The organism is Synechococcus sp. PROS-7-1 (genome assembly GCF_014279795.1).
Taxonomy (GTDB): domain Bacteria; phylum Cyanobacteriota; class Cyanobacteriia; order PCC-6307; family Cyanobiaceae; genus Synechococcus_C.
In genome coordinates this window covers 889,764-944,565 of record NZ_CP047945.1, presented here as the reverse complement: position 1 = coordinate 944,565, position 54,802 = coordinate 889,764, and the positions used below count along the sequence as shown (strand labels likewise).

Sequence of the window (54,802 nt, the reverse complement as noted above, 5' to 3'; positions counted from 1 at the left end):
GCCATTGAATTGATCGGCTCCGCTGTGGACTACAGCCAACAACGCAGCAAGCTGCTCGCCAGCACCGAGCGTCTCTCCGACGCCGAGGCCATCCGCCGAGAATTCGATGAATGGCTTAACCCCACCGGGGATTGCTTGCCTCTAATGCCATGTCCGTTGCCGGAAGCGGGTTGATCACCGCCCATTCATCGCTGTGTATCCGAATGAACGACACGGTGGTTGACGGCTTCGCTATGAAGAGTCTGTAGCAACAGCTACAAGAACACGTTCACCTCACCTCCGGTGAGGCGCAGTTCGACTCAGGCCATGGAACGGGGACCTGAGCTTGCTTCGAGGAACCATCATGACGCTCACCTATCGCGGCCAGAAGTACGTGCCGAATCACACTGCAGCCACCCGGCAGCATCCTGTGGTTCTGAAGTACCGCGGTCTGAAGTTGGCCAAGTGAATTGATGCCGCCTCACGGCGGACCTGCGGCCCTGCTCAGGCAGGGCCTTTTCATTGCTCTTCCCACTGCGCCTGATGACAACAGGCCATGGGCAATGGCATTTTGAAATCATGAAACAGCGCTCCCTGCTGCAGCGGCTCGGCTCCTATCTGATGGGCCTGGTGGATGAGTACTGGACCATGCGCGAACCGCAGAGCTACGGCGAGAAAGCCCCCAGCTGCACAGTGCGCTGCGACGACGAGCACTGCGAGCGTGCGGACTGAACGGAATGTCTCGGTTGTGGTTGATACCAACCATCAACAAATGGATGTCGATCTGCTCATTCAGCGCCCTGAGCCGCTGAGGCGCTGAAGGAACCATTGGTAATTTCCGCCTAAGCCATCCATCAATTGTGAACGCAACGCCTTTGCAATCACTGAGTGCCGTTGAAGCCCCCTGTATCCATGGCGCCTGGCAACTGGATAGCTACCTGGTGGAGGAGAAAATCAGCGGCAACACCTTCAGGCCGATGGGTGACCACCCCACGGGCTACGCGCTGTTCACCCCGGCTGGACGGGTGTCGTTCACGCTCACTGCTGAAGGCCGCAAACCAACAACCGACCGCGAAGGCGATGCGGCTCTGCTGAGCAGCTTGGTGGCCTACTCCGGCACCTACAGGCTGGAGGACGACCGCTGGATCACTGCGGTGGATGTGGCTTGGAAGCCGGAATGGGTCGGCACCGAGCAGATGCGCTTCTTCTCGATTGATGCTGACCAGCTCACGGTGCGAACCCCATGGCGGGTGATGCCCAACTGGCCGAAACAAGGCCCGACCCGCAGCATCGTGATCTTCAAGCGCTGCAGCTGAAGCTGCTCACTGCAGGGGATCGATCAGGCCGTAAAGAAGCGCTGTCACAGCCATCTGGGTGCGATCACGAGCACCGAGCTTGTCCATGGCGTTCCCCACGTGGCTCTTCACCGTTTCCACCGAGAGGCCGAGCAGGGTGGCAATGGCGTTGTTCTTAAGACCGCGCGCCACGCCGGCGGTCACCTCCAGTTCGCGTGGGGTGAGTTCCTCCACCAATGGGGGCAGATCGGGTTGCGGTGTAGAGGCGGCGATGCGGCGGATCTGCTCTGGAAAGTACACACCACCATCAGCGAGGGTGCGCAGGGCATTGATCAGATCGCCGCGGCCGGTGCCCAGGCTGGATTTGAAGATCACGCCATCAGCGAAGGCCTCCATCGCCTCCTGCACCACCGTTTGGGTTTCGCGCACCAGCACGATCATGAGCTGACAGGTGGGCAACTCCGCCTTCACCCGGCGAATCAGGTTGATGCCATAGCCGGATTCGAGATCCGAGCTGCAGATCAGCAGATCCGGCTGGGTGCGCAGCACCAGCTCAAAGCCCTCGTCTTCCGTGGTGGCGGCACCCACCAGGCTCGAGGCAATCGCATCAACCAGCACAAAGGAAACCAGCGCCAGGCGATCGCCAAACACCACAACAATGCGGCGCTCCTTCAACAACGCAGAGGCCTGAGCGATCGCCTCCTGATTGGCACGGGAGTCGAGCCGAAGCTCCATGATCGGCACACGGATACCCGGTTTTAGCGCGGATGGTCCGGACGCACCTGCTGGGGATCACGCCACACAACGCCGCGAATGCAGGATGGATAGCGCGCACGGGCCAGCCGCCAGGCCTCCAGAGCATCGGCCACCTCCACGGTGTGGGTGGTCAACTGACCATCGCGCTCAAGGATGAGGTCGTAAGCGGGGGGCATCGCGCCGGATCGTGCAGCCCCTTCATTGAGGCAGAAAGCGGCGGGTTGCACATCCCTCAACTGAGGGAGAGACCGGCAGCATTCTGCTGCCGGTTCCACTCGCATCAGGCACGCCGTTTTCACTCTCAGCGGTCTGCGGCCGATCGGCAATGCGCGATTTCACTGATTGCACTTGTCGCCTGGAACACCAACACTGTGTGCATCGAGATCGGAGGCACCGATGACGGCCGACACTCCACCCGAGCCGACACACGAAGCTCGCTGACTTTCTGGCCCCTGCTCCAACAGTTTTCACGCATCAGAGAGGGATCGCCCTTCGGCAGGCACTGAGGTTCGCCACGTCGATCGGCACTCCATCTGCACCGTTCCAGGTGCCCCAAGGAGTCAACCACCCTCCCACCTAGGAACCTGGCCCCAGGCGCCACAGCCAGTCGCTTCGACCCTTTTCTTTCAGTCCACTTGCTGGAGGTTGAACAACCGTATGGCAACACTGAAATTCGCAAGGTCGTGATGCACAAACGAGCGCGTTAGGCCGCCTGTCCCGCCGAGGGACGACGGCCTCCACAAATCAGCCCCAGGCTGATTGAAACCCCCGCAGGTCTCCCTTCAACAGAGACCTGCGGGGGTTTTGCCTGTAACGACCTGGCTGATTAATAACGCTCCACCACCCGGGTGGTGCCGTCGTGGGCGATGGCCATCACCACAAAGGAGTCGGGGTCGATCCCCTCCATCTCCATCCCGGGAGAGCCGATCGGCATCCCCGGCACCGCCAGGCCCTCGATATCAGGACGTTCGGCGAGCAGGCGCTGAACCGATGCCGCTGGAACGTGGCCGTCGATCCCGTAGCCCGCAACGCTGGCGGTGTGGCAGAAGGCCTGGGTGGGATCGATGCTGTCGCTGATCTGATCGTTGATGCGAAAGCCCGCTGCTTCGAGGTGCCGTTCCCACTGCCGGCAGCACTCACAACTGGCTGAGCGCACCACCGTGATCACCGGTGCCTCGGCCTCAGCCCACACCGGCAGGGGGGAGGCGAGGATCAACGCCAACAGCAGGGCGAACACAAGCCGCCGATGGCAACGCCACTGCATCTCAAGACTGATGCAGTTGCCGAAGCAGTTGCGCGGCAAGGATGCGAGACAGGCGCCGCTTCACCAGCAGATCGCAGATCCAGTCGAACAGGGGCGGGGCATCGTCCACCGCGGCGAGCCGTTGTTCGAGGTCTTTGAGTTCCTGCTGATCACGGCAGCCACGCAGGGCATTGATCAGGGTTTCTTCTGCTGGCACAGATGCCAAGGGAGTCGCGACCATGCGCGTTGTGATGCACATCGTCTTTACAGCTAAAGCATCGAGAACCCCCCTGTCATCAGGCTTCAGGCCAACGTGTCGAAATGCGCAACCCCGCCTCGGTTGATTGCGGCTGCGGTTGCAAGGCTTCAAGACCGGTGGTGATGGCTGACACCAGCAGCAGAGCGGCAAACCCCTGGCGCAGCCTGCGCTCCGACACGCGGGACACCCAACGCTGGCCGAGGAGGATGCCGATGCCACCACCGAGGAGCAACGGCAGCAACAGGGGCAAACTCGCTGCCGGCCAATGGCCATGACGGACCAGGGCCATCAGGGAACTGGCGGAGATCACCAACAGGCTGGTGCCGGAGGCAAGGGTCATGGGCAGGCGGGCCAGCAGCACCAGGGCGGGAACAATGGCGAAGCCCCCACCCACACCGGCGATTCCCGTGAGCAGGCCCACCCCCAAACCCTGAACCAGCAGCTGAATTCGGCCCTCCCGTTGACGTGCAGGCGCCGATGCCTGTGGCTGGCGCAGCATCAACCAGGCCGCGGCCAGGGCTGCCAAGGCAAACAGCATCAGCTGCATGGAGGGGGCGATCACACCGCTGCGCACCCAGCCCGCACCCAGCCAGCTGCCGGCCAGGGCGGGGATGCCCAGCCACAGGGCCGGCCGCCAGGCCACTCGCCGCTGCTGCAGGGCCGGGATCAGGTTGGCCAGGGCCAGGATCAGCACCACCAGCAGCGACAGCGGAACGGCCTCGCGCAGCGGCAGAGCCAGACCCGTCACTAACAGCGGCAGCAGCAGAATCGAGCCGCCGGCACCGAGCAGGGCCAGCAGAGCGCCGATCAGAACACCGCCGCCGAGAAGCAACAGCACACTCAAAGCCGCACCCGGTTCCAGGGCATCACCGCCAGCAGCCGAGCCATCCCGCAGAAGCCGCTGATGCCGGCGAACACCAACCCCGCGCCCACAAACCAGCTCAATGCGATCCAGGCAGGGGCCAGGACCTGGCTACCGATCAACCCCAACAGCACCAGACTGCCGGCCGCGATCTGCACCTGGCGCATCAGCGGCAGGGGAGCACGGGCCTGACGCTCCACGGGCAAACCTGCCTGCTGCCAAGCCTCCAGGCCACCCTCGAGATCCATCACCGTGCGGCCTGGCCAGCGCCGCTCCACCAGCGTTGCCGCCTGGGCGCTGCGGTTGCCGCTGTGGCACACCAGCACCAGATCACCCTCCGGCAGTTCCGCCCGCTCGATCCGGTCGAGGGGAATGCAACGGCTGCCAGGGATGCGGCCACCGGCCACCTCCATCGGCTGGCGCACATCCACCACCGTCACGGACGCCAGACGGGCGTGGAGAGCAAGGGGAGACAAACGTTCAGACATCACAGAAACAGAGAGAGAAGAGAAGAGAAGAGAAGAAACAGGGAGCTCAGGGGCACGCGAGCGGATAGCCCTCATCCGCCCAGCGATGCAGGCCGCCGTGCAGATTGGCGACGCGGGACCAGCCGTTGCGCTGGAGCTGCTGGGTGGCGAGCGCCGAACGACTGCCGGCGTAACAGACCACCACCAGCGGGCGATCCCGAGGCAACTCCGCCTGGCGCTCACTGAGCTCCGAGAGCGGCAGGTGAATGCTTCCCGGCACCCGGCCGTCAGGGCCCTGCCATTCCTCGAGGGAGCGCACATCGAGCAGGGTGACCTGATCGCGATGGGCACTCACCCAGTCGGGGAGCACTTCATCGAGGCCGGCATAGGTGCGCTGCAGCGGAGCCCAGGGCTCCTGGGGTTCGCTGGTCTGCTGGGGGCGACCACTGCGCAGGTTGCCTGGCACCGCTTCATCAATCCGGTGAGGGTGGGGCAAGCGCAGATGGTCCATGTGCAGCACGAAGTCCTGCTCGCGCGCAGCTCCGCCGAAGCGCGGGTTGAAGCGACGCTCCTCCGCCACGCTGGTGACGGAACGGCCGCTGTAGTCGTGGCCGGGATAGAGCAGGCAGGTGTCCGGCAGGGTGAGGATCTGGCCCTGAATCGATTGCCAGAGCTTGCGGGCACTGCCCTGCTGAAAATCACAGCGGCCGCAGCCGCGGATCAGCAGGGCATCACCGGTGAAGGCCATCGAGGCGTCGTCGAGCACATAGGTGAGGCAGCCATCGGTATGCCCCGGTGTCGCCCGCACCAGCAGCGAACGGGTGCCGAAAGGGATGCGGTCGCCATGGGCGAGCGGCCGGGTGACGAAGTCAGCCCCGGCAATGGCCGACAGGCCGATGGCACAACCGCTGGCGGCATGGAGGCACCAGCTGGCAGTGACGTGATCGGCGTGCACGTGGGTATCGAGGGAGGCCACCAGCTGAAGACCCAGCTCCCGGATCAGGGCCAGATCACGGTGCTGGCGCTCGAACACCGGATCGATCAGCACCGCCTCGGCGGTCGCTGGATCCGCTAGCAGATAGGTGAAGGTGCCGGTGTCGGCATCCTGGAGCTGGCGAAACAACAGGGATCCAACCCCGGCGGCGAGCTTGGCCAAAGACTCAGCCATCAGACCCTCCAACTTCATTTATGACTGTACACGCATAACTGCATAACGCCATAATCAGTGCAGATGCCGCACCGCCATGGCTGAGGCCAAACCAGGAGCTGAGCAACTCGCCGAAATCAGCCGCTTCTTCCGGCTGCTGAGTGAGCCGGCCCGTCTGCAGCTGCTCTGCGAACTGCGCGACTCACCCAGCGACGTGCAGACGCTGATGGAGCGCACGGGCTTTTCCCAGTCGCACCTCAGCCGGCAACTCGGCCAGCTGAGCCAGGCCCGGCTGGTGCGCAGCGAACGCCAGGGCCAACGGCTGATCTTTCACGCCGATGACCCCCTGGTGGATGACCTCTGCGCGCTCGTCAGCCAACGGCTGCGGCAGACCCTGGAAGCCAGGCTGCGCAGCATGGGATGACGGCGATGTCGGTGCATTTAGCAAGCCGAACGGTCAACCCCACCTAGGGTGAAGCGATCCACGCCACCAGGCGGCCACCTCCGTGCCGCCACCTCTGCGACCACCCGGCTTGCGCTTTTGAAGCGCGCAGCAGGCACGGCCTGGCTCCTTTGATTCCTCAACCCGTTCAAGACTCCAATCGGACCCTCGCCACCAGCGAGGCCATTTCAGACAGAACAACACCAGCAGTTGTCTACTGCGAAGGTCACTTCTCCGGACTCGATGGCAAAACGGCCCACGGTCTGGTTCGGTCCTGCGACGGCTACAGCATCCGCGCTGTGATCGACAGCCAATGCGCAGGCCTCGACGCCGGATTCGTGCTCGATGGCATCGCCAACGGCATCCCCATCGTGGCCGACCTGGCAGCGGCCATGGCCTTGCTGGGAGGGTCAAAGGGAACCCTGATCTACGGCATGGCTCCAGCCAGCGGGCTATTCAGCGACGAGGACCGCCACATGCTGCTGACGGCGATGGCCGCCGGGCTCAATCTGGTGAGCGGCATGCGCGAATTCCTCGGTGATGAGGCCGCCTTCCAAGCCGCGGCCCAGCACCATGGCGTGACGATCCGCGACGTGCGTCGTCCTTCAGCCCTCAAGGATCTCAAGCTGTTCAGCGGCAGCATCAGCCGTGTTCGCTGCGCCCGCATCGCCGTGCTCGGCACGGACGGTGCCATCGGCAAGCGCACCACGGCCACACTGCTGGTTCAGGCCCTGCGGGCCCATGGCATCAGGGCTGTGTTGGTGAGCACGGGCCAGACCGGCCTGATCCAGGGGGGCCGATTCGGGGTGCCTCTCGATGCAATCCCCTCCCAGTTCGGCTCCGGAGAGGTGGAAGCCGCAGTGGTCGCGGCCTACGAGGCCGAACGTCCGCAGGTGATCGTGATTGAAGGCCAGGGAGCCCTCAGCCATCCCGCCTACCTCTCCTCGAGTTTCATTCTGCGAGGGAGCCAGCCCCAGGCCGTGATCCTGCAGCATGCGCCGGCACGGCGTTGTCTGAGTGATTTTCCCTTTGCACCGATCCCCACCCCAGCCAGTGAGATTCAGCTGATCGAGTCCTTCGCCCCAACGCGGGTGATTGGACTCACGATCAACCACGAAGGCATGAATGAAGCCCAGCTCACCGCGGCGATCGCCCTCTATGAGGCTGAACTCTCCATCCCGGTGACCGATGCCATCAGCCGGCCCGCGGCGAATCTGGTGGCCATGGTGGTGCGCGCCTTCCCTGAACTCAGTGGCGTGCGGCAGCCGCTGGCCCTTTGAGTGCCCCTCGCCTCGAGATCAACCTGCAAAAACTGCATCACAACGCCCGAACCCTGGTGAAGCGACTGGCCGGCCAGGGCATTGCGGTGACCGGCGTGAGCAAAGCCACGCTCGGAATGGTTGAAATCGTGCACACCTGGCTGGGCGCAGGTGTGGGCTCCATTGGCGAATCGCGCATTGAAGCCATCGAAGCCTTGGTGCGCAGCGGCATCACCGTGCCGCTGCTGTTGGTGCGCTCGCCGATGCTCAGCCAGGTGGATCGGGTGGTGGCCAGTGCCTCGATCAGTTGCAACACAGACCTCGGCGTGCTCAACGCCCTGGCCGCCGCAGCGAAGCAGCAGGGTCGACGCCACGGGGTGCTGCTGATGGTGGAACTCGGCGATCTGCGGGAGGGAATCCTGCCGGCAGACCTGGAATCGGTGGCTCAGCAGATCCTGGCCATGGCCAATCTGCAGCTGATGGGCATCGGCACCAACCTGGGCTGCCAGAACGGCATCGCACCCGATGCGCAGAACATGGGCGATCTCTCCCGGCTCACAACAGCCCTGGAGCAACGCTTCCATCTCACCTTGCCCTGGTGCTCCGGCGGCAATTCCGCCAATCTCCCCTGGCTGGCCGCCGGCGGTGATCCAGCCCGGATCAATCACCTGCGCCTGGGGGAAGCCCTGCTGCTGGGCCGCGAACCCCTCCATCGCACGGCGATCCCTGGCCTGCACACCGATGCCATCAGCCTGGTGGCCGAGGTGATTGAAGCCAAACACAAGCCCAGCCAACCCTGGGGCGAGCGCGGCCGCACCAGCTTCGAGGGATCGCCGAGGGCTCCGCGTCGCGAGGGATCGTCCCAGCATGTTCAGCGGGCCCTGTTGGCATTGGGAGAACAGGATGTGGATCCGGCTGGCCTCATCCCCCCTCGGGGCACGGTGATCCGGGGCGCCTCCAGCGACCACCTGGTGGTGGAAAGCCCTGGGCAGCGTTTGGCTGTGGGTGATGAACAGCGCTACCAGCTCAGCTACAGCGCCCTGCTCCGGGCCATGACCTCTCCCTTCGTGGACCGTTGCTTGGTGGATGGTTCCTGCAGCGCTCCATCCGCCCGTTGCCGATGATGATCGGGATTGCTCCATTGCGGTGCCTTGATGCCCTCGCTTGATTTCGATGGCGACTACGGACGCAGCTATCGCCAGAGCATCCAGAACTCCATTCCCGGCCACGACGTTCTCCACGAGATCGCCGCTGCAGCGGTGCAGAGCATGGCCAGCGATGTCCAGCAGGTGCTGGTGGTGGGCCCCGGCCCAGGCGATGAGCTCCTGCCTCTGCTCAACGCCTGCGCGGATGCTGCGCTCACCGTGCTCGAGCCCAGTGCTCAGATGCTGGAGCAATGCCGCCACACGCTGGCCGATCACCCCGGCAGCGCGCGCTGCCGCCTGTTGCAGCAGAGCCTGAACGAGGCCCTCGAGGGCGAGCTGTCAGGCGCCCGCTTTGATCTGGTGGTGTGCCACAACGTGCTTCATCTCCTGGGCAGCGACGCACAAACCGTGATGCTGCAGCAACTGACGCAATGCACAGCGGATGGCGGCGTTCTGCTGTTGAGCGCCTACAGCGAAGCGGAGGAGCCCGAGAGCCAACGCCTGGTGTTCAACGTGGCGCGTCAACGGCTCCTGGATCGCGGCGTCCCGCCGGACACGGTGGAAGCGATCGTGGAGAGCCGCAACAAGGTGGTGTTCTCAATGGATCCAAGCCAGCTCTCAACGGTGCTGGCGCAAGCCGGCTGGTCTTCTCCGCTGCAGCTGTACCAGGGATTGTTCATCCGCCTCTGGCTGTGCCGGGCGCAGACCTGATTCAGGCCGTTCGATAGGCCTCGATGAAGGCGGTGCGCACCGCCTGCAGCAGGGAGTCTGGAAACGACAATCCGCTGCCGTCCACGTAGCGGGCGATTCCTTCATCGAGCTGATCGTTGAGCGCCAGACACTGGGCCGCCGACAGGGCCAGGGCCTGTTGATACACCTCGGCATCCTTGCGGCCGGCATGGAACAGGCGGCAGCCTTCATCGATCAGGTCTCGGAGCGCAGGATCGCGCAGATCGATCACCTCGCCCCCCTGCAACACGATGCGCCGATCCCGGATCACTTGGCGCACGCGCTGGAAGGAGGCTTTCGCGACGGCGTCTCCAAGCCGATCAGGTGCCTGCCTGCGCTCACGGATCTGAATCAAGGCATTCAGGAGCTCAGCCGCTTTGAACACCGCCAGATCCCTGCGCTGCTGGAGGCTCAGAGCGTTCAGCGCATGCCCATAGGCGGCCACAGCATCGAGAAACGCGGGCGGCTTCTCATCGAACACCGGCAAGGATCGCCAGGGTCTCTCCACCACGTGCGCTTCAGAGCTCCAGAAGGGTTCCCAGCAGATCGGCCGGATGCTCAGAGCCATCCGTGCGCATCAGCTCCAGCTGCAGCAGCATCACAACGTAGGCCGAGAAGCGAGCTGCCGAAACAACGGCCAGGCCAACACAGAGGGGGCAGTGCATCAATCCCATGGATGCAGCTTCGAGCCCTTTTGATGCTGATGAAGGGAACCGTGCCATTTCTTGACCTTGGGCACGCAACATCAGCGTGGACCACCAGCCCTCACTTGCGGGTCACGCAGATGTAGATCGCGTGGATCACTGCCACAGGCCACATGATGGCCATGAATGGCAGCCCCAGCCCTCCGAAGCTGAGCAACCAGAAGAGCAGATTGAGCCAGAACGCACCGGTGAGACCCACCTGGGTGGCCACCGCCAGGGGCGGCAAGAAGAAGGCCAGGATGATGCGAAGGAGGTCGCCGAACGTCATGGGTCTGAAGATGACTCCTTCTTGCTAGCCACGTCCCCCATTCAGGGATACTTCAGCGGCTTTGAACGCAATAGCGCCCTGAGCTGAACCAACCAATCGGACAGCCATTGCCCGTTTTCTCAATCGCCTGGCGTTGGTTGCTGGGGCTGCTCAGGCAGTAGCTACCCGATGCGTAAAACCCGATGGGGCAGCCATTGCCGACTTTTTCAATCGCCCCTCTGACGTTGCCGTTTTTGCTGGGTACGCAGTAACTGCTGGAGGTGTAATACCCAATCGGACAGGAGCCAACCTTGGGCAACGGACGCACCGGTTGCTGGGCCAGGGCGCTTGGGAGCCATGCAGCGGCAAGCCCCAGAGCAACAACGAGCGTGGGTGGATTCCGCATCAACAACCTCATTGGCCAGTGAGCGAGGGTGGCGTGAAGGTATCAGCCACCGCCACGATCCAGCGGGCGGCGGCCGCCGTGACCTGTTCCTTGGTGACGTTGAACGCCAGGTTGTGGCCCTTGGCGAGCAGATCGGGAATGATCGTCTGCCAGGCCATGCCGGCGGCACTGGCATTGAGATCACCGATGAGCACAAAGGCCTTGGCCGCACCGGTCACCGCGTCGGTGTACTCAGGATTGGCCGACACCTGGCTGCGGTACCAGTCGCTCACCTGATCCCGCTGGGCCTTGCTCAGAAACGGCGGCGCCCCCACCAGATAGGCATCGAGCACCAGCATCGGGCTGGGCACGCTCTGACCAGGGTGTTTGAGCGCAAACCAGGCCTGACCGATCGAGGCGGCATCGGGCCAATGGCAAAGGATCGCGGCGTCCTGGCTGTCGAGCGAGCGCTGCGCCGCCAATTCATCGATGCGTTCGAGCAACTCCGGCCCAGTGAGCGGCGGTTCGCTGCGGGAGTGTTCAGCCCGGGCCTCATTGATCGCCTCGGCCACCGCCGCTTCGTTTTCATTGAGCTGCTCGAGGGCCCGCTTGAGGTTGGCGTCGGCATCGGCGGGGCTGGCCAAGGGACATCAAGCGGAGGGCTGGTTCCACGATGTCATTGCCATCAGGGAATCATCAGACTGTGAAAGCCCAAGGCTTGGCTGCGATGCACAGGATCACCCGCCAACTGATGGCCCCGCTGGCGGCGGCCGTTCTGCTCGGCGCCTGCAGTCAGCCCAAGCCAGCATCGAACTTGGACAGCGTGTTCCTGGGGCGCTGGCAAGGCAACAGCACCGCTGGGCGCGCCGTGTTGGATGTGCTCACCGTCGAGCCCAAGCGGGTGCGATGGGGCAATGACCTGAATGGTGTCTGCGACAGCGAGTACAGCGCTGAGACCCTGCCCAATGGGGAGAACGGTCGCTTCCCCGATCAGCTGATTGCGCCCACTGAGCCGACGGAGCTGGCCTATGCCGTCGTCAGGCTCACGCTTCAGCCAGATCCATGCCCAACCGGTGTGGCCGTGATCCAGCTGGCCAAGCCGCTGGATGGGTCAAAGACCCTCAAGGTGGTGACCTACGACGCCCAAGGGGCCGTTCGCGGCAAGTATCCAGACCTCACGGCACTGAGCGAGGAGCAGGCCAGCAAGCCTGAGTGGCCACTGCAATGCACGCTCAACGAGATTGCGTCCACCTGCCGTACAGAGCCTGCCGCGAAGGATGGCTTCACGATTTACTTCTCCCACGCCGAGCAGCCGATCTTCACCTTCACGCCGGTCGGTGCGCCCACGACCGATCGCCGGGAGATGGTCGACAGCTCCGGGCAGCGCTGGGCGATGAGCGGCCATCACTCCTTTGAACTGGAGGAGATCGGCGGGTACGGCAACCGCATCACAGTGAGCAGCCCCTGAGAAGGATCGGTAACCCTGGCGCTTGGTTTTCAGCCTTTGCTTCAAACACTGGTCGAGCGGATTTCACAGAACGTGAGAACCGTTGCATAACAAGTAGGCCTCACCTCTGCCGAGATCCCGTCAATCCGCAGCGATATGGACATTGTGTTGACGCAACGCCTCTTACGTTGAGCCAAATTGTGTTGAATTGACACAATCATTGCGCTCGACAGCTTGTTGAGGCAGATGTTGCTATCAGTTAGGAATCAAAGCGAATTGACAGAAAAGAAATGGCAATATTTTCACCGGCATCTTTTAATTCAATCAGCAAACACAAAGCGGTCAACGGCTTTCTTGAGAGCATTCTCAAGTTCATCTCATTAGCCTCCTGTTGCTTGATCTCGAGCGCAGTCCCAACAGTGGCGCAAACGAGAGTTGCCGAGCCGGTTGATTTTGTAAAAGTCAGAAAAGCAACTGACCTGCAGATGTCGCCGCGGGGAACGTTTGGCGCGTTCGTGTTGAACACCCCCAATCAGGAGAAATCACCGAAGTGGCTCTCCACAAGAACGATCTGGATCAAAGCACTGGATCAAGATCAGAAATGGAACCAGCCATTCACGGATCTTGCCGAATCCTGGTCGCCGGCCTGGTCACCCAATGGACGACGCCTGGCCTTCGTGGCCAGGCGCGCCAGTCAATCGGCAAAACCAGAAGCTGCCGAGAGCGCTCAGATCTTCATTGCCGATGCCGACGGGTCCAACCCCACTCCGCTGACAACATTGCATCATCAAGTCAAGGCGTTTCGCTGGGCACCTGACAGCGAAACCATCGCCTTCATCGCCCAGGCGGAGCAGAAAGAAGGGGCCGAATCGCTGGGCTCAGGGAAGCTCAAATTGTTCAGTGTAAATATTCACAGGAAATTAGCCAGACCAGTGCTCAAAGACGATGAGCACCTCATTGACTTTTCATGGGGGCCCGATTCATCCACACTTGCAGTTCTAAGGAATACGGCAACAGGTTACGAGGGTTGGTTTGCCAAGAAATCACTGTCGCTTGTCGACATCGCATCACAACGCACCATCAAGGATTTCACCCTCGACACGGGCTACTTCACTCTGATTCGATGGTCTCCAGATGGGAACTATGTCTTTTTCCTCGGGCCATCAGCCACAAGGGCTTCTGTTGTTCCCATGCTTCTTAACGTCAAGGCCGGCACGGTGACAGCCCTGCCAATGAGCCAGAGCGGCGACATTCTTGAGGTGGAATGGGCCCCGGATTCAACCTCGCTGAGAACCAAGATTCTGGATAAGAACAATGGGATTATTGCGACGATAGACATCAGAACAGGCGCCACTACCGCACTCGAGAGGGCCTCTGTGGACTGGCTTTCAGAGTCGCCAACATTCACAACATTCAGCTTCAGTGATCAGGGCGACTTTCTCTATCTCAAAGAGTCTGCCACATCTCCAGCAGATGTCTGGCTCAGCCGATCGGGAGAGAGGCGGAAGCTGACAGCTCTCAATCCAGACATACAAAATCTCAGATTGTCACCGATCGAAGAAGTGACATGGCGGAACAAAAATGACAAGGAAGTGATTCATGGAATGCTGATCAAGCCCAACGGGCAGGCTCTCAATACACCCTTACCGCTGATCACTCTGATCCATGGCGGTCCCTATTGGGCTTGGTGGAATGGCTGGCAGGAGGGCTACATCGGCTGGGGACAGTTTCTGGCTTCCCACGGTTACGCGGTCTTTCTCCCAAACCCAAGAGGATCGAGAGGCGGTGGGACCAAATATGCAGACGCAATTGTTGGTGATTTAGGGGGTGTTGACTATGTCGACATCATGAGCGGAGTCGATTCACTGATTTCGTCTGGAATAGCCGATCCCGAGCGCCTTGGCATTGGCGGTTTCAGTTATGGGGGATTCATGACTCCATGGGCCATCACGCAAACGAATCGCTTCAAGGTCGCTGTCGCCGGAGGAGTGATCGCGAACTGGAAAACACTCTGGAACACATCGATAATACCCGGAATGTTTACCACGCTCCTGTTGGGAACCCCCGAGGAGAACCCAGAACTTTATGCCGAGCGATCGCCAGTGAATCATGCCCAGCACGCATCAACGCCAACTCTGATCTACCAAGGCACTGTCGACAAGCGAACGCCAGTCGGGCAGGCCCGGGAGTTGTATGCAGCGCTGAAAAAAAACAAGGTTCCAACCGAACTCATCCTCTTCGAAGGCGAAGGCCACTACTTCAAGGATCGCAATAACACGGTCAAGCTGATGGAGAAAGTTCTCCAGTGGTACAGGAGATACCTTTAAATGAAGTGATAAAACGAGATGAAAACACTGCAGAAACAGTCTTTATAAGTGATCAAAGCGGCGTCTTTTGACTCAGCAAAAGCGTCGGCGCACGCGTGCCTGGCCCTCGAATACAGCTGGGTTTTACGTCGATTCATACTCCACCACAACGAGAGACGAGTCTTCTTCCGGATACAACGGTGCATCCAACTGGTTAAGTATTTCCTTTCTGATTCGAATCGATCAGATCGAAGATAGTCCCGAAAGGATCGGTAACAGAGCAACTTCGGCCACCCCATGTGTGCACAACGATGTCTGTGGTCTTCCCACCGAGGCTGCGAATCCGATTCACCACTTCGTCGAGATCGTCTGTCTCGATAAACAAACCCGAGTGGCCGACTCCGTAGTACTTCTCTTGCCACTCATACACTTTTAACATCATGCCGCCGAGATCGTAGTTCGTGAACCTGTGCGGTTCACCGTCGAACTCCCTCAGCAACCGCAGACCAATCACCCTTTCATAAAATCGTTTGCTGGCGGCATAGTCGGATGCGGGGAATGATGTGAACAATGCTTTCATTCTGTTCTCATGCCTCATTGACTTTTCGCTGGATCCAGCTAACAGCTCGCCCTGGCCTCTCAGTTCCTAGTTCTGCGGCTCTTGCTGAACACCCGGCTGAGGATGAAGCCAGCGATGAGCCAGATCAGCACATCAGTGATGATAAGCAAAGGGAATGGCAATGACTAGCCCTGGTCGCCACTTACAACGCCTTTCGCGATAGACGCCATGAAATCGAACTCATCCAAATCACCAACACCAGCAGTGCCAGCATCGAAGGGCTTTTAAAACAGAGCATCGATACTTTGCTTGAGAAAGGGCCGAGACGAATCCAGCAGGATCCAGATCAACAAGCGACCAGAGGTTCCGATAAGCGTGTGCGGACCCAGCCCAGTTTTCGCTCGATTTCTTGAATCATCAAGCCGGCCAGATCCTTGCCTGTGGCCGTTTCAATGCCCTCCAAGCCAGGACTTGAATTCACCTCCAACAGCAGAGGGCCTCGCTCAGAGCGAATGATGTCAACTCCGGCGACATCCAACCCGAGGGCACGGGTCGCCGAAACAGCCAACTTGCGTTCTTCCGGGCGGATGCGCACGGCCTGGGCCGACCCACCTTGATGAATATTGGAGCGAAAATCTCCGACCGCAGCCGTGCGTTCAATCGCGGAAACAACTTTGCCGCCGATCACGAAACAACGCAGATCTTTTCCACCTGCTTCCTTGATGAATTCCTGCACCAGAAGGTTGGCGTTCAGGCTTTTCATGGCGTTGATCACACTTTCTGCCGCTTTCTGGGTCTCAGCCAACACAACACCACGCCCCTGAGCTCCCTCCAGCAACTTGAGGATCAACGGGGCACCACCCACCATCTTGATCAGGTCTTTGGTGTCGAGAGGTGAGCTGGCAAAGCCGGTGACCGGCATGTTCAGGCCGTGCCGCACAAACAACTGGGACGCCAGAAGCTTGTCGCGAGAGCGCTTGATCGGTTCTGCGGCATTGAGCACGCGGATGCCCATCGCCTCGAACTGTCGTGTGATCGCACAGCCGTAGAAGGTGACACTGGGGCGAATCCGCGGAATCACCGCATCGATGCGCTCCAGCACATTGCCACCCCGGTAATGCATCTCAGGATTCTGTGGATCCAAGCGCATGTAGCACTGCTTGACATTGAGGAACTCCATGCGGTGGCCCCGTTCCTCGCCGGCCTCCAGAAGACGGCGGTTGCTGTAAAGCTCCGGGTCCGAGGCCAGCAGGGCAATACGCAGGCCATTGCGCTCGGTGCGCAGAGGGGCATACATCGCCTCGAGCTCGTCCTGGCGGAGATCGCCGAGTTGATGGCTGCCCTCGGGATCCACCAACACGCGACCCACCATGGCTTCACGGCCGAGCAGCATGCGATAGCCCATCGCATCGCGGTTGGTGAGGGTGAGCTCAATCGGCCAGCTCTCTTCACCGAGCACCAGCTGTTCACGAATCACATAGCGGGTTTCGGTGATGCCGCTGGTGTTGCGCACACCACGCTGTTCCAGCACAGGCGACTCATGGCGAATCACCACGGAACGGTCGTTCTGAAGCGGATGCACTTCAAAACTGATCCACCGGTCTCCATCGCGCTGAAACGGCACGATGTTGAAGGCATGCAAGGAGGACGTTGCTGCGCCGGAGTCAACCCGTGCCTTGATTGCCGGCAGCCCAAGCCCTGGCAGGGAGCACCACTCCTCACTGCCGACAATGATTTTTTTGGTCAAGGCCGCGAACGGTCCTTATCGAAAGACACAGAAATCCTAAGTGGCGTTGAGGCCTTCACTGCAGCTGGTAGACCCTCAATTCAGTGGGTCGATCAGGCCTTCGACTCATGATGCCCAACCGCTCCACCCCAGCTTCGTTTTCATTGAGCTGCTCGGGGGCCCGCTTGAGGTTGGCGCCGGCATCGGCGCGGTGCTGGTCAGGGGCAGAACGAGCGATCAACGTTGAGCCTCTCACCGGCGAGACGGCTTCCACGCTCATCCAACTTTCAGAACCTTCTCCCCCGATTGGGGGAGGTTCCAAAAGGCCTTTCAGCCAAAGCTATGGAGGATTCCACGCATCCACCGATTCCGATGCTTCCTCTCTTCGACCCGCTGCTGATCCTCGACACCTGCGTTGCGGTTCTGATCGTGCTCACCATGCCCGAGTCGGAATCCAAGGCCGAACCATTGCCGTCCTCATGGCCGTCCGATCAGGGGCCCTTTCGACTCAACGATGGCAACACCTATGTGGAACATGCGGGGATGGCGGTGAGAGCCGACCGCTTCCGTGCTTTCAACATCGGCAACTGAAGGAGCATCAGATAATGCCGATCCTTTATCCACCCACAGGCACTTTCCCCTCCGATCCGGGGGCTCTCGAGCGGAGTGCACTGGAAACGCTTTACCTCCACCTGCGCCACAACTACCGGGGCCTGATGGTGAGCCGGGGGCAGTACCGCGGACAGGCCCAGCGCAGCCAAGAAGCCATGCATCAGCTGGAACAGAAGCTGCGTTTGATCGCTGAGCGGGAAGCCTCCGTACGCAAGGAGGCCTACGAGATGCTGGAGATCGTCACCAACGTGGTGGGCGAACTGGAAGACGCCGGCGACGACCTGGTGAATGAATTCGGGCTGTATCAAAAAGGGAAAAGCACGTACCAGGGCGGCCGCTTCATCGGACGGCTGGTGGGTGCTGTGATCCGCTTCATCCGCCGCTGGACCGGGACGAAGCAACAGCTCGCCGCCATCGTGGAGAAGCAGCAAGCCGTGCAACTCAGCCTGGAGGGCACTGATGGGACAGATCGCTGAGGCCCTGCGCGCCAATCTCAGGGCCGTTGTGGCATCGGATGCCCGCAGTCTCAGGGAGTTCGATCAGGAGCTGCGCAATGCCACTGCGCCGGCAACAGTTACTCCCCAACTCACGGGCCATGAACGCATGGCGGCCTTGCTGGGCCAGGGCAGCTTCCAACAGCAAACGGTGGCCACACTCAAACGCTTGTGCAAAGAGCACGGCATCACGGGTTACTCAAAGCTGCGCAAAGCCGAACTGGCCAAGGAGCTGGAACGCCATGGGGTGGTGCCACCACCGAGGCCGCTGGAGAACTTCAAAAAGGCTGAGTTAATCGCGCTGGTGAAGCAACTCCTGGGCGGTGACTGTTGATGACCATCACCCCTCGCTACGGCGAAGCTCTCCAGTGGGCCGACGAACTCCACCGCCAACAGCGACGCAAAGGCAAAGATGTGCCCTACATCTCCCACCTAATCAGCGTCAGCGCCCTGGTTTGGGAAGACGGCGGCAATGAAGACCAGGCGATCGCTGCTCTACTGCACGACGCCATCGAAGACGCCGGCCAGAGCCACGCTTCAATCGCCGAACGTTTCGGTGGTGCGGTTGCCGACATCGTGCGCGACTGCACCGACACCTCTCACGATGCAGCGCCTGGCGTGAAAGAGCCGTGGCTGCTGCGCAAGACGCGCTATCTCGAGTCCCTCGCCGGCAAACCGTTGACATCACTGCTGGTGACCGCCGCCGACAAGGCGCACAACGCTGGCGACATGGTGCTGGATGCCCGGCGCGATCCAGCGATGTGGAGCAAGTTCAGTGCCGGCCTCGATGGCAGTGCCTGGTATCTGCAGCGGATGCATCAGGAGCTGGTGGATCGCCTGCCCGACAGCCGCTCAGTGGAGCGGCTGGGCGAAGCGGTGAACGACATCCTCAGCAGCAACGCCTATCAGCAGCTGATTCCAACGGAATCAACGACCGAAACCTGGATCAACACCTACCCCGAACGTCATGACCGCTGACCTTGTGATCACCACCATTGCCTACGGCAACCAGGCCGTGCCGTTGCAGCAACGACCGCACTGGCGGCCTGTACCCCGTTGCCCTTACCGGCGCCTGAAGGAGTTGACGCCCACCAGTCGCTGGTTCGATCTGCCCGCCGCCAATGCGGAAACGCTTTGGGAAACCCATGTGGCCCAGGAGCTGGGGGCGCCGATTCCACCGGCTGCGCTCGCGGCTCAGGAATGGATCAATGCTGGAGCACGATCGGCCTATGTGGTGGAGGCCTGGGAAGGGCGCCAGGGGGTGATGCGCGCCGATTGGTACGGAGCCGGCAGCGATGAACCGATCCATGGTCTGATAGATCAATTCATGGCCGCAAGCGAAGGCCGGATCGGAGGCTTTCCGGATGTGGTGGCCTTCTGGGACGACGGCAGGATCAGCCTGCAGGAGCTGAAACTGAGCGGGAAAGACGCGCTCAGTGCCAAACAACATCAGGCCGCGGATCGCCTGCGGGGGCTGTTAGGCGCAAGAGCCGAGCTGAGCGTTCTGGAGTGGGGCCAGGGCTAAGCCTCACCCCCCAGGTGCTCAATCCAGCTCGCCGGCTTCAACCCTGCTTCGAATCACATCCAAGAGATTCCACAGCGAAGCCCAATCCGTGGAGTGGCCTCCGCTCCAACGATCACTGCGCACCTGCCAAAACAGCAGACAGCGCAGCTCACTAAGGCTCAGATCAGACCAATCACCAGACAGGCGCTCTAAAGGCTCCTCACCACCCAAGAACGCATAGCCATTGAACGTATGCGCGAAGCAAATCAAGCGATGGCGATTGCCATCAGCAGCAGGAATGCGCTCAGCAATGAGCTCACGGTTCGGAATCTCACGCATGGCCTCAATCGTGATTGGGGAAACAGGAATGAACTCCCCCAGAATTGCCCAATCACACCCAACAAACATCCCTCAGTTGAGGGATGTTTGTCATGCTCATCCGGTGAACAATGAAGAAGCGAGATTTGTTGAGGATGCAGATCGAAGTTTTGACTTACAACACCTCAAAAAGCTTTCCGCCACCTCGACAACCTCACGACTTTGCGCCAAGAGTATCTCGACGTGAATTCGATCTTAAATCCTTTATCAAATAAAGCCGATGAACAACAGCAAAGTACGCCAGCTCATCCAAGAGTTATTCAAGATCTCCAATCAGCTGGAAGCCGCATTACCCGGGAGAGGGCTTTTGCCTGCAGGACAACAACTTGGAAACCTTGGAGAACTGCTGATCGCCGATCGCTTTGGGCTGGAACTCACACCACCGATGCGCAAGGGTATCGATGCCCACACCGCCGACGGCACAAAGGTACAAATCAAAACCACAACGAGCCGAGGGGTTGGCATCCCGCTTGGGCATGGGCAACCTGATGACGACATTTATTTGTTAGCAGGCCTCCTTCACGCCAACGGCACTTGCGAAGTGATCTTTAATGGCCCCATGGTGCTGGCCTGGGGCATTCGGCAACCCACACCAAAAAGCGGTGGCGTGGCGTTTGTGTCAAGAGGACCACTCGAACGGCTAGCACGAAAGATTCCACTCGAACTTCAGCTGCAACCAAGCGGCAACGCATTGGCTTACCAAAAGAAGGCGCTGAATTGAGCTTCGATGGCAACTCCATCAAAACATCCCCCAATTAGGGGAGATAGGGCCTCCCTGCACTCACCCATTTGGGTGATGCGAGAAATGGGCCAATGCAAAAAAATGGAAGGGCCAACAAGCAGCCATGCCCACTCGCCTGATCACCCCTAGCCAGCTGTCGCTGTTCTCGATCAGCCCGGTGATCGGGGCGTGGTGGCAGGAGCTGGAAGCTCGCAAGCTGTTTGATGGCAACAAGCCAGCGGTGAGTGAGCTGGATCAGCAACTGTTTGCCGATGGCCTGCGCCACGAGCAGGTCTTGCTCGAGAAGCTGGAGAAGGAAGGGCACCGGATTGCCCGCCTACCAGGCAAACAAAGCGAGGCCGATTACGCCGCCACCCAGGCTGCGATGGCAGAAGGAGTGGACTTCATCCATCAGGCCTCGCTGTGCCATGGCGGCATGCGCGGCAGTGCCGATCTGTTGCGCAAGATCGAGCAGCCATCGGCCCTGGGCGATTGGAGCTACATCCCGATCGAATGCAAGCTGGCAAGTAAGCCGAAAACCACCTTCCTGGTGCAGGCCTCGGCCTACTGCGAACTGCTCACGCCGCTGCTGGGACATCGCCCCGATCAGTTCGAGCTGTACCTGGGTGGCGGCAAGTTTCAGCACTACGCCACCGATCAATTCTGGGCCTGGTACCAACTGCTGCGCCAACGCTTCACGGCGTTTCAACAGAGCTTTGACCCAAGCCAGCCACCGGAAGATGCCCCGGGTGATCACGGCAGCTGGACGGCCTTCATCGACGAACGGCTCAAGCAGCAGCGTGATCTGATGCTGGTGGCGGGCATGCGCCAGAGCCAACGCCAGAAACTGCGCGCCGACGGTATCAACACAATCGAGCAGCTGGCGGCGTTGCCGGCTGGCAGCAGCGTGAAAGGGCTGTCTGGCGAGGCGTTGCATGAGCTGCGCCAACAAGCCGAACTGCAACTCACCCCTGTGGGTTCTGACGGCCGCCCGGCCTTTCGGCTTCGGCCGCTGGTGGCGGGCAAAGGATTGTCTGCCTTGCCGGCAGCGGATCCCGGCGACATCTGGTTCGACATGGAGGGCATCCAGGATTCCGTGGCGGGAACCAAGCTCGAATACCTCTTCGGTGCTTGCTATCGCGACAGTCCGGAGGACAAGCCCCGCTTCAAGGGCTGGTGGGCCCACAGTGAGGCCGAAGAAAAAGCAGCCTTTGCTGCCTGGGTCGATTGGGTGGAAGCGCGGCGGCGGAGCCATCCGGGCCTGCACGTCTACCACTACGCGGCCTACGAGAAAACGGCGATGCGGCGTCTGGCGCAGCAGCACGCCACCCGGGAAGCCGAGATCGACGACTGGCTGCGCAGCGGCCTGCTGGTGGACCTGCTGCCGGTGGTGACCAGCGCGATCGTGCTGGGTGAGCCGAGCTACTCGATCAAGAAGGTGGAGCACCTTTATATGGAGCAACGCCAGGCGGGGGTGACCAACGCCGGCGATTCGGTGGTGGCCTACCTGCACTGGCAACTCTCCGGCGAGCCGGAGATACCGGGTGAATCGCCGGACGCCAGCCCGAAGCTGCAGGCGATTGAGGACTACAACCGCGAAGACTGCGAAAGCACCGTGTTCCTGCACGACTGGCTGCTGAAGCTCAGGCGTGAGCAAGGCCTGCCGGAGCAACCCCTGCAGCAGCCCCTGGATGAGGCTGATCAGGAGCCACGGGAACCGCAACCCCTCGAGTTGCTCAGCCAACAGCTGCTCGAGGAGATCCCCGATCACCTGGTTGATGAAGGTGAACTGGGGCCGCGCGGGATGAGCTGGCGGGCCCACAGGCTGCTGGCTCAGCTGCTGCCGTTCCACCACCGCGAAGCCAAGGTGGGCTGGTGGGCCTATTTCGATCGCCGGTCCAAGGCCGAACTCAGTCCATCGGAGCTGATCGACGACGGCGAAGCGATCGCCGACGCCCAATGGGTGGGGATGGACGAACGCCCCAGTGCCCGCACCGGCGCCGACATCCACCACTTCCGCTTTGACCCCAGCCAAACGCTGAAATTGCATGCCGGCGATGGCGACAGCCGGCTCACCGTTGAACTGCCCGCCACTGGCCTGAAGCTGGATGTGGATGCGCTCGATGCCGAACGGGGAACGCTGAGCCTGAAGCTGCCCTGGAGCAAGCGCGATCAACGCCTCGCCAACGGCGAAGGCGAAGGCATCCCCAAAGACGCCACCTCGGTGATCAAGGTGCCGGCCGACATCAGCAAAAGCCTGCGCGAACGGCTGGAAGAGCAGGCCATGGCGTGGGTGCACGAGCACCAGGCGATCCCGCCGGCAATCCTGCAACTGCTGGAACGGCAACCGCTGCCGGCACTGCAAGAGCTCAATGCAGCCATTGCCGGAGATCCCAACGCGGTTGCTGATGCCCTGGCGGGTTTCCTGCAGGAGCACTCAGGCATCAGCCTGGCGCTGCAGGGCCCACCGGGCACGGGTAAAACCACCGTCACCGGCCAGGTGATCGCCCAACTGGTGGCCTCAGGCCAACGGGTGGCAATCAGCTCCAACGGCCATGCCGCCATCAACAACCTGCTCAAAAAAGCCAAGAGCACCTGCAGCGCTGCAGGGGTGGCCGGCGAGGTGGTGAAGTGCAACAACAGCAAAGAAGAAGCGCTGAGCGCGGCAGGCATCAGCGTTGTGAAGCCCGGCCAACTCTCGGAGGCCATGGCGGTGGTGGGCGGCACCACCTGGATGTTCTGCAAAGAGGAGCTGGCAGAGCAGTTCGATTGGCTGGTGGTGGATGAGGCGGGGCAGATGTCGCTCGCCAATCTGCTGGTCATGGCGCGTTGTGCCCGCTCGATCCTGCTGGTGGGCGATCAACAGCAGTTGGCCCAGCCCTCCCAGGCCGATCACCCCGGGGAGTCAGGCCAGAGCTGCCTGGAGTACTGGATGGAAGGCGCCTCGGTGGTGCCAAGCGATCGCGGCGTGTTTCTCTCCACCAGCTGGCGGATGGAACCAAGCCTCACCGCAATGGTGAGTGCCTTGTTTTATGAGGGCCGGCTGCAGGCCAGCCCCGCCAATGGCAGAAATTGCATCACATGGGCCAAACCCTGGCAAAGCAGTGATGGGCAGCTATTACAAGGACAAGGCCTGGTGTTTGATCCGGTGGCGCACAGCGGCAACAGCGTCTGCAGCGAAGAAGAAATCAACCGCATCGAATCGCTGGTGGATGCCCTGCTGGGGGGCAGCTATCAACACGCCAAAGCCGGGGGCATCGCAGCAGGCACGCTCACGCCAGACACAATCCTGGTGACGGCTCCCTACAACGTGCAGGTGAACCGGCTGCAGCAACGGCTGGCTGGCAAAGCCCGGGTGGGCACGGTGGACAAGTTCCAGGGCCAGGAAGCCCCGGTTGCCATTCACTCGCTCACGGCGAGCAGCGGCGATGAAGCACCGAGGGGGTTGAGCTTTCTGCTGGAGCCCAACCGGTTGAACGTGGCAATCAGCCGCGCCCAATGCCTCTCGATCGTGGTGGGCTCACCTGGCCTAGCCAGTGGCGTCGCCAACACGGTGGCGGAGGCCGAGCAGATCAATCAGTTGTGCCTTATCGGCACAAGGAAAAACAGACAAAACTCTAATTATCCCTCAATCGAAGCCAACGGATCAATGCCATGAGATTCATAAAAAACTCAGCAAATAACAGAGCAATTGACGAGATCCAAGCAACTTCAAGCCAAGGAGAAGAGCTTTGCGGCATAACGAACAGCTTTTCTATTTTTGCGTTTTCACGGCTCTTGCAAAGTGAATATAATTTTCAAAAGTTCCAACTAATCCTCGCCCCCAAGGGATCAGACCTCAAAACAACAGGATCCACAGAAGAAAGGCACTCACGAAACACACTTCGCTTGCGCTGGATAACCAAACAAATCCTCAACCTTGCAGAAAAAGATTTTCAAATACGCAACGCGAAAACGAATATACCCCAGGGCGCATTTGTCATCAGAGACTCAGGCCAAAAACCAATCAAAGCGCTAATAGGCTCGCTCTCGCTAAGCGACTCCGGGCTTGGATTATCTCCCGGAAATCCGCTCAATCTAATTCAAGCATCTGAAAGCGAGGAAGAAGCAAAGGCAATTAACACATGGTTCAAGGAACAATGGGATGCCCTAGAAGACGAAACAGCGAAAAATGCACTCATTGAGCACCTGCAGACAATAGCGAACCATAAAGACCCGGCCTGCATTTATGCATTAATACTCGAAAGCATTTTTCACAAGCCAGAAGATCAACTAGATGAAGATCAAATCGTTAACGCCGCGACGGGAATCCGCCAGACTGTCGTCTGGAACAAGCTTTACAAATTCCAGCGTGATGGAGTGATCGGCGCAATCGACAAACTCAACAGGTTTGGAGGATGCATCATTGCCGATAGCGTTGGGCTCGGCAAGACATTCGAGGCACTGGCCATCATCAAGTACCAGGAATTGCGGAATGACCGCGTTTTGGTCCTCTGCCCGAAACGACTTCGCGACAACTGGACTCTCTACATAGCAAACGATCGTCGGAATGTCCTTGCTGCGGATCGCTTCAACTATGACGTCCTGAACCACACGGACCTCTCACGCGATGCTGGACTATCGGGCGACATTGATCTTGCCCATGTGAACTGGGGCAATTACGACCTCGTCGTCATCGACGAATCGCACAACTTCCGAAACAAGAAGACGCCCCAAGCGGAAGGCGAGACCCGCTACGACCGGTTGATGCGCAAGATCATTCACGAGGGAGTGAAGACACGGGTGCTCATGTTGTCGGCCACCCCGGTTAACAATCGCCTTGCTGACCTACGCAACCAAATTTCATTCGCGACGGAAGGTGACGACAGAGCTTTGATCGACCATGGCATCAACAGCATTGACGCCACCACTCGCTTAGCGCAGAAGCAATTCAACCGTTGGCTCGATCTGGAGGAGCCGGACCGTACGCCCTCTCTTTTGGTCGAGATGCTGGGCTTCGACTACTTCACGCTGCTCGACCATCTAACGATCGCGCGATCCAGGCGGCACATCGAGAAGTACTACGGCACCGCCGAGACAGGTCGTTTCCCTGATCGTCTCCAGCCAATCAATATCAAGGCAGATGTGGATAGTGCAGGGGCCTTCCTGCCCATTGCCGACATCAATCGAGAGATCCGCCGATTGAACCTGGCTTCCTATGCGCCATTGCGCTATGTGCTCTCGCATAGGCAGGCGGCCTATGACCGCAAGTACAGCACCGAGGTCAAGGGAGGCAGCGGTTTCTTTCGCCAGGCAGACCGCGAGGAGAGCCTGATCCATCTTCTGCGCGTCAACGTACTCAAGCGAATGGAAAGCGCTGTTTCATCCTTTGCTCTGACGTTGCAACGCCAGCTCTCTGACGTAGAAGCCACCCTGGCTCGCATCGAGGCACAAGCTGATGAGCTCGAGGGTCTAGACATCGAGAATGTGGACCTTGACGATCCAACTTTTGAGAGCCTTCTCGTGGGCCGCAAGGTCAAAGTCCTGCTCAAGGATGTCGACCTTGTTCGTTGGAAGCAGGACCTGAGCGAAGACCGCGACAGGCTGGTCAAGCTCGTCGCAGCTGCCCAAGACGTAAAGCCACAGCGGGACGCCAAGCTCCAGGCCTTGCGCGAGCTGATTGATCAAAAGTGCCAACAGCCAATCAATCCCGGCAACCGCAAGCTGATTGTCTTCACGGCCTTTGCCGATACCGCCAGATATCTCTACGAGCAGCTTGCTCCGTGGGCAAACAACACTCTTGGTATCCATACGGCTTTGGTCACAGGCACTGGTAGCAACCAAGCCACTTTGCCGCTTCTGCGAAAGGACTTGGGATCGATCCTGTCTGCTTTTGCGCCACGCGCAAAGGAACGGCCTGCCGAGCTTGCGGACGAGGGTGAACTCGACCTGCTGATCGCCACCGACTGCATCTCAGAGGGGCAGAACCTACAGGACTGCGATTGGCTGATCAACTACGACATCCATTGGAATCCAGTGCGGATCATCCAGCGTTTCGGTCGCATCGACCGCCTTGGCTCACCAAACGAGCGGATTCAGCTGGTCAACTTCTGGCCAAACATGGAACTTGAGGAATACATCAACTTGGAACAGCGCGTCAGCGGGCGCATGGTCTTGCTCGACATCTCTGCCACAGGCGAGGAGAACCTGATCGAGCAGCAGTCGGGAAACCCGATGAATGACCTTGAGTATCGGCGTAAGCAGCTCCTGAAGCTCCAAGACGCGGTCATCGATCTCGAGGACCTCTCCACTGGCGTTTCTATCGCCGACCTGACGCTGAGCGACTTCCGCATCGACCTCGCTGAGTACAGGCGGGCACACCCCGAGGTGCTGGACACGTTGCCGCTGGGCACGATGTCCGTGACCACAACGGCTGATGCCGATCTGCCCCCCGGCATCATCTTCTGTCTTCGCGCCGAGGGCGAGGCTGCCAAGCAGGCTTTCGAGCCTGGGTACCCCATGGCACCCCATTACCTCGTGCACATGAGCGATGACGGTGCCGTACTGCTTCCCTTTACCCAGGCCAAATGCATCCTTGACCGGCTAAAGCGACTCTGTGGTGGGCGGGACCAACCCAACCAAGCGGCTTGTGCTCGCTTTGACAAAGCCACGAAGCAAGGCGCGGACATGCGTCACGCCCAGCGCTTGTTGGCAGCAGCAGTGGGTTCCGTTGCCGGCAAGACGGAACAACGTGCCGTCGCCAGCTTGTTCGCGCCGGGTGGAACGCACGTGTTGCCTGGCGAGTTTGCCGGGATCGATGATTTTGAGGTGATTGCCTTCCTTGCGATCCTTCCGGAGGCGGCTACATGATCGCTACCGACCTGATTGCCGCATTGGATCTGCCACCCAATGCACGGGTGGACCGGCGGGTACCCAAAACCTTGCTGTTGGAGCATGGAGCTCCAACGGCTGCGGATAAGCAACGAATCAAAGAAGGTATTGAAGAGGTCCAGTGGGTGGCAACGCTCAAACCCACCACGATCGGTGTGCCTGCGTTCCGTGATGCGACGCGTGAATACCTGGAAATTGCAGTTCTGAACGTGACCTTGCGTGCGGACAGCAAAGCCGAGAGGCTGACAGAACTCCTGCACCGTGCCGTGCCCTACCCGCTTTTCCTGCTCATGGACGTTGGTACGGGACTCACCCTCTCACTAGCGCACAAGCGCTGGTCCGAAGGGGAGGCGGGTGCCACGGTGCTAGATGGAGACCTGGTGGCGGCTGCTCTAGCTACGGCCAACTCCTCCCAGGTAATCCCGTTGTTTCTTGGAGCTCTCTCGCTGAGCTCGCTGCCGAGAGCTGATCTATACAAGCTTTACCAAGGTTGTGTCGATGCGGTGCTAGCTCTGCTAGCGGCTCAGATCACAGGGAGCTTCAGCTTGCCGTCGACGCCTGAGCATGCCTTGGCCAGGCGGGAGGCACTGCGCGAAGCCTCTCGGCTGGGAGCCGAGATCAACCGCCTGCGGGCTGCCGCTGCAAAAGAGAAACAAATGCCCCGGCAGGTAGAACTAAACCTGGCACTGAAGCGCACCGAAGCGGCACGAGCCTCCGCACTGACACGCCTCTGAGAGCATCGAATCGATGAAAAAACTGACTTTTGGCGATCCCGAGACCATGAGCCCCGACCTGGCCGCAACCAATCTCGAGCGGCTAAAGGCGCTATTTCCAGAGCTGGTGACAGAAGGGCCGGAAGGGACCGCTGTGAATGTGGATGTATTGAAGGCGCTGGTCGGCGACAAAACTGTGTCTGACGCCGACGAGAAATATGGCCTCAATTGGCATGGCAAACGTCAGGCCAGGCAACTGGCGCTCAAGCCCTCAACTGGCACATTGAGGCCCTGCCCGGAAGAGAGCGTGGACTGGGAAACTACGCAGAATCTGATGATCGAGGGGGACAATCTAGAGGTACTAAAACTCTTGCAAAAGAGCTACGCGGGCAAGGTAAAACTTATTTATATTGATCCACCCTACAACACAGGAATTGACTTTGTCTATCCAGATGACTTCAGAGATAGCATCAAAAACTATTTGGAGTTAACTGGACAAACCGGGAGTGGTCGAGCACTTACCAGCAATGCAGATGCAAGCGGAAGATTTCATACCGACTGGCTCAATATGATGTATCCCAGGCTTGTGCTTGCAAGAAACTTGCTCAGGGATGATGGCCTCATTTTTATCTCAATAGATGATGGCGAAGCTGGGCATCTCAGAACTTTGACAAATGAAGTTTTTGGCCCCGAAAACTTTGTCGGCAATGCCGTTTGGCAAAAAGCATATACCGCAAATATGACAGCTGCACATATATCCAATACCCATGATCACATCTTGATATACGCAAAAGATTCAACTCGTGCGTCCATGGGAAAAGTTGATAGATCAGAGGAGCAGAAATCTAAATTCGCAAATCCGGACAACGATCCACGTGGACCTTGGAAAGCCGAAAACCTCTCGGCCGGTAAATTTTACTCCGCAGGACAATATGAAATAGAAGGGCCAACTGGACTCAAGTTCTCACCGCCTCAAGGAAGGTACTGGAGATGCAATGAAGACCAGTACGAGGCATGGTTGGCTGATAATCGGATAACTTTCGGAAAATCGGGGCAAGGGCGGCCGATGTTAAAGAAATTTCTTGCAGAAGCGCCTGACGGCCTTACACCAAGTACATGGTGGAGGCATGAAGATTTTGGCTCAAACAAGGAGGCAAGCATTGAGTTGAAGGCCTTGTTTGACGGTGAAGCCTGTTTCCAAACACCAAAACCGGTAAAACTTCTCAGGAAGATATGTAATCTTGCGACGGAATCCAATAGTATTGTCCTTGACTTCTTCGCTGGAAGCGGAACAACTGCGCACGCGGTTTTGGAAGCCAATGCAGAAGATGGCGGAAGCCGTAGGTACATTCTGGTGCAGCTCCCGGAGCGCCTCGACCCATCCGACAAAAATCAGAAGTTTGCGGCCGATACGTGTAAAAAAATTGGCATTAAGCCTAATCTTGCAGAGCTTACTAAAGAAAGATTGCGACGTGCTGCAGTTAAAATAAAAGACAACTACTCGCTCTCAATTGCTGATTTTGGATTTCGTAGCTTCATGCTTGATACTAGCAATATCCACGCATGGGAACCGGATCTAAAAAATTTAGATCAGAGCATTCTGGACTACACAAATAACATTAAAGAAGGGCGCACCGAGGAGGACATTCTTTACGAGTTACTTCTCAAGCTCGGACTTGATCTATGCGTGCCGATCGAACAAAAAGAAATAGCGGGCAAAGCCGTGCACAGCATTGGCGGTGGTGTCTTGATGGCTTGCCTTGCGCAAGAAATCAACCGTGAAAATGTTGAGCCTCTTGCCCAAGGATTCATCACTTGGCATCAGGCACTTGCCCCAGCAGGCGATACAACCTGCGTGTTCCGCGACAGCGCATTTACTGATGATGTAGCCAAAACAAATCTCACAGCCATATTGAACCAGCACGGCATTACCACTGTGCGGAGCTTGTGAGGACTCGAAGATGAAGCTCCACTTCGAACCCAATCTCGACTATCAGCTTGAAGCGATCGAATCAGTTTGTGACTTATTTCGAGGTCAGGAGATCTGCCGTACCGAGTTCACCGTCACCAAGAGTGCTCTAGGTGGAGCGTTCATACCTGGTCTTGAGAGTGACCTGGGCGTTGGTAACCGCCTGTCACTATTAGATGACGAGTTACTCAAAAACCTTACCAACATCCAACTTCGCAATGGCCTAGCACCATCAACTGAGCTCACGTCGGGTGACTTCACTGTTGAGATGGAGACTGGTACCGGAAAGACATATGTCTACTTGCGGTCCATCTTTGAGCTGAATAAGCGCTACGGCTTCCAAAAGTTTGTCATCGTGGTCCCTTCCGTGGCAATCAAAGAAGGGGTCTACAAATCACTGCAGATAACGGAACAGCATTTCAAAGGCCTCTACGCAGGAGTGCCTTACGAATACTTTCTCTACGACTCCAATAAGCTCGGCCAGGTTCGGAATTTCGCAACCAGCGCCAGTATCCAGATCATGGTGGTAACCGTTGGCGCCATCAACAAGAAGGACGTCAACAACCTCTACAAGAAGAGCGAAAAAACAGGCGGAGAAGAGCCGATTGATCTGATCAAGGCCACAAGGCCCATTGTGATTGTGGATGAACCACAGAGTGTTGATGGGGGCCTGAAAGGAAGTGGGAAGAAAGCTCTTGAGGAAATGAATCCACTCTGCACGCTCCGCTTTTCCGCTACCCACGTTGATCGACATCACATGGTCTATCGCCTGGATGCAGTCGACGCCTACGAGAAGCGGCTTGTCAAACAAATCGAGGTGGCCTCAGCCACCGTGGAAGATGCTCACAACAAGCCTTACGTGCGGCTTTTATCGGTGAAAAATCAGCGCGGCACGATTAGCGCTCAGGTTCAGCTGGATATGCAAACAGCTGCGGGTGGGATTCGACGACAGGCAGTGAATGTGCAAGATGGTGATGATTTAAAGCAGACGACGGGCCGTTCTATCTATTCCGATTGCCTGATCGGCGAGATCCGTGTCGCCAAGGGCGATGAATACCTTCAGCTGCGTGTGCCTGGCGGTGAGCAGTATCTGCGGATTGGACAAGCTTGGGGCGATGTAGATCTGTTGGCCGTCCAGCGCGAGATGATTCGTCGCACGATCCGTGAGCACCTCGATAAGGAGAAGCGTCTGCGCCCACAAGGCATCAAGGTTCTCTCTCTCTTCTTCATCGACGAAGTGGCGAAATACCGTTCCTATGACAGTGAGGGGAATCCCATTAAAGGCGACTACGCACGCATCTTTGAAGAGGAGTATCGGCGTGCAGCAACAATGCCTGACTACCACACACTGTTTCAAGAAGTAGACCTTTCGCATGCCGCAGAAGTTGTACACAACGGCTACTTTTCGATTGACAAGGCTGGAGGGTGGACAAATACCGCCGAGAACAATCAGTCGAACCGCGACTGTGCTGAGCGCGCCTACAACCTGATCATGAAGGAGAAAGAGAAGCTGTTATCGCTTCAAACTCCTTTGAAGTTCATTTTCTCGCACTCAGCATTGAAAGAAGGTTGGGACAATCCTAATGTGTTCCAGATTTGCACTCTGCGAGATATTTCAACGGAACGCGAACGGCGACAAACTATTGGCCGTGGACTTCGCCTGTGTGTCAACCAGGAGGGTGATCGCATCCGGGGTTTTGACGTCAATACCTTGACCGTCGTTGCAATGGAGAGCTACGAGCAGTTTGCAGAAAATCTGCAGAAGGAAATTGAACAAGACACTGGCATTCGCTTTGGTGTCGTGGAACCCCACGAGTTCGCCAACGTTGCTGTTGTCAGTTCTGACGGCGGCACTATTCCTCTGGGTGTTGAACAGTCCAAGGTTTTGTGGGAGCACTTAAAGGCAGAAGGCCATCTCGACAACAAAGGCAAGGTGCAGGATTCGCTCCGCCAGGCACTGAAGAGCGACACGCTCAGCGTGCCAGAGCTATTCGAAGCACAGCGTGACCAAATAACAGCCGTGCTCAAGAAACTGGCTGGTCGCCTGGAGATCAAGAACGCTGATGAACGCCGTCAGGTACGTACCCGACAGGCCGTACTGCACAGCCCTGAGTTCAGGGCATTATGGGATCGCATCAAACACAAGACGACTTACAGAGTTGAGTTCGACAACGAATGGCTGATCGAGAAATGTATTTGCGCTGTGCAGGAAGCGCCGCAGATTGCGAAAACCCGCCTGCAGTGGCGCAAGGCTGACCTCGCCATTGGACAGGCAGGAGTGGAAGCAACAGAGCGCGTGGGAGCGGCCACAGTGGTGCTCAACGAAAGTGACATTGAGCTTCCTGATCTGCTCACGGACCTTCAGGACCGCACACAGCTCACCAGGCGAAGCCTGCAGCGCATTCTGCGCGGTAGTCGGCGGCTCGATGATTTCAAACGCAATCCGCAAGTTTTTATCGAGCTCACCGCCGAGGCAATCAATCGCTGTAAACGCTTTGCAGTTGTTGATGGCATCAAGTATCAGCGCCTTGGCGATGAGCACTACTACGCGCAGGAGCTCTTCGAACAAGAGGAGCTGACCGGCTATCTCAGAAATCTTCTTAATGCTTCCAAAGCCGTCTATGAGCAAGTGATCTACGACTCTGAGACCGAACGCAGCTTTGGAGACCAGCTGGAGAACAACAGTGCTGTGAAGGTGTACGCCAAATTGCCTGGCTGGTTCACCATTCCAACCCCTCTGGGAAGCTACAACCCAGACTGGGCACTGCTCATCGAGCAGGATGGATCCGAGAAGCTTTACTTCGTGGTGGAGACCAAGAGCGGCAAATTCGCCGATGACCTACGTGACAAGGAGCGAGCAAAAATCGAGTGCGGGAAAGCTCACTTTCAAGCCTTAGGCGGTAGTGATAGAGCGGCTCACTATGAAATAGCCACAAACCTCGATGACATCTTGAGCAAACACTCGTAATTGATCTATCCACTTTTAGACCTCACTAACAAATTCGCAGAATCAAAAAAATAATCATATCTTCGCGCGAATTCCACACGAACAGAACTTTATTCCCCCTGAATCTCACGCACCACCTCATCGATCTGTCCGCAGGTGGCGCCGATGCTGCTCAAGAAACGCCTCTTGCTCGCGACTAAAGGGCCGAATCACATTGGCTGACGCAATGCCCCAACAATGGAGCGCATCTGCTGCTGCTTCGTGTTGCCAAATCAACTGGCCATCAGAGTCAAAACTGATCCAATGCCGGTCAAACAATTTGTCGACATGAGGAGAAAGAAGCAACCCATTGGCACCATCGAGCCGCTCATGGTTATCACAATCCCGCCAGGGTTTGATGTGGCTGGCAATGAGGAATTCTTGCCTAGCCAAACCAGTTACACGGCAAATCGACTCCTGTTCAGCAACACGATGCCGAAACAGACCCTGGCCCAATCGTGCTTTGGTCAATGCATCTCGCTCCGTTGTGCTCACGACCTCCTGTAAGGCCTGCACATCATCGAAAAGTGCGTGGGAAGAATCACGCTCTTCTGCCAGCACCAGGAGATGAACCTTGATCGCTGCATCAGCATGCTGCTCAATCATCTTGATCAGCAGATGGCCCAACGCCTCATCAAGCCCTGCCAAGTACACCCCCTGATTGCCCCGCCCTGATGTTGCACTGATCGGGCTATGGCGCTCAGGCAGCAGTGGCTGAATCAGCTCAAAGTGTTCGCGCGGCACCAAGGGCTGTTGCAGGGGCTGCCAATTCACCCTCACCAGCCAGCCGTTTTCACCCCAATACTCTCCTGTGCTGCCAAATTCAGGTGGCTTTGGTGCCGTCTCCGCCACCGATTCCACCAAACCAATCTGGCTGATCTTGGCGTACGCATAACTGAACACCACATCACCCACCTGGCAGCGCGCCAAGTTGTCGTAACTGACATTCTTGGCGCCATTGGCATTTTGTTTAGGCGACCAGATGTAGCCACCTTCCGTTTCCTGCCGGAAGGTCTGCTTGTGATTCACCCACCAGAACGCCATCAATCAAACCTCCCCCGCCTGAATCTCACGCACAACCTCATCGATTGGATCACTCACATCAATCTCACCGCTTTGCCCCGCCAGCTCTGCAAAACGCCGACCCTGCGGCAAGAGCCGGCTCTGCGCTGAACCCACCGCTGCATTGAAGCTCTTGTTCAAGCGCGTGAGGTTGCTGCCGATGTCGTTGAACTTGTCGATAAAGGTGGAGAAACGCTTGTGCAGTTCAACTGCCTGCGCCTGAATCTCATCGATGTTTTTGGCGATCTCCGCCTGCTGAATCGTCATCGCCAATCCCTTCAAAATCGCCAGCAGGCTGGTGGGGAAGGTGAGGATGATGTTCTTGCTGAAGGCGTACTCCAGCAGCTGTGGATCTCGCTCCAAGGCCATCGACAGGGCGCCTTCCACCGGGATGAACAGCACCACCCCATCCACCACCTGGCCCAGGGCACTGAGCTTGCCGGCGTAATCCTTCTTGCTCAATAGATCGATGTGGCTGCGCACCTTCTTCAAGTGCTCATTGAGTGCTGCGTCCCGTTGGGCTTGATCATTGGCCTGCAATGCATCGAGATAGCTCTCGATCGGTGCCTTGGAATCCACGATCAAACGGCGTGAGCCGGGGATGGTGATCACACAGTCCGGCCGGTAGGCGCCCTCCTCGGTGCCCACATGCACCTGCTCATCGAAGTCGCAGTAGGCGATCAAGCCCACAAACTCAAGGATCCGGCGCAGGTTTACCTCCCCCCACTGGCCCTTCACATTCGGGGAACGCAGCGCGGAGGTGAGCTGCTGGGCTGCACCTTGCACGTCTTCACTGCGCTGGCGCAGATCGCGAGTGGTTTCCGCCAGCACCGTGAGCTTGGCGTTGGACTCCTTCTGCAAGGCCTCCACCTGCTGCCGTAACTGCAACACCTCCTTGGCGAACGGCTCACTCACCGTTTCCTTGGTGCTCTTGAGTAAGGCTTCGCGGGAGCCATCCAGCATCTGACCGCTGAGGGAGCGGAACTGGGTGAGCAGATCCGTGCGGGCCTGCTCCAGGAACTGGGTTTGGCTTTCCTGACTGCGCAGCTTCTCGGCCACCTCCGCCATCGCGGTGCTGAGGCTCTCCTTCTCAGTGCGCAACTGATCCATCGCTGCCAGTGCAGTGTCATGGCCAGCCTTGAGGGCATCTCTCTCCTGGCTCACCCCCTCCAGTTGAGTGCGGCTGATCGCCGCCTGTTCGCTCGCTTGTTGGGCCTGCTGTTGCACTGCCTTGAGTTCACTGCTCTGGGCCTCCAGCTGCCTACTGAATTGCTCCAGGCCCTGGTCGGCCTTCAGCAGCCGCTCTTCAAGGAGACGCGCCTCACCGGAACCATCACCGCTGCGGCCTTTGCTGAACAAGCGGCTGAGGATGAAGCCAGCAATCAAGCCAGCGAGTACGCCGGTGATGAAGAGAAGGATTGGGGCCAAGACAAACCAGGGGCTTGAAACAACGTGACAGCAATTGCCTCAGACTGCCTCCCCCGAATGGGGGAGCAGGAAAGCCTCCGCTGACCTTCAGTTGAGTGATGCATTACGGCAAGCAAGCCTTCAGGCTCGTGATGAACGGCATTCGTCAACGCAACCGTGCCCAAGGAACACGAGGTCAATCAGCCCCCACCAGCCCTGGTCCTCGGCATCGATGCCGCCTGGACGGCTCACAACCCCAGTGGTGTGGCCCTGGTGCAACGGGCGGCTGAGGGCTGGCAATGCCTGGCCCTGGCCCCCAGCTACGACGCCTTTCTCGCCCTGGCTGCGGGCCAACCCTGGGACCAGAGCCAGAAAGCCCAGGGCAGTGAACCCGATCCCGCCGCTCTGCTCAAGGCCTGCCAACAACTGTCAGGGCAGCCCGTGGACTGCGTGTCGGTCGACATGCCCCTGGCCACAACACCGATCACCAGCCGGCGCGCTGCAGACACCGCCATCGCCAGCCGCTTCGGGCCGAAGGGTTGCGCCGTACACAGTCCATCAGCCAAACGCCCCGGTGCCATCGCCGATCAACTGCGCGAACGCTTCGGCGAACTCGGCGTTCCCCTGCACACCACAACTCCAGCTCGCTTAGGTCCGGCCCTGATCGAGTGTTATCCCCATGTGGCCCTGCTGGCCTTGCTCAATCGCGACTACCGCGTGCCCTACAAGGTGAGCCGCTCGGCTCAGTACTGGAAGGCGGAGCGGCCACCGATTGCCGAACGGGTCAAGCGTCTGCTCGCTGAATTCAGCGGCATCCACCAGGCCCTCAGCCAGCGCATCAGCGCCATCCCTCTCACCCTGCCCCAACCCAATGAGGTGAGCACGCTCTCATCGCTCAAGCCCGTGGAAGACATGCTCGATGCCCTGATCTGCGCCTGGATCGGCATCGAACACCTCGAAAACCGCACCGTTGGCCTGGGTGACTCCACCGCTGCCATCTGGGTGCCGGATCAATCCTCCGGCAGCTCCACGCCCTCATCCAATGCCATCAGCACCATCGCCTTGAAGTCGTCGTCCGCAAGGTCGCTGTAGGCCTGGCGTAGCTCCTGAAACAGATAGCCGATCACCTCACCGCCGGCTTCACGGGCAGCTTCCACATCAGGGTGGCGACGCACATGCTCCAGATAGGCCTTCAGCCAGTGGCGCTGATCAGCAGTCGCATGCCGCACAAGCTCACGCAGCCGCTCCGGCTGCAACCGCGGTTCGAGCATCTGCAGCAATTCCGCAGCAGTTCTGCGACTCTTCGCGGGAGGATATCCCTCAACGGCCATGAAGGCCTCAAACTCCTCCTCCACCCGCAATGCCTGGGCGGCCTGATAGCGCTCCATCGCCCGCACCGCCTCCATCGGCACATCGCCATCACGCAGTGCCTGGGTGATGCCGTTTTCCAGCAGCATCGCCGCCAGGCCAGACATGGAGCGGCCCGTCACTTCGGCCCAGGCCCACAGCAGTACCCCATGGGCTGGCGCGGTGGGTGTCACTGAAAGCCGGGCATTGGCCTTGAAGGGAGCCGAAACAGACATCGCGCATGAAGCAGACCAACTAATTGAAGCAAATCTGCTGCATATCTGCAGCAAATTATCCGTGTTCATCCATGAGACAGCCCGGGCATTCATCCATCAGATCTGCAGAGAATCAATTCATGCCAACCGCTAGCGTTGACAGCAATGACAGCACTGCTGGCAGCAGTCAAGCCATGGCCACCCTCACGATCCGCAACCTTGATGACGCCGTGCGCGATCGGCTCAGGCGACGCGCCGCCGAGCATGGCCACTCGATGGAGGAAGAGGTGCGCCAGATCCTTCGTCAGGTGGTTGAACCCACGAAACCAGCGGCAACCAAAGAAGGATTGGGCACACGCATTCACAACCATTTCGCCCGGCTCGGGGGCCTTGAGCTTGAGCTGCCATCACGGAATGACACTCCAACCGCGACAAGCTTTGAGCTGTGATCGTTCTCGACACCAACGTGTTGTCGGAACTGATGCGGCAGCAACCGGCTGAGGCCGTTCTGTGCTGGGCGGATCAGCTCAGCCCCCAGGAGGTGGCCATCACCGCCATGAACGAAGCCGAGATCCTGCACGGCATCGCCCGACTGCCCGACTCACGGCGCAAGCAACAGCTTGAGCAGGGTTGGGACGCCCTGCTGACGACCGTGCTCCAGCACCCGGTTCTTCCGTTCGACAGTGGTGCAGCGCACTGGTTTGCAGCCCTGGTAAGCCATCGCGAGGGCATGGCTCGTCCGATCAGCACCGCTGACGCCGTGATCGCCGCCACAGCCCTTGCCCATGACGGGCATCTGGCGACACGCAACACCGCTGATTTCGAAGCGATCGGCCTGCCCCTAATCAATCCCTGGAGCCGGAGTGGCCGGTCCATCTGAACCCAGCAACAACCAAGGCGCCTTCGGCGTTGCTAGTAACCCACAAGATCTCGTCGGGAACCATGGTCAGGCTTTGCTGCAGCTCAGCTGTGATGACGCTGTTGCTCGCCCTGCTGGCGGGGGTCCCCGCGCCGGCCAGAGCCGCCACCCCCTGTGAGCTCGGGGCCGGATCACCCGCCACGCTGCCGGAGATCAAGCCGGGATTGCTGAAGGGCTATCTCGAGCAGGAGGCGATGGCCGATGCCCTGGCCCTGCTCGAGGGTCCGCCGCCTGCGGGCAGCGCCGCTGCAGCCCTCGATCAAGCCCAGGCCAACGCCAGCTTTGCGCTGCGCGACTCAGCCCGCTGGACGCTCGCCGCCAGGGATGCCGATCTGCACTTCCCAGCAGCGGCCATCAGCTTCTCCTGCGCCCTGGGCGTGCCGATCAATGCAACGGACACGCCCAGATTGCTGCTGCTGATGCGCCGCAGCATGACGGATCTGGGGCTCTCCACCTACCCCGCCAAGAACCGCTACCAGCGCCAGCGCCCGTTCATGGTCAACAACCAGCCCATCTGCACACCTGCAGACGAACAGGGCTTACGCGGCGACGGCTCCTATCCCTCGGGCCACACCGCAGTGGGCTGGGGATGGGGATTGATCCTGAGCACGATCGCGCCGGAACGCAGCGATGAACTGATCGCCAGAGGCCGGGCCTTCGGTGAAAGCCGCAGCATCTGCAATGTGCACTGGACCAGCGATGTGCAGGCCGGTGAATTGATGGGTTCAGCAACCACCGCCAGGCTTCAGGCTGACCCTGTCTTCCAGGCCGATCTCCAAGCAGCACGCCAGGAAGTGGAGGCGCTCAGAGCCCGGAAGGCCCAGCCCAATGGCGACTGCAGTCTGGAGGAAGCTGCCTTGGCAATTCGCCCTTAATGAGAAGAACGCTCCCGCCATGGGGCAAGACAACGTCTTTACAGTCGCGGCAGACCACACAGAGCCCATGGCCAAGCTGGCAGAACTCAAGCTCAAACGTGTTCAGCAGCTGAATACGGCCGATAGCGCATTCGTGATTCGCAAGCACAAAGAAGTGCTCAATTGGATGATGCGAACGTTCGGGCTGGATACCTACGGGTTGACCTGGGCGCAGTTCGGCAAAGGGGTGGGGCTGGGAGCCCTGGCCACGTGGCTGCTACTGCGTTGAAGCAACTCAGAACACGCAAAAGCGCACATCCACAGCATCACCGTTGAGCACCCTGTAGCGGTACAGGCCGGCACGGGGTGTTCTGATCCGCCGATAGCCCGCAGGTTCGGCCATGCCATCGGTCTCCTCGCCCGGATAGAGCACCATCACCTGCAAAGGAACCGCCTCGGGCCGTGGATCAAGGCGTGGCTCGATCCGCCACTCCTGAGCGCCACCCAGTTGCAGCGTGAGCTCAACCGGGGCTGCTCCCGCGTAAGTGCCGCAACTGGATCCCCTTGCGAATTCAATCGGCACCACCGGGATTGGCGCTGCCGAAGCCGCTGCACTCAGCAACGGCAGCAGCATCGATGCGAGCCCAGCAAGAAACGAACAACGCATGGGCGATGCAGTGGCTCAACGGATGATGATGGACAGCCACGGCATCACGCACAACATGATCCGCATTGCACTGGTTGTGGGTGGGGCACTCCTCCTCGGTGGGATCAACGCCATCACAGCGAGCAGTGCCGAGAAGGCCATGGCCGCCGAACCCCAGCAGGCCTTAGCGATCCTGCTCAGGCAGCTTGATGCCAAGCCCCTGGGCCTCTACGACGGGGTGCGCCTGCTGCGCATCAACAAGCAGGGCGGCGGCAGCCTCACCGTGAGCGTGAGCTGCGAGCGCGAGCAGTGGCGCGTTCAGAACAGCGACAACCCACAAGGTCGCCCCAGCTTCTACGACGCCCCCTTCCTTTCCGCGAAAGGCATCAGCCGCACCTGGGTGTGCACCGGGCCGGCCAGGGTCCTGGAGTGAGGGATTGAAGAGCGCAGGATCACTGATCGAGACGGATGGACGCCGAGTCAGGTAATGGATGAAAAAACTTCGTCCAATACAAGACAAAACAAAGTGTGCCATCCGCTCTCCTCTCAATCACCCAATCCTCCCCAACCACAGCCTTAATCACACCCGAGCCAGAAGCAGGGCTTTCGCGATAGCGGGCCTGCCAATACACCGTGCCCGATGCATGAATACGGCAGGGGTCCTCGCACAGGGTAGTGAGAGCGAAATCACCGAGCTGATGCGATTCGTCGATCCATTGTTGATGCAGTAAACGGTGCTCCTCGAGAGAGAAAGCTTGTCCATCAGGCGCATGAATTCGCGCATCGGGATACAAGAAAAGCCTGGCGATACTGCTTGCGCATTCATCGGATGCGACTCCACAAAACCAATCCTTTGCGAGAGCAGAAACTTCGCCAAGCGTGATGCAATTCGACACTGAGACAGCCTTGCAATCGACACCACATTGTCAGAGAGCGGAGCCAACCGGGCGCACTACCGCAGCACGGTGGATCGCCTGCTGCGCGCCGAGGGTTGGCTGCTGGGCTTGTTCTTCTGCCACCCCCGCCCAGGCGGTCCCCCCTTCGGCAGCAACCCGGAGCAACTGGCTGCGAGCTGGGCGCAGATCGGCTTTCACCCCCTGATCTGGGAGCCGGCCCAGGGTTCGGTTGCCGGCCGCAGTGAGGAATGGCTTGGCTTCTGGCGCAAACCAGAGCAACGCAGCGCCTGAGGCCCGCGATCAGCCAGGACTCTGCGCGTCGCAGGCATCCAGGGTGATGCGCCATTCGCCGTTGTCACCTCGTTCCTGCAGAAAGCCACTGTTGCCTTTGCTCCACCAGGTGACGGCTTGATCCGCGCTGTAGCGGGCACCAGAGGCGGACGCCACCTGGGGCAAGGTGAGGCGCCGCCCATCGGGAAGGCGCAGGCGCACGAACGCCAGCGACTGATCACTGAGAGAGCCGTAACGCGCTTCGATGATCTGCCCCCCACCGCAGCGGTAGCGAATCGTCTCTCCCTGCACCACCGACAGTGCGATCAAACCAGCAATCAGGCTGCCGGACACGGTGAACACAGGCATCAGTTCAGAGGGCTAATCGCGTCACGGTCATGATGGCGTTGTTCACAAGCAACGCCGCTGGAAGCGACCAACACCCGCAGGAAGCATGAGTTGTCACCACCACCAGTACCCACAGGCATCCATCGCCAGCAGGGGCTTATTAGCGATCGGCCTAGGGCTGGGCATCGCCTTGGGCGGCACCTCAGCACTGGCCCAGATGCGGGGACCGCGCATCGGCAACGTGCGCGATGTGACCTGCGTGGCCAACTGGGAACGGCGCTTTCAGGTGATCAGCCCAGGGGTTTGGGAAATGACCATGGGCGTCAACGACCCGGATCCATTCATCTTCCGTGAGACGCGCCGCTCCACAGAATCGATCAAGCTGGAATCGATTCAGAACAGCCGGCTTCAAGCCATTCTCAACCTGGGGAGACAACGCATCAAATACATCATCCCCGGGATGGAATCCGACCCGCTCTACTTCAAGATTCAGTCGTACAACATCAATGGCGAAGGCTGCTGAAACAGAACCAGATTGGCTCGCAACATCAGAACTCAATCAGACGGCGACGGATGATCATCGCCCCGGCGCAGCCGGGCCCCATCCCACAAATCTCTCGCGAGGATGTCTCTGAGATGCTGCAACACCGCCTGTTTGCTGTCGTTCCAAGCAAACGGATTGATGGCGATCAAGTATTCATGTTGCACGCCAGATCCCCTGATGCGTGACGCCACAATCGACACATCGTCGTAACCAAGCGCAAACGCAGCATCCGGCGAAGCGCCAAGAATGCCTTCGGAAACAAACAGAAGAAAATCAAACAACACCGGACTGAAAGACTCCTCATCCGCGCGCAGATCACCGCACGCCACCATCTGTTCCCTGGTTTGCGGCGTATACGTCACAAACGAGAAGCACAGGGGATGGCCTGTGTTCTGAAGGTACAAACCCCGGAAACGTTGGCGAGTCATCAGAGAGATTCCCGACGCGTCGCTGAACTCTCCCATGCAGGCACAGGCGCTGATCAGGGCCAAGATGAAGGCTGAGCCGATCAGCATCTGCCCATGATTCGCGCCAGAGCTGCCGTGGCTTGGGCTCCCGGTGAACCCCTCGATGTCACCGAGATCGACGTGGCTCCGCCCCAGGCCGGGGAGGTGCTGCTGAAGGTAGTGGCCACAGGGGTGTGCCACACCGATGCCTACACCCTCTCGGGAGCCGATCCCGAAGGACTCTTCCCCGCGGTGCTGGGCCATGAAGGCGGTGCCGTCGTGGTGGAGATCGGCGAGGGCGTGAGCTCCGTGGCCGTCGGCGACCACGTGATTCCGCTCTACACGCCGGAATGCGGCAGCTGCCGTTTCTGCCGCTCCGGCAAGACCAATCTCTGCCAGGCGATCCGCACCACCCAGGGGCAGGGGCTGATGCCCGATGGCACCAGTCGCTTCTCCAAGAACGGTCGGATGATCCATCACTACATGGGCACCTCCACCTTTTCGGAATACACCGTGCTGCCGGAGATTGCGGTGGCCCGCATCAACCCCGAGGCCCCGCTCGAGAAGGTCTGCCTGCTGGGCTGCGGTGTGACCACCGGCATCGGCGCCGTGCGCAACACCGCCAAGGTGGAGCCGGGCAGTTCGGTTGCCGTGTTCGGTCTCGGCGGCATCGGCCTCGCCGTGATCATCGGTGCCGTGCAGGCCGGCGCTGAACGGATCATCGGCATCGACATCAACCCAGCCAAGTTCGCCATCGCCGAGCAACTGGGAGCCACTGAATGCATCAATCCCAACGACCACAACACCCCGATCCAGGAGGTGCTGATCGAGCGCACCGATGGCGGCGTCGACTACTCCTTTGAGTGCATCGGCAACGTGGAGGTGATGCGCGCAGCCCTGGAGTCGTGCCACAAGGGCTGGGGTGAATCAACGATCATCGGCGTGGCGGGTGCTGGGCAAGAGATCAGCACCCGTCCCTTCCAGCTGGTCACCGGCAGGGTATGGCGCGGTTCCGCCTTCGGGGGGGTGCGCGGACGCTCCGAACTGCCGGGTTTTGTGGAGAGCTTTCAGAACGGAGAGATCCCTCTCGACACCTTCATCACCCACACCATGGGGCTCGAGGCGATCAACAACGCCTTTGCGTTGATGCACAAGGGAGAGAGCATTCGCTCCGTCGTTCATTTCTGAAGGTCCCGTCCCCAACCCATCGCCATGGAACTGATCAGCACCCACCGCTGCTTCAACGGAGAACAGCGGCGTTACCGACTGCACGCCGAAACGCTGCACAGTGACACCACGGTGAGCGTGTATCTGCCCCCCGCCGCGCTCAGCGCAGCGTCGCGTGTCGCTGCCCTGCCCGCCCTGATCTGGCTGTCAGGTCTCACCTGCAGCGATGAAAACGCGGTGCAGAAGGCGGGAGCCCAGCGACTGGCCTCCGAGCTCGGGCTGGCCCTGGTCATGCCCGACACCAGCCCCCGTGGTGATGCGGTGCCCAATGATCCAGAGGGACACTGGGATTTCGGCCATGGCGCCGGCTTCTATCTGGATGCGGAGCAGGAGCCATGGCACCAGCACTACCGCATGCACAGCTATGTGGTGGAGGAGCTCCCGGCCCGGCTCAGCGCAGCCTTGCCCCTGGACCCCAACCGCCTGGGGCTGGCTGGTCATTCCATGGGCGGTCATGGAGCCCTGGTGCTGGGCTTGCGTCACCCGCAGCGCTTCCGTTCCGTTTCGGCGGTGGCACCGATCTGCCATCCCAGCGCCTGCCCCTGGGGGCAGAAGGCCTTCACTCATTTCCTCGGAAACAGCGCCGAGGCCCAGACCCGCTGGCGAGCCTGGGATGGCGTGGCCCTGCTCGAGGATGGTCATCGCCGGGAGGACTGCCTGCTCGTGGATGTCGGCTCCGCCGATCCCTTTCTGGAAGAACAGCTGCGCCCGAGCGACCTCAAGGCAGCGGCCGAGCGCTGCGGCCAGCCGCTCACGCTCACTGTGCATGAGGGCTACGACCACAGCTATTTCTTTGTGGCCAGTGTGATCGACACCCACCTGCGCCATCACGCCTCAGCCCTTGGGCTCAAGCGTGATCGCTGAGATGCTGCGATCGCTTCACCTGATTCTCACCAGAACCTCTCGCGATTCCCTCCGGAACAGCACCGAACGGCTTAAGACCCTCTCGAGATGGTGAATGAGTCAAGGACAGATCGGACTTGCTCCTCTGCTCCACTCACCACTTCACCATCATGTTTGCTCAACTGTTCAGCGCCGTCGTCTCCGCTGTCGACGTGGTCGCCAAAACCGTCACCTCCACCGTTGATGTGGTCGCCGGTCGAAAAACACCTGCCGAAGCCCTGAGTGCTGTCGCAGAAACCGTCACCGAATCGCCATTGGTCAAAAGCGTCACAGGTCTGATCGAGGTCGCCTCCGGTGACAAAACCTGGGAGGACTATGGAACTGATCTCGTTGAATCGGCCAAGAACACCACCCTTGGCACCGTCGTGGAGGGTGTGATCGATGTTGCCAACGGAAAAGATGTCGGCGACGCCTTGGTGGATGCCGCCAAGAAAACAAGCGTCGGGGAAGCGATTGACACCACCGTTCAGGTGATTTCAGGGGAAAGCAGCGTCAGTGAAGGAGTCAACAAACTGGCCGGGGAGCACACACCCATCGCCAAAGCGGTGAACGCTGGCAGCGAAGTCGTCGCCGGTGAAATGACCTTGGTGGATGCAGCCACTGAAGTCGCCCAGGCAGTCACGGCTGAACGTGATCCTCGCGCGGCCCAGGAGATCGGTGTCGTCAAGGAACAGTTGATGAACGAACCCGACACGGTGTCCAAAGCCATTGATGGAGCGCTCAACAAGCAGACCGAGGGCTTCTACACCGCTGCCCGCGATCTGGTGGACAGCACCGGGCTGACCAACATGAAAGAGCGCCAGCTCGCAGCCATCGAAAGCTTTCAGGAGGGCAACATCGGCGATGGCGTGCAGCATGCCGTGGCGGCAACAGGACCTGTCGGCAATCTGGTGGCCAACACCGTGGACAACGCCGACAACAACACCGAAGGCGCCTTTGGGCATGCGATCACCCTCGGTGCGCCCAAAGCCGATGCCCTCACCGGCATGGTTGATGCAACGCTGAATCTGCGCACCGGAGGCTATTTCTCCAAAGTGCGCGATGTGAGCGACAGCATGGGAATCACCGACATCAAAGAACAGATGAACGGTGGTTTTGACGCTCTGATCAACGGAGACTTCAACACGGCGGCCGAAACACTGCTGCTGCGCGTCAATCCCATCCCGAATGTTCTCTCCCGCATGGCCGAGAAAGGAACGGGCTACTGGGAAGACCTGCAACTCCCCGATGCCGACAAAGTTGTGGCTCTCACCGAGAAAGCCATGGGAGGACTTCCTTCTCTCGGCAGCAGCCAGAGGCTGAGGGAAGAGGCCACCGCCTTCATCGAGGATCTCTACGCAGGCGAATTTTCCCAGGCCGCCAACCGCGCCCGCAGCCTCAGAACGCACGCTGAACAGGCAGGAATCAACCTCGGCAGCGGCACCGATGGCTACATCGAAGCCCTTGATTTGTTCGCTGGCGGTGGAGAACAGTTCGATGCCCTGGTTGATGCATCGGTTGATCGCTACCTCAACCAAACGGGACTGACATCAGACACCTTGCCACCCCAGGATCAAACGCTGATCTGAAGCAAGCGTTCAAACCCGCCTCAGGGCGGGTTTTTTCATGACCGGAATTCCAAAATCCAGACACCGCGCTTTGCGCAGACATCGTTGGAAGCGTTAGGGCCGTAGTTGATCCAAGAGAGTTCGGGTCAGGTGTTGCCCTTCCCCCACACCGCAAGCGCATCAGCCCATTCCTCCATCACCGACCTCCCAATGCGTTGAGAAAACACAGAGCGCACATCCACAGCATCACCGCTCAGCAGCAAGCAACCCATCAACCTAAACGGTTCCTACGCAAAACCTAATTGAACACGAATGGAATTCACAAATTAAGAATAACTTAATTTCAAAGCAACGCCAAACGTTCACAGCAGAATGAAAATGGGCATGCACGAAACAACCATAAAGAACTTCAAGTGCAAGCTTTAACTTAAACAAGCGGCCCTGGGCATTCCATGAGCAATTTCACTGTCACCAACCTCAACAGCAGTGGCCCAGGGAGCCTGCGGGAAGCCATTGAGCTGTCAAATGCGAGTCGTGATTTCGACACCATCACTTTCTCGCCAGAACTCAGTGGAGTGATCTCTTTATCGAATGCGCTTCCAGATATCTCTTCTCCATTAAGCATCAACGCTTTGCCAACGGGGCAGACAGCACCGAGCATTCAGATTGATTTTGCTGGAAATCGCGGGATCACCTTTTCCGCAGGAAGTGATGGATCATCGCTGATTGGTCTGTCGCTGGTCGGCGCATCTGGTGCAGCCTTGACACTTGAAAGTTCAAACAACACCGTTCAAAACAACTACATCGGCGTTGATCTCGATGGACAGAGTGCAAGTGCCAACAACGGCGATGGCATCACGATCACAGCTAGCTCCGCAGGCAACCTGATCGGCAGCACCACGCCAGGCGACAGCACCTCATGGAATGACCTCTCTGAAGAAGGGGGTTACGCCATTTCCGCGATCCAGGGCATCCGCTCCGCAAGCAACACGTCCGATCCATACATTCTCTGCGGTAGTGGCACCGAAGGCGACGCTCCCCAAGTCGTTGGCCTGGTCAGCCTTGGTGCTGCAGACGGCAGCGGTGAGTGGTTCACGGTGAATGCCGCGACGGCATTCGGAGGTAGCAGCAGTGCTCTCACCAGTTGCTATGGCCCGGAACAACTCGATGCCAACACGATTCGCTTGGTTGGTTCTTACAACAGCAATGGAGACTTTCCCCCAACCAACACATCGGCATTCATCTACACGGGTGCCATTGATCAGGCCAATGGCACCACAGAGGGGTTCACGGAATACCAGCATCCGGATGCAACCTGGACGTTTTTTCACAGCACCCAGGAAGGATTGGTCGTCGGCAACTGGGATAATACCGTCACCATTCCAGACACCAATCGACCAATCATCGGTACAGGGAAGGCCATCATCTACGAGGTGAGCAGTGGCCTGTCGATTGCCGACATTGCCTATCCCGGCTCCAAATCCACCACCGCCTATGGCATTGCCAAAGTTAACGACGATCTGTTCGCGATCACTGGCTCATACAGCCTTGATGGCGAACCCGACGGCGTAGCCCATGGCTACCTTGTGTATTACCGGCGTAGTGACAACAGCTTTAGCGAATGGACCAGCTGGGATGTGAATGACGTCGCTCTGGGGAACATCGCCAGCCATGCAGATGGCATCAGCTACAACAGCACCGACAACACCTTCACCCTGGCGACTTGGGCCATCGACGCCGCAACAGGCCTCCCCCTGACAGGTCAACTGATGACCGTGCAGCGCACAGCTGATGGGGGATTCGGAGAGCGACTCTGGACCGAAGTCAACTACAACAACCAAACTGGAGGAACCACAGTCCCCACCTCTGTGGCCGGTGATGTGATGACCGGCGAATATGAGGCCTCCGACGGAAGCGTCACAACCTGGTCGTCAGAGACGAGCTTCTTCGTGGATCCCAGCAATGTGATCAGCGGCAATGGAGGCAATGGCATCGCCATTCTCGGCTCGAGCACGGCCTTTGAAACCAACAACACCATTGCCCAGAACAGAATCGGCACCAGCGCCGATGGGAGCACTGCATTAGCCAATGGCGAAAACGGCATTCTGATCAATGCCAGCAACCGCAATCTGATTGGTGGCACCTTGAGTGGCGGCAATAACCCCACAAAAGAAGACACAACACCACCACCCCTGGGAAATCTGATTTCCGGAAACACAGGCAATGGTGTGTTGATCCGCGACGGTGCCGAGGGCAACAGCCTGAGCGGCAATTTCATTGGCACAACAGCAACCGGAAACGTCAAACTGGGTAACAAAGCGGATGGCGTCGCCATTCTCAATGCCGACAACAATCGACTCCTTGGTTGTCAATTAGAAAGCTCACCATTCATTTATTACAACGTGGTGAGTGGAAACGAAGGCAACGGTGTACGCATTACGAACAGCGATAATTCCACGATTCATGCCAATTTCTTTGGCTTAGCCGCAAACAATCTCGACTCACTGGGCAACGGACTGAATGGGGCCCTCATCGAGGGAGATTCAAACAATACCCAATACGGTGGGGTGATCCCCCTTGGCAATGTGAATTCAGGGAATTCCCTGAATGGCATTGAAGTAAAGGACACAGCCAGTGGCTTCATCACCTTCAACACCTTCGCCGGGACCACAGCATTCGGAGGCATTGCCCCAAATCAACGCAATGGCATGCTCTTCACCAGCAGTGGTGGTGACAACACCATTCGCACCAATGTGATCGGTGGCAACATCGAGAATGGAATCCATATCACTGGCAGCGCTGCAGACATCACGGTCGATCCCAATATCATCGGCCTCAATACCGCTGGCAATTCGGCAACCTACACCTACCCCTCGGGTGAAATTGTTTCGTATGCCAATGGCCTCGATGGAATCCGCGTCGATGGCAATGCCGAGAACATCTCGATCGCCGGAACCTATCGATCCGTCATCCCCCAGAACACGATTTCCAACAACAACGGCTATGGGATCAATGTTCTTGGCAATGCCAAACAGGTCCAGATCGCAAATACCGCAATCGGCACTGGATCGCTCACTGAAAGAGTTGAAGAGCAATTTGGCAACACCCTGGGTGGCATTTTCGTTGGCGGAAATACCAATGACATTAATCTCGGAGATCCAACAGGAAGCGAGAACGTACTGATTGCCAATAACTTAGGCAGTGGTTTAACGGTTGAAGGAAGACTCAACAATCAACTCTCGAATATTGTATTCAGAAACAATGATGAGTACGGTCTAAGCTTCCTAGGCCTTACCGAAGCCGAAGCCGAACAACAGATCAACAAAGGGATCACTTATGCAGGCAACGCTTTCGGCACTGTTGAAGTGGCACCTGGATGGGCCAACCTCAGCTTGAGTCAAGAAGTTGACACGAACAGCTTCAGTGTGGCCGCTGACACTGAAATCAGTGTGCTGCGACAGGACACGAGTGATCAGATTGTGAATTTCGGGCTAAGGAACCAATCAACAGACACCGTGCTGTCCCTGACGCAACTCAATGCTGCCAGCAGACAATCGCTCAACCTTGAGGACATCATCGAGAACACCTGGTCACAGACCGAGGGAGTTGCCCTTGGTGGTCGCGAGATCTCAGAACTTGTGCGGGGAACCTGGATTCCAGTGGCGACCAACCAAGACAACGAAGTTCTGGTCTTGGAAAATCTTACGCTTGCTGGTGACAGCGCCACTGCAACATTCTCAGGAGGCATTCAGGCGGTGTACTCCGTTGGGGGGACAGGGGTGCTGGCGACCGCTGCTGCTGAGCCGGTTGCGACGGTCACGGCCACAATCCGACGTCTAAGTGATTACAACAACGCGATCGCAATCTACGAATCTGACGCGCTGACCGGAGCGGTGAATGGCCTCCTTCCCGGCACTGATGGCTATCTGGAGGCAGCTCTCGACAATGCCAAACAGGCTGAGCGCGTGTTCTCCTCTTCACAACTACCTGGATACGATCAAACCGGGACCATCGAATTTTCCATATCAACACAAAACAACTACAGCTTCTTGATTCTTGTTGATGGTAATGAATCGACACTTTACAGCTCGTACGCTGCAAGCAACCCAGGTCAAAGCATCCAATTCACAAGTTTCACAACGCCAGGTGGCGGACTCACAATCGGAGTCGAAGATTTGCTGGCTACTGAAAAGTCAGATCAAGATTTCAATGACTTGATTATTTCGCTGCCTCCAATGATTTAGCACTGAAATCAACAGCAATTACGATCAAAATAGCCACTCACGGCTTCAACTGATCCAAGAGAGTTCGGGTCAGCGCCAGCTCGCAGCGCGTCGTGAAGATGCCGTATCCCGTGCCCTGAAACGCCACAGATTTGGCATAAGCACACACCTTGCGGCGTTCGTCCCGGAATCCCGCGGCCTGTTCCGCTGGATCGGCACTGGTTTTGTAAAAACCGGTGAGATTGTCGCGCCAGAGGGTCTGAAACACTTCACTGGGCACCGCACGGGCCTCCAGAGCCACCGCCTCCAGAGCCTGCTCCAAGCGCTGGTCCATTGCCTTCAATGCCGCAATCACACAACCCGTTTCCTCCACAGTGCTTTTGGTTGAGGAACACACCTCAGAGGCCCGCATTGCGGGAGGCAGCAAAGACAGGAGGAACGCGGCGAGCACCAGGGGGAGGGAAACAGAAGCACGCATGACAACGGTCTGGGGGATTGATGCTCACATCCTGCAGACTCTTGACGCTGCATCCAAACACTTGATCAGAAACAAACCGAACAGGGCACCGATGATCGTCCGGGTGATCAAAGCGATTGCGGCACCATCAGCCTTCGCCCTACTGATGGTTTGTTCAGCGTCACCATCAAGCGCTCAAAACAAGCAACCCAGCCAGGAAGAATCTTTTGCATTCGGGGTTGGTTTCACCTCAGGCATCCTCACAACGACGTGCATGCTCGAGGACGCTGATCTCCTCACCACCGACGAGGCAAGGCTCTTCATGCAAGGGATGCTGGAAAGCATTGTCGAACAAGAAACAGGCTTACGCCTTGAGGCCAGCAAGGAGGGCTATGCCGTTGCGAAACGGAAATTTCCCGACTGCCCGATTCCTTGAACATGCCCACCGATAACGAACCAGCGGGCATCACTGTGTTGCTGATGCGGGCTTACCAGCGGCTGCTCCAGGCTCTGGCCCGGGTCTTGCCCTTCCCCCAGCCCCGCAAGCTCATCGGTGCCGGTGCCTTGCGGTTGTTACCACCGCAGATGCAAGGACGTCGCTGGCGCCGGCCGTTGCTGGTGACCAACCAGCAACTCCTGCAGCTGCAACTGCCCCAGCCCCTGCTGGCGGAACTCGATCGGATCGGGCGGCCCTTCAGGGTGTTTGATCAGGTTCCTGACAATCCCACCCTTGCCAGCGTGGAAGCCGGGCTGCAGGCCTACCGCGCAGGCCGCTGCGACAGCCTGGTGGCCGTGGGGGGCGGCTCAGTGATCGATTGCGCCAAGGCCATTGGCGCGCGCGCAGCCAACCCCTGGCTGAGCTGCCGGGCCATGGAGGGGCTCTTCCGAGTGGTGCTGCCGCCACCACCTCTGGCCTGCGTGCCCACCACCGCCGGCACAGGCTCAGAAGCCTCAATCGCAGCCGTGCTCACCGATAGCGAACGGCAACGCAAACTCGCCATTGCCGATCTCAAGCTGCTGCCAGCGATCACGGTGATCGACCCCGAGTTGATGCTCGGCCTGCCGCCCGCGATCACGGCCGCCGGTGGCCTCGATGCCCTCACCCACGCGGTGGAGGCCTATATCGGCCGCAGCGGCAGCCTTTTCAGCAACCGCCGCGCCCTCGAGGCAATCAGCGCCATTGCTCGCTGGCTGCCCAGGGCCTACGCCCATGGGGACGACCTCGAGGCCCGCCTGCAGATGGCCCTTGCCGCCCATGCCGCCGGTGAAGCGTTCACCCGCACCAATGTGGGCTATGCCCATGCCCTGGCCCATGCTCTCGGCTGCTTCTACACCATCCCCCATGGCCTCGCCAATGCGCTGGTATTGCCGAGTGTGCTGCGCTTTTCCCTTCCGGCGTGCGAGCCCAAGCTGGCCGCTCTGGCCCACGCTGCCGGGTTGGCCACTGACCAGACCAGCGATCACGATCTCGCGCTGGGCTTCATCCGCTGGGTGGAGGCGCTCAACCAACAGCTGGGAGTTCCACCGTTCATTGCATCTCTGCGCAGCGTCGACATTCCCCGAATCAGCGCCGATGCCCTCCAGGAAGCCCACCCTTCCTATCCAGTGCCGCGGTTGATGCGCCGCAGCGATTGTGAAGCCCTGCTCACTCAGCTTCTGCCGGATTCCGCGACAGCAAAGTTTCCATTTCCTTCCATGGACGCCACCCCGAAAATTATCTAGGTATTTGATAAAGCATCTCAAGCAGTCGAGTCATGAGTTCTTTTGCTTGGTCGGATTACGTCTCCGCCGATGGCAGTGGGCTTAACACAGATGCCTTGCTCGAAGACTTCAAAAACAGCAGCGGCATTACCGATCTCACCGAAACTGATCTCGAGATCTTCCGATCCACCGTGGAAGCCACGGTCTGGTCCTATCCCCTGGAAGAAACACACCGCTATTTCAACCTCAACACGATTACGCAGGCACCGAGAAACCAGTTATTCAAACCTGACTTTGCCGCCAGCTGGCTCAATAAAAATTCAGCGCCGGCACCCAATGCCTCGCTGCTCTACATGACCTCCTGGCTTGATCTCAGCAAGCGCGGTGAGGACAGCGCCAACGAGCTCATCCTTCAACTTCCCGCCAATCCCGACGGCAACTATTACGTTCTCGCCGTTCTTGACAGCTACATCAACACCATCGGCTCCTTTGGGCCGAGAGACCCGCTCGCAGGTGCTGACGACGCGCCCCAGTACGTGTTGCTGGCGGGTCCGAACAGCATCCACTACGGCAGTGACAAGTCGGCGACCATCACCGACGACCAAGGGGGGCAAACCACCATGCCGGTGCTCCAGGTCGATACTCCCAGAGCCTGGATCACCGCACGGATCAACACCAACACGTTGGATCCAACGGCGATGGCCGCCACCCGCACCTTCATCAACGGCGACAAGGACGAGGTGGGAACCGGATTTCAACTCACCACCCTCGATCAGTTCAAGCGCGACGGCACCGTTCCCTACGCCAAGCCGATCACGCAATCCACCAGCAGCGATGCGGCGTTTGATGCCTTTGGAGCGGTGCCCACGCTCTCGAAGGATCAGCCCAATCCCGCCAAGGAGTTCTTCACCCAGGTGTCCAGAGCGCTGGCATTGAATCCGGTGCCAGCGCAACAGTCCCGTGATCCCGGCCACACCCCTCCTCCCTACCAGGTTTGGATCGATAATCAGAACGTGCTGCAGAACGCCTCGCGGGAGTACCAGCCTCCTTCAGCCCTCGGAACGGCACGAAAGGATCAGTTGAACCGACGCTTTGAAACGATCGGCCTCAACCTCGACACCGGCTTCACCCAGCCGTCCAGTTGGACGGACCGGGAGAAGGAGATGTTCGATGCGTCTTACCTCTTCACGCTCAAGTTCCTCAGCAAAGCCACCGACGCGCTGGTGAAAGGGCAGGAGGGGACCAACAACGGATGGTCCATCAGTAACAAGAACGTCGGCGTTTACCCGAACGACTGGGAGTCGTGGCTCGTGCGGGCAGGCGTTGCCGTGGAAGGCGCGGCAGCCAACATCCCCAACGATGCGGTCTACCCCACCACGGAAATCGACGCGCAGGGCAACGCGCTCACCAGCACCTACACCTACAGGATTGCTCTTCCCAAACGATCGACCACGACCGATTCTGGAAATCCTGTCGAGCTGTATGGGCCTGCCAAGGGATTCTGGGCGTACACCATTTACCAACCGAATCCCGGCAATAATTATCAGCCGTTTTTGATCGAGAACGCAATCCGCAACACGAGCTATTCACCAATCAATGCAACAGCCAAACTCACAATCGACGGCAAGCTGAGAACCAAAACACCCGGAAACTGGAATTCAGGCACGGCCAAGGGCACCGCATTGTTGACAGGCAAGAGCCAATCGGACATCGCTGTTGAGGGCCTGGATCCCGACACCATCTATTACGTGAAGGATGTCACCGAGCTTGGGAGCGAGACCGAAACTGATGAAGATGACGAACTCCTGCTCACCCTGGCCTCCGAGTACCAACCCGATTACGGGAGCAACGGCATCGCCATCGGCGGCCAGGGGTCACCGGGTGAGGCGATTCAACTTTCAGGCCCGAGAGGGAGCACACTCTCCTTCGGTTGGATCAACCCCGTCGCTCAGCTCGGATCCAACCAGCAGAAAGGCATCAGCAGTGATGAGATCACGCTGCAAACCGAAAGCGATGGTTCGATCAATCTGAGCTTGTCCAACCTGGCCCCGCAAAGCAATCTCCAGAACTGGCTACCCACTCCGCTGGTGACCGGATCAGGATCCTCCGATTTAGAAGCAGCCAGCGCCTTCCAGGTCATGGCCCGGTTTTATTGGCCCACCAGCGACATCTCCGATGGTGCTAAATCGATCCTGGCCAACCCAAAGTCCTCCGATGTCTACGCACCGCCAGCCGTCGAGCGTCAGGGCCTGAACCGCATCCACACCTGGGATCTACTCAGCAGCGCAGCGGAAGCTCAGGTCAAGAGCAGCGACCCCAGTTTCGGTTCCACAAGTCCTCTGGACACACCGTCGCCCTACAGCAGCGAAGTGGTGGGAGCCCTGATCGATCTCACCATCCTGCCCGACGCTCTCGATGGCGAAGTAGCAACGGTGAACTACAGCTACTCCCGTAACGCTGACTACGACAATCAACTCTTCTTCTATGCCATCGACGACATCACTGGCACCATCAACGGACTTTCACCAGGTGATCGCGGTTACCTCAAGGAAGCCTGGAGCCAGCGGCTTGAGGCGGATACGCCGA

General features: G+C 58.9%; 62 protein-coding genes and 1 pseudogene (2 of these 63 only partly in view). 37 read left to right on the top strand and 26 right to left on the bottom strand.

Annotated features, from left to right (window positions below; all coding sequences use genetic code 11):
• The 4 genes from SynPROS71_RS05050 to SynPROS71_RS05035 all read left to right on the top strand — a co-directional run.
• Positions 1-174 carry the 3' portion of a hypothetical protein gene (locus SynPROS71_RS05050; protein ID WP_186472970.1) on the top strand. It extends 15 nt beyond the left edge of the window, so the window shows 174 of its 189 coding nt (coding positions 16-189); its start codon lies off the left edge, out of view; its stop codon occupies positions 172-174.
• A gap of 169 nt (positions 175-343) precedes the next feature.
• Complete coding sequence (locus tag SynPROS71_RS05045; RefSeq protein WP_186597129.1) at positions 344-448, top strand: DUF4278 domain-containing protein; 105 nt, start codon at positions 344-346, stop codon at positions 446-448.
• Between the two features lie 74 nt (positions 449-522).
• Positions 523-711, top strand: coding sequence for a hypothetical protein (locus SynPROS71_RS05040; RefSeq protein WP_186598115.1), 189 nt, complete (start codon positions 523-525; stop codon positions 709-711).
• A 128-nt stretch (positions 712-839) separates the two neighbouring features.
• On the top strand, positions 840-1,295 hold the full coding sequence (locus SynPROS71_RS05035) for a lipocalin-like domain-containing protein (RefSeq protein WP_186597127.1): 456 nt from the start codon (positions 840-842) through the stop codon (positions 1,293-1,295).
• Positions 1,296-1,301: 6 nt separating this feature from the next.
• Here the strand turns inward: SynPROS71_RS05035 and SynPROS71_RS05030 are convergent, their stop codons facing one another.
• The 7 genes from SynPROS71_RS05030 to SynPROS71_RS05000 form a co-directional block, all read right to left on the bottom strand.
• Entirely contained in the window at positions 1,302-2,009 is a 708-nt protein-coding gene (locus SynPROS71_RS05030) for a response regulator transcription factor (protein ID WP_186597125.1), read from the bottom strand.
• Between the two features lie 23 nt (positions 2,010-2,032).
• Positions 2,033-2,206, bottom strand: a complete 174-nt coding sequence (locus tag SynPROS71_RS05025; protein WP_186597123.1) for a hypothetical protein — start codon at positions 2,204-2,206, stop codon at positions 2,033-2,035.
• A 650-nt stretch (positions 2,207-2,856) separates the two neighbouring features.
• The gene (locus tag SynPROS71_RS05020; protein WP_255442410.1) at positions 2,857-3,333 is read right to left on the bottom strand and encodes a DUF411 domain-containing protein; all 477 of its coding nucleotides are present in this window, start codon (positions 3,331-3,333) and stop codon (positions 2,857-2,859) included.
• Positions 3,296-3,514, bottom strand: coding sequence for a hypothetical protein (locus SynPROS71_RS05015; protein ID WP_186597121.1), 219 nt, complete (start codon positions 3,512-3,514; stop codon positions 3,296-3,298). The genes SynPROS71_RS05020 and SynPROS71_RS05015 overlap by 38 nt, the downstream gene beginning before the upstream one ends.
• 55 nt (positions 3,515-3,569) lie before the next feature.
• Entirely contained in the window at positions 3,570-4,370 is an 801-nt protein-coding gene (locus SynPROS71_RS05010) for a sulfite exporter TauE/SafE family protein (protein ID WP_370586868.1), read from the bottom strand.
• Between the two features lie 2 nt (positions 4,371-4,372).
• On the bottom strand, positions 4,373-4,882 hold the full coding sequence (locus SynPROS71_RS05005) for a rhodanese-like domain-containing protein (RefSeq protein WP_186597117.1): 510 nt from the start codon (positions 4,880-4,882) through the stop codon (positions 4,373-4,375).
• 46 nt (positions 4,883-4,928) lie between these two features.
• Positions 4,929-6,029: a rhodanese-like domain-containing protein gene (locus SynPROS71_RS05000; RefSeq protein ID WP_186597115.1), complete on the bottom strand. Its 1,101-nt coding sequence runs from the start codon at positions 6,027-6,029 to the stop codon at positions 4,929-4,931.
• A gap of 76 nt (positions 6,030-6,105) precedes the next feature.
• Between SynPROS71_RS05000 and SynPROS71_RS04995 the strand changes: the two genes are divergently transcribed.
• From SynPROS71_RS04995 to SynPROS71_RS04980, 4 genes are all read left to right on the top strand, one after another.
• Complete coding sequence (locus SynPROS71_RS04995; protein WP_186597113.1) at positions 6,106-6,432, top strand: metalloregulator ArsR/SmtB family transcription factor; 327 nt, start codon at positions 6,106-6,108, stop codon at positions 6,430-6,432.
• A 149-nt stretch (positions 6,433-6,581) separates the two neighbouring features.
• Positions 6,582-7,730 (top strand): DUF1611 domain-containing protein, encoded by a 1,149-nt coding sequence (locus SynPROS71_RS04990; RefSeq protein ID WP_186597111.1) that lies wholly within the window; start codon positions 6,582-6,584, stop codon positions 7,728-7,730.
• The gene (locus SynPROS71_RS04985; protein WP_186597109.1) at positions 7,727-8,833 is read left to right on the top strand and encodes an alanine/ornithine racemase family PLP-dependent enzyme; all 1,107 of its coding nucleotides are present in this window, start codon (positions 7,727-7,729) and stop codon (positions 8,831-8,833) included. Before SynPROS71_RS04990 ends, SynPROS71_RS04985 begins: the two co-directional genes overlap by 4 nt.
• Before the next feature lie 30 nt (positions 8,834-8,863).
• Positions 8,864-9,565 (top strand): bifunctional 2-polyprenyl-6-hydroxyphenol methylase/3-demethylubiquinol 3-O-methyltransferase UbiG, encoded by a 702-nt coding sequence (locus SynPROS71_RS04980; protein ID WP_186597107.1) that lies wholly within the window; start codon positions 8,864-8,866, stop codon positions 9,563-9,565.
• 1 nt (position 9,566) lies between these two features.
• Here the strand turns inward: SynPROS71_RS04980 and SynPROS71_RS04975 are convergent, their stop codons facing one another.
• From SynPROS71_RS04975 to SynPROS71_RS04955, 5 genes are all read right to left on the bottom strand, one after another.
• Entirely contained in the window at positions 9,567-10,151 is a 585-nt protein-coding gene (locus SynPROS71_RS04975) for a hypothetical protein (protein ID WP_255442398.1), read from the bottom strand.
• Complete coding sequence (locus SynPROS71_RS04970) at positions 10,102-10,248, bottom strand: hypothetical protein (RefSeq protein ID WP_186598114.1); 147 nt, start codon at positions 10,246-10,248, stop codon at positions 10,102-10,104. The genes SynPROS71_RS04975 and SynPROS71_RS04970 overlap by 50 nt, the downstream gene beginning before the upstream one ends.
• 100 nt (positions 10,249-10,348) lie before the next feature.
• A complete protein-coding gene (locus SynPROS71_RS04965; RefSeq protein ID WP_186472954.1) occupies positions 10,349-10,555 on the bottom strand; it encodes a YqaE/Pmp3 family membrane protein in 207 nt (68 codons plus the stop codon).
• Between the two features lie 52 nt (positions 10,556-10,607).
• Positions 10,608-10,940, bottom strand: a complete 333-nt coding sequence (locus SynPROS71_RS04960) for a hypothetical protein (protein WP_255442396.1) — start codon at positions 10,938-10,940, stop codon at positions 10,608-10,610.
• Positions 10,941-10,948: 8 nt separating this feature from the next.
• A complete protein-coding gene (locus SynPROS71_RS04955) occupies positions 10,949-11,563 on the bottom strand; it encodes a hypothetical protein (protein WP_186597105.1) in 615 nt (204 codons plus the stop codon).
• 83 nt (positions 11,564-11,646) lie between these two features.
• On the opposite strand from SynPROS71_RS04955, the gene SynPROS71_RS04950 reads away from it, so the two are divergent.
• On the top strand, positions 11,647-12,387 hold the full coding sequence (locus SynPROS71_RS04950) for a hypothetical protein (RefSeq protein WP_186597103.1): 741 nt from the start codon (positions 11,647-11,649) through the stop codon (positions 12,385-12,387).
• Between the two features lie 398 nt (positions 12,388-12,785).
• Positions 12,786-14,693, top strand: a complete 1,908-nt coding sequence (locus tag SynPROS71_RS04945; RefSeq protein WP_186597101.1) for a S9 family peptidase — start codon at positions 12,786-12,788, stop codon at positions 14,691-14,693.
• 193 nt (positions 14,694-14,886) lie between these two features.
• On the opposite strand, the gene SynPROS71_RS04940 is transcribed toward SynPROS71_RS04945, so the two are convergent.
• The 4 genes and pseudogenes from SynPROS71_RS04940 to SynPROS71_RS04930 all read right to left on the bottom strand — a co-directional run bounded on the left by SynPROS71_RS04940 (position 14,887) and on the right by SynPROS71_RS04930 (position 17,198).
• A complete protein-coding gene (locus SynPROS71_RS04940) occupies positions 14,887-15,252 on the bottom strand; it encodes a VOC family protein (RefSeq protein WP_186597099.1) in 366 nt (121 codons plus the stop codon).
• Positions 15,253-15,577: 325 nt separating this feature from the next.
• On the bottom strand, positions 15,578-16,495 hold the full coding sequence (rimK, locus tag SynPROS71_RS04935) for a 30S ribosomal protein S6--L-glutamate ligase (protein WP_370586867.1): 918 nt from the start codon (positions 16,493-16,495) through the stop codon (positions 15,578-15,580).
• Positions 16,496-16,585: 90 nt separating this feature from the next.
• Positions 16,586-16,978: pseudogene (locus SynPROS71_RS13995) on the bottom strand (ATP-dependent zinc protease); the annotation flags it as partial.
• 55 nt (positions 16,979-17,033) lie between these two features.
• The gene (locus tag SynPROS71_RS04930; protein ID WP_186597095.1) at positions 17,034-17,198 is read right to left on the bottom strand and encodes a hypothetical protein; all 165 of its coding nucleotides are present in this window, start codon (positions 17,196-17,198) and stop codon (positions 17,034-17,036) included.
• Between the two features lie 101 nt (positions 17,199-17,299).
• Here SynPROS71_RS04930 and SynPROS71_RS04925 point away from each other — a divergent pair, with 101 nt between their 5' ends.
• From SynPROS71_RS04925 to SynPROS71_RS04905, 5 genes are read left to right on the top strand one after another with little or no spacing between them, the layout of a single operon-like run.
• Positions 17,300-17,548 (top strand): hypothetical protein, encoded by a 249-nt coding sequence (locus tag SynPROS71_RS04925; protein WP_186597094.1) that lies wholly within the window; start codon positions 17,300-17,302, stop codon positions 17,546-17,548.
• Positions 17,549-17,562: 14 nt separating this feature from the next.
• Positions 17,563-18,045, top strand: a complete 483-nt coding sequence (locus SynPROS71_RS04920; RefSeq protein WP_186597092.1) for a hypothetical protein — start codon at positions 17,563-17,565, stop codon at positions 18,043-18,045.
• Entirely contained in the window at positions 18,029-18,397 is a 369-nt protein-coding gene (locus SynPROS71_RS04915) for a Rho termination factor N-terminal domain-containing protein (protein ID WP_186597090.1), read from the top strand. The genes SynPROS71_RS04920 and SynPROS71_RS04915 overlap by 17 nt, the downstream gene beginning before the upstream one ends.
• Entirely contained in the window at positions 18,397-19,041 is a 645-nt protein-coding gene (locus SynPROS71_RS04910) for an HD domain-containing protein (protein ID WP_186597088.1), read from the top strand. Before SynPROS71_RS04915 ends, SynPROS71_RS04910 begins: the two co-directional genes overlap by 1 nt.
• On the top strand, positions 19,031-19,588 hold the full coding sequence (locus SynPROS71_RS04905; RefSeq protein ID WP_186597086.1) for a hypothetical protein: 558 nt from the start codon (positions 19,031-19,033) through the stop codon (positions 19,586-19,588). The genes SynPROS71_RS04910 and SynPROS71_RS04905 overlap by 11 nt, the downstream gene beginning before the upstream one ends.
• 18 nt (positions 19,589-19,606) lie before the next feature.
• On the opposite strand, the gene SynPROS71_RS04900 is transcribed toward SynPROS71_RS04905, so the two are convergent.
• Positions 19,607-19,906, bottom strand: a complete 300-nt coding sequence (locus SynPROS71_RS04900; protein ID WP_186597084.1) for a hypothetical protein — start codon at positions 19,904-19,906, stop codon at positions 19,607-19,609.
• Between SynPROS71_RS04900 and SynPROS71_RS04895 the strand changes: the two genes are divergently transcribed.
• The 7 genes from SynPROS71_RS04895 (at position 19,905) to SynPROS71_RS04865 (ending at position 33,186) form a co-directional block, all read left to right on the top strand.
• Entirely contained in the window at positions 19,905-20,132 is a 228-nt protein-coding gene (locus tag SynPROS71_RS04895; protein ID WP_186597082.1) for a hypothetical protein, read from the top strand. The genes SynPROS71_RS04900 and SynPROS71_RS04895 overlap by 2 nt on opposite strands.
• Before the next feature lie 33 nt (positions 20,133-20,165).
• Entirely contained in the window at positions 20,166-20,666 is a 501-nt protein-coding gene (locus SynPROS71_RS04890) for a hypothetical protein (RefSeq protein ID WP_186597080.1), read from the top strand.
• Positions 20,667-20,790: 124 nt separating this feature from the next.
• Positions 20,791-24,324, top strand: coding sequence for a TM0106 family RecB-like putative nuclease (locus tag SynPROS71_RS04885; protein WP_186597078.1), 3,534 nt, complete (start codon positions 20,791-20,793; stop codon positions 24,322-24,324).
• On the top strand, positions 24,321-27,515 hold the full coding sequence (locus SynPROS71_RS04880) for a helicase-related protein (RefSeq protein ID WP_186597077.1): 3,195 nt from the start codon (positions 24,321-24,323) through the stop codon (positions 27,513-27,515). Before SynPROS71_RS04885 ends, SynPROS71_RS04880 begins: the two co-directional genes overlap by 4 nt.
• The gene (locus tag SynPROS71_RS04875) at positions 27,512-28,270 is read left to right on the top strand and encodes a DUF4391 domain-containing protein (protein ID WP_186597075.1); all 759 of its coding nucleotides are present in this window, start codon (positions 27,512-27,514) and stop codon (positions 28,268-28,270) included. Before SynPROS71_RS04880 ends, SynPROS71_RS04875 begins: the two co-directional genes overlap by 4 nt.
• Positions 28,271-28,283: 13 nt before the next feature.
• Positions 28,284-30,200, top strand: a complete 1,917-nt coding sequence (locus SynPROS71_RS04870; RefSeq protein ID WP_186597073.1) for a site-specific DNA-methyltransferase — start codon at positions 28,284-28,286, stop codon at positions 30,198-30,200.
• Positions 30,201-30,210: 10 nt separating this feature from the next.
• A complete protein-coding gene (locus SynPROS71_RS04865) occupies positions 30,211-33,186 on the top strand; it encodes a type III restriction-modification system endonuclease (RefSeq protein ID WP_186597071.1) in 2,976 nt (991 codons plus the stop codon).
• Positions 33,187-33,303: 117 nt separating this feature from the next.
• Here the strand turns inward: SynPROS71_RS04865 and SynPROS71_RS04860 are convergent, their stop codons facing one another.
• Both SynPROS71_RS04860 and rmuC read right to left on the bottom strand, forming a co-directional pair.
• Positions 33,304-34,248 carry an HNH endonuclease gene (locus SynPROS71_RS04860; protein WP_186597070.1) on the bottom strand — a complete coding sequence of 315 codons (945 nt, stop codon included), beginning with the start codon at positions 34,246-34,248 and terminating at the stop codon, positions 33,304-33,306.
• 3 nt (positions 34,249-34,251) lie between these two features.
• The gene (rmuC, locus tag SynPROS71_RS04855) at positions 34,252-35,694 is read right to left on the bottom strand and encodes a DNA recombination protein RmuC (RefSeq protein ID WP_186597068.1); all 1,443 of its coding nucleotides are present in this window, start codon (positions 35,692-35,694) and stop codon (positions 34,252-34,254) included.
• A 156-nt stretch (positions 35,695-35,850) separates the two neighbouring features.
• Between rmuC and SynPROS71_RS04850 the strand changes: the two genes are divergently transcribed.
• Entirely contained in the window at positions 35,851-36,765 is a 915-nt protein-coding gene (locus SynPROS71_RS04850; protein WP_255442392.1) for a DUF429 domain-containing protein, read from the top strand.
• Here SynPROS71_RS04850 and SynPROS71_RS04845 read toward each other — a convergent pair.
• Positions 36,684-37,256 carry a hypothetical protein gene (locus SynPROS71_RS04845; protein ID WP_186597066.1) on the bottom strand — a complete coding sequence of 191 codons (573 nt, stop codon included), beginning with the start codon at positions 37,254-37,256 and terminating at the stop codon, positions 36,684-36,686. The two genes, SynPROS71_RS04850 and SynPROS71_RS04845, sit on opposite strands and share 82 nt — an antisense overlap.
• Before the next feature lie 119 nt (positions 37,257-37,375).
• Here SynPROS71_RS04845 and SynPROS71_RS04840 point away from each other — a divergent pair, with 119 nt between their 5' ends.
• The 4 genes from SynPROS71_RS04840 (at position 37,376) to SynPROS71_RS04825 (ending at position 39,297) form a co-directional block, all read left to right on the top strand.
• A complete protein-coding gene (locus SynPROS71_RS04840) occupies positions 37,376-37,684 on the top strand; it encodes an Arc family DNA-binding protein (RefSeq protein ID WP_222929542.1) in 309 nt (102 codons plus the stop codon).
• Positions 37,681-38,115: a type II toxin-antitoxin system VapC family toxin gene (locus tag SynPROS71_RS04835; RefSeq protein ID WP_186597064.1), complete on the top strand. Its 435-nt coding sequence runs from the start codon at positions 37,681-37,683 to the stop codon at positions 38,113-38,115. Before SynPROS71_RS04840 ends, SynPROS71_RS04835 begins: the two co-directional genes overlap by 4 nt.
• 92 nt (positions 38,116-38,207) lie before the next feature.
• Positions 38,208-39,029 (top strand): phosphatase PAP2 family protein, encoded by an 822-nt coding sequence (locus SynPROS71_RS04830; RefSeq protein WP_255442391.1) that lies wholly within the window; start codon positions 38,208-38,210, stop codon positions 39,027-39,029.
• A gap of 67 nt (positions 39,030-39,096) precedes the next feature.
• Positions 39,097-39,297, top strand: coding sequence for a hypothetical protein (locus tag SynPROS71_RS04825; protein ID WP_186597060.1), 201 nt, complete (start codon positions 39,097-39,099; stop codon positions 39,295-39,297).
• Between the two features lie 6 nt (positions 39,298-39,303).
• Here SynPROS71_RS04825 and SynPROS71_RS04820 read toward each other — a convergent pair whose 3' ends face one another.
• Positions 39,304-39,675 (bottom strand): hypothetical protein, encoded by a 372-nt coding sequence (locus tag SynPROS71_RS04820; protein WP_186597058.1) that lies wholly within the window; start codon positions 39,673-39,675, stop codon positions 39,304-39,306.
• Between SynPROS71_RS04820 and SynPROS71_RS04815 the strand changes: the two genes are divergently transcribed.
• Positions 39,674-40,087, top strand: coding sequence for a hypothetical protein (locus SynPROS71_RS04815; RefSeq protein WP_255442390.1), 414 nt, complete (start codon positions 39,674-39,676; stop codon positions 40,085-40,087). The two genes, SynPROS71_RS04820 and SynPROS71_RS04815, sit on opposite strands and share 2 nt — an antisense overlap.
• 19 nt (positions 40,088-40,106) lie before the next feature.
• Here the strand turns inward: SynPROS71_RS04815 and SynPROS71_RS04810 are convergent, their stop codons facing one another.
• The gene (locus SynPROS71_RS04810) at positions 40,107-40,550 is read right to left on the bottom strand and encodes a hypothetical protein (RefSeq protein ID WP_131454524.1); all 444 of its coding nucleotides are present in this window, start codon (positions 40,548-40,550) and stop codon (positions 40,107-40,109) included.
• A gap of 27 nt (positions 40,551-40,577) precedes the next feature.
• Between SynPROS71_RS04810 and SynPROS71_RS04805 the strand changes: the two genes are divergently transcribed.
• Positions 40,578-40,841: a hypothetical protein gene (locus SynPROS71_RS04805; protein ID WP_255442388.1), complete on the top strand. Its 264-nt coding sequence runs from the start codon at positions 40,578-40,580 to the stop codon at positions 40,839-40,841.
• A gap of 9 nt (positions 40,842-40,850) precedes the next feature.
• Here the strand turns inward: SynPROS71_RS04805 and SynPROS71_RS04800 are convergent, their stop codons facing one another.
• Positions 40,851-41,189, bottom strand: coding sequence for an MliC family protein (locus SynPROS71_RS04800; RefSeq protein ID WP_186597056.1), 339 nt, complete (start codon positions 41,187-41,189; stop codon positions 40,851-40,853).
• An 85-nt stretch (positions 41,190-41,274) separates the two neighbouring features.
• On the opposite strand from SynPROS71_RS04800, the gene SynPROS71_RS04795 reads away from it, so the two are divergent.
• Positions 41,275-41,691 carry a hypothetical protein gene (locus SynPROS71_RS04795; RefSeq protein WP_186597054.1) on the top strand — a complete coding sequence of 139 codons (417 nt, stop codon included), beginning with the start codon at positions 41,275-41,277 and terminating at the stop codon, positions 41,689-41,691.
• Positions 41,692-41,723: 32 nt separating this feature from the next.
• Here the strand turns inward: SynPROS71_RS04795 and SynPROS71_RS04790 are convergent, their stop codons facing one another.
• Positions 41,724-42,140 (bottom strand): hypothetical protein, encoded by a 417-nt coding sequence (locus tag SynPROS71_RS04790; protein WP_186597878.1) that lies wholly within the window; start codon positions 42,138-42,140, stop codon positions 41,724-41,726.
• A gap of 93 nt (positions 42,141-42,233) precedes the next feature.
• Between SynPROS71_RS04790 and SynPROS71_RS04785 the strand changes: the two genes are divergently transcribed.
• The 3 genes from SynPROS71_RS04785 (at position 42,234) to SynPROS71_RS04775 (ending at position 45,856) form a co-directional block, all read left to right on the top strand.
• Positions 42,234-43,346 (top strand): S-(hydroxymethyl)glutathione dehydrogenase/class III alcohol dehydrogenase, encoded by a 1,113-nt coding sequence (locus tag SynPROS71_RS04785; protein ID WP_370586858.1) that lies wholly within the window; start codon positions 42,234-42,236, stop codon positions 43,344-43,346.
• Positions 43,347-43,370: 24 nt separating this feature from the next.
• Positions 43,371-44,249: an S-formylglutathione hydrolase gene (fghA, locus tag SynPROS71_RS04780; protein ID WP_186597052.1), complete on the top strand. Its 879-nt coding sequence runs from the start codon at positions 43,371-43,373 to the stop codon at positions 44,247-44,249.
• A 149-nt stretch (positions 44,250-44,398) separates the two neighbouring features.
• The gene (locus SynPROS71_RS04775; protein ID WP_186597050.1) at positions 44,399-45,856 is read left to right on the top strand and encodes a hypothetical protein; all 1,458 of its coding nucleotides are present in this window, start codon (positions 44,399-44,401) and stop codon (positions 45,854-45,856) included.
• A gap of 125 nt (positions 45,857-45,981) precedes the next feature.
• Here the strand turns inward: SynPROS71_RS04775 and SynPROS71_RS13835 are convergent, their stop codons facing one another.
• Positions 45,982-46,107, bottom strand: coding sequence for a hypothetical protein (locus tag SynPROS71_RS13835; protein WP_255442386.1), 126 nt, complete (start codon positions 46,105-46,107; stop codon positions 45,982-45,984).
• 180 nt (positions 46,108-46,287) lie between these two features.
• On the opposite strand from SynPROS71_RS13835, the gene SynPROS71_RS04770 reads away from it, so the two are divergent.
• The gene (locus tag SynPROS71_RS04770; protein WP_186597048.1) at positions 46,288-50,079 is read left to right on the top strand and encodes a right-handed parallel beta-helix repeat-containing protein; all 3,792 of its coding nucleotides are present in this window, start codon (positions 46,288-46,290) and stop codon (positions 50,077-50,079) included.
• Positions 50,080-50,116: 37 nt separating this feature from the next.
• Here SynPROS71_RS04770 and SynPROS71_RS04765 read toward each other — a convergent pair whose 3' ends face one another.
• The gene (locus tag SynPROS71_RS04765) at positions 50,117-50,536 is read right to left on the bottom strand and encodes a lysozyme inhibitor LprI family protein (RefSeq protein ID WP_186597046.1); all 420 of its coding nucleotides are present in this window, start codon (positions 50,534-50,536) and stop codon (positions 50,117-50,119) included.
• Between SynPROS71_RS04765 and SynPROS71_RS04760 the strand changes: the two genes are divergently transcribed.
• The 3 genes in view from SynPROS71_RS04760 to SynPROS71_RS04750 are tightly spaced (at most 32 nt apart) and all read left to right on the top strand, a layout consistent with a single transcriptional unit that may run on beyond the window.
• Positions 50,535-50,951 carry a hypothetical protein gene (locus SynPROS71_RS04760; RefSeq protein ID WP_186597044.1) on the top strand — a complete coding sequence of 139 codons (417 nt, stop codon included), beginning with the start codon at positions 50,535-50,537 and terminating at the stop codon, positions 50,949-50,951. The genes SynPROS71_RS04765 and SynPROS71_RS04760 overlap by 2 nt on opposite strands.
• 2 nt (positions 50,952-50,953) lie before the next feature.
• Positions 50,954-52,237, top strand: a complete 1,284-nt coding sequence (locus SynPROS71_RS04755) for an iron-containing alcohol dehydrogenase (RefSeq protein ID WP_255442483.1) — start codon at positions 50,954-50,956, stop codon at positions 52,235-52,237.
• Positions 52,238-52,269: 32 nt separating this feature from the next.
• On the top strand, positions 52,270-54,802 hold the 5' portion of the coding sequence (locus tag SynPROS71_RS04750; RefSeq protein ID WP_186597042.1) for a DUF1254 domain-containing protein. It continues 245 nt past the right edge of the window; the window shows 2,533 of its 2,778 coding nt (coding positions 1-2,533); the start codon lies at positions 52,270-52,272; its stop codon lies beyond the right edge, outside the window.

Coding starts and splice junctions, on each gene's coding strand:
- SynPROS71_RS05030 (WP_186597125.1), bottom strand. CDS start 2,009: ATGGAGCTTCGGCTCGACTCCCGTGCCAATCAGGAGGCGATCGCTCAG.
- SynPROS71_RS05000 (WP_186597115.1), bottom strand. CDS start 6,029: ATGGCTGAGTCTTTGGCCAAGCTCGCCGCCGGGGTTGGATCCCTGTTG.
- SynPROS71_RS04890 (WP_186597080.1), top strand. CDS start 20,166: ATGAACAACAGCAAAGTACGCCAGCTCATCCAAGAGTTATTCAAGATC.
- SynPROS71_RS04815 (WP_255442390.1), top strand. CDS start 39,674: ATGGGCGATGCAGTGGCTCAACGGATGATGATGGACAGCCACGGCATC.
- SynPROS71_RS04830 (WP_255442391.1), top strand. CDS start 38,208: ATGACGCTGTTGCTCGCCCTGCTGGCGGGGGTCCCCGCGCCGGCCAGA.
- SynPROS71_RS05025 (WP_186597123.1), bottom strand. CDS start 2,206: ATGCCCCCCGCTTACGACCTCATCCTTGAGCGCGATGGTCAGTTGACC.
- SynPROS71_RS04765 (WP_186597046.1), bottom strand. CDS start 50,536: ATGCGTGCTTCTGTTTCCCTCCCCCTGGTGCTCGCCGCGTTCCTCCTG.
- SynPROS71_RS04975 (WP_255442398.1), bottom strand. CDS start 10,151: ATGGCTCTGAGCATCCGGCCGATCTGCTGGGAACCCTTCTGGAGCTCT.
- SynPROS71_RS04820 (WP_186597058.1), bottom strand. CDS start 39,675: ATGCGTTGTTCGTTTCTTGCTGGGCTCGCATCGATGCTGCTGCCGTTG.
- SynPROS71_RS04870 (WP_186597073.1), top strand. CDS start 28,284: ATGAAAAAACTGACTTTTGGCGATCCCGAGACCATGAGCCCCGACCTG.
- SynPROS71_RS04795 (WP_186597054.1), top strand. CDS start 41,275: ATGAGTTGTCACCACCACCAGTACCCACAGGCATCCATCGCCAGCAGG.
- SynPROS71_RS04800 (WP_186597056.1), bottom strand. CDS start 41,189: ATGCCTGTGTTCACCGTGTCCGGCAGCCTGATTGCTGGTTTGATCGCA.
- SynPROS71_RS04760 (WP_186597044.1), top strand. CDS start 50,535: ATGACAACGGTCTGGGGGATTGATGCTCACATCCTGCAGACTCTTGAC.
- SynPROS71_RS04915 (WP_186597090.1), top strand. CDS start 18,029: ATGGGACAGATCGCTGAGGCCCTGCGCGCCAATCTCAGGGCCGTTGTG.
- SynPROS71_RS04980 (WP_186597107.1), top strand. CDS start 8,864: ATGCCCTCGCTTGATTTCGATGGCGACTACGGACGCAGCTATCGCCAG.
- SynPROS71_RS04845 (WP_186597066.1), bottom strand. CDS start 37,256: ATGTCTGTTTCGGCTCCCTTCAAGGCCAATGCCCGGCTTTCAGTGACA.
- SynPROS71_RS04960 (WP_255442396.1), bottom strand. CDS start 10,940: ATGCGGAATCCACCCACGCTCGTTGTTGCTCTGGGGCTTGCCGCTGCA.
- SynPROS71_RS04775 (WP_186597050.1), top strand. CDS start 44,399: ATGTTTGCTCAACTGTTCAGCGCCGTCGTCTCCGCTGTCGACGTGGTC.
- SynPROS71_RS04925 (WP_186597094.1), top strand. CDS start 17,300: ATGGAGGATTCCACGCATCCACCGATTCCGATGCTTCCTCTCTTCGAC.
- SynPROS71_RS05045 (WP_186597129.1), top strand. CDS start 344: ATGACGCTCACCTATCGCGGCCAGAAGTACGTGCCGAATCACACTGCA.
- SynPROS71_RS04905 (WP_186597086.1), top strand. CDS start 19,031: ATGACCGCTGACCTTGTGATCACCACCATTGCCTACGGCAACCAGGCC.
- SynPROS71_RS04770 (WP_186597048.1), top strand. CDS start 46,288: ATGAGCAATTTCACTGTCACCAACCTCAACAGCAGTGGCCCAGGGAGC.
- SynPROS71_RS04840 (WP_222929542.1), top strand. CDS start 37,376: ATGCCAACCGCTAGCGTTGACAGCAATGACAGCACTGCTGGCAGCAGT.
- fghA (WP_186597052.1), top strand. CDS start 43,371: ATGGAACTGATCAGCACCCACCGCTGCTTCAACGGAGAACAGCGGCGT.
- SynPROS71_RS04970 (WP_186598114.1), bottom strand. CDS start 10,248: ATGCACTGCCCCCTCTGTGTTGGCCTGGCCGTTGTTTCGGCAGCTCGC.
- SynPROS71_RS04880 (WP_186597077.1), top strand. CDS start 24,321: ATGAGATTCATAAAAAACTCAGCAAATAACAGAGCAATTGACGAGATC.
- SynPROS71_RS04865 (WP_186597071.1), top strand. CDS start 30,211: ATGAAGCTCCACTTCGAACCCAATCTCGACTATCAGCTTGAAGCGATC.
- SynPROS71_RS04790 (WP_186597878.1), bottom strand. CDS start 42,140: ATGACTCGCCAACGTTTCCGGGGTTTGTACCTTCAGAACACAGGCCAT.
- SynPROS71_RS05015 (WP_186597121.1), bottom strand. CDS start 3,514: ATGGTCGCGACTCCCTTGGCATCTGTGCCAGCAGAAGAAACCCTGATC.
- SynPROS71_RS04755 (WP_255442483.1), top strand. CDS start 50,954: ATGCCCACCGATAACGAACCAGCGGGCATCACTGTGTTGCTGATGCGG.
- SynPROS71_RS05005 (WP_186597117.1), bottom strand. CDS start 4,882: ATGTCTGAACGTTTGTCTCCCCTTGCTCTCCACGCCCGTCTGGCGTCC.
- SynPROS71_RS04825 (WP_186597060.1), top strand. CDS start 39,097: ATGGCCAAGCTGGCAGAACTCAAGCTCAAACGTGTTCAGCAGCTGAAT.
- SynPROS71_RS04900 (WP_186597084.1), bottom strand. CDS start 19,906: ATGCGTGAGATTCCGAACCGTGAGCTCATTGCTGAGCGCATTCCTGCT.
- SynPROS71_RS05040 (WP_186598115.1), top strand. CDS start 523: ATGACAACAGGCCATGGGCAATGGCATTTTGAAATCATGAAACAGCGC.
- SynPROS71_RS04875 (WP_186597075.1), top strand. CDS start 27,512: ATGATCGCTACCGACCTGATTGCCGCATTGGATCTGCCACCCAATGCA.
- SynPROS71_RS04995 (WP_186597113.1), top strand. CDS start 6,106: ATGGCTGAGGCCAAACCAGGAGCTGAGCAACTCGCCGAAATCAGCCGC.
- SynPROS71_RS13835 (WP_255442386.1), bottom strand. CDS start 46,107: ATGGGTTGCTTGCTGCTGAGCGGTGATGCTGTGGATGTGCGCTCTGTG.
- SynPROS71_RS04860 (WP_186597070.1), bottom strand. CDS start 34,248: ATGGCGTTCTGGTGGGTGAATCACAAGCAGACCTTCCGGCAGGAAACG.
- SynPROS71_RS04920 (WP_186597092.1), top strand. CDS start 17,563: ATGCCGATCCTTTATCCACCCACAGGCACTTTCCCCTCCGATCCGGGG.
- SynPROS71_RS04910 (WP_186597088.1), top strand. CDS start 18,397: ATGACCATCACCCCTCGCTACGGCGAAGCTCTCCAGTGGGCCGACGAA.
- SynPROS71_RS04940 (WP_186597099.1), bottom strand. CDS start 15,252: ATGAAAGCATTGTTCACATCATTCCCCGCATCCGACTATGCCGCCAGC.
- SynPROS71_RS04885 (WP_186597078.1), top strand. CDS start 20,791: ATGCCCACTCGCCTGATCACCCCTAGCCAGCTGTCGCTGTTCTCGATC.
- SynPROS71_RS04785 (WP_370586858.1), top strand. CDS start 42,234: ATGATTCGCGCCAGAGCTGCCGTGGCTTGGGCTCCCGGTGAACCCCTC.
- SynPROS71_RS04950 (WP_186597103.1), top strand. CDS start 11,647: ATGCACAGGATCACCCGCCAACTGATGGCCCCGCTGGCGGCGGCCGTT.
- SynPROS71_RS04965 (WP_186472954.1), bottom strand. CDS start 10,555: ATGACGTTCGGCGACCTCCTTCGCATCATCCTGGCCTTCTTCTTGCCG.
- SynPROS71_RS04895 (WP_186597082.1), top strand. CDS start 19,905: ATGGCCTCAATCGTGATTGGGGAAACAGGAATGAACTCCCCCAGAATT.